This window comes from Nocardioides sp. NPDC058538 (assembly GCF_042719275.1).
Taxonomy (GTDB): domain Bacteria; phylum Actinomycetota; class Actinomycetes; order Propionibacteriales; family Nocardioidaceae; genus Nocardioides.
On the sequence record NZ_JBHXNY010000019.1, the window covers coordinates 1 to 55,539 of the forward strand.

The 55,539-nt window shown below is 68.7% G+C and carries 55 protein-coding genes and 2 pseudogenes (1 of these 57 only partly in view); 7 read left to right on the forward strand and 50 right to left on the reverse strand.

Annotation, left to right across the window (positions count from 1 at the left end):
* Positions 1 to 134: 134 nt before the first annotated feature.
* The 11 genes from metK to ACFWQC_RS17310 all read right to left on the reverse strand — a co-directional run bounded on the left by metK (position 135) and on the right by ACFWQC_RS17310 (position 12,234).
* Positions 135 to 1,334: a methionine adenosyltransferase gene (gene metK / locus ACFWQC_RS17260; protein WP_378680317.1), complete on the reverse strand. Its 1,200-nt coding sequence runs from the start codon at positions 1,332 to 1,334 to the stop codon at positions 135 to 137.
* 129 nt (positions 1,335 to 1,463) lie between these two features.
* Positions 1,464 to 2,675 carry a bifunctional phosphopantothenoylcysteine decarboxylase/phosphopantothenate--cysteine ligase CoaBC gene (gene coaBC / locus ACFWQC_RS17265; protein ID WP_378680319.1) on the reverse strand — a complete coding sequence of 404 codons (1,212 nt, stop codon included), beginning with the start codon at positions 2,673 to 2,675 and terminating at the stop codon, positions 1,464 to 1,466.
* A gap of 70 nt (positions 2,676 to 2,745) precedes the next feature.
* Positions 2,746 to 3,072 (reverse strand): DNA-directed RNA polymerase subunit omega, encoded by a 327-nt coding sequence (gene rpoZ / locus ACFWQC_RS17270; protein WP_160022984.1) that lies wholly within the window; start codon positions 3,070 to 3,072, stop codon positions 2,746 to 2,748.
* A 7-nt stretch (positions 3,073 to 3,079) separates the two neighbouring features.
* Positions 3,080 to 3,715 carry a guanylate kinase gene (gmk, locus tag ACFWQC_RS17275; RefSeq protein WP_378680321.1) on the reverse strand — a complete coding sequence of 212 codons (636 nt, stop codon included), beginning with the start codon at positions 3,713 to 3,715 and terminating at the stop codon, positions 3,080 to 3,082.
* Positions 3,712 to 4,032 carry an integration host factor, actinobacterial type gene (mihF, locus tag ACFWQC_RS17280; RefSeq protein WP_168381123.1) on the reverse strand — a complete coding sequence of 107 codons (321 nt, stop codon included), beginning with the start codon at positions 4,030 to 4,032 and terminating at the stop codon, positions 3,712 to 3,714. Before mihF ends, gmk begins: the two co-directional genes overlap by 4 nt.
* A gap of 164 nt (positions 4,033 to 4,196) precedes the next feature.
* Positions 4,197 to 4,646: a hypothetical protein gene (locus ACFWQC_RS17285; protein WP_378680324.1), complete on the reverse strand. Its 450-nt coding sequence runs from the start codon at positions 4,644 to 4,646 to the stop codon at positions 4,197 to 4,199.
* A 12-nt stretch (positions 4,647 to 4,658) separates the two neighbouring features.
* Positions 4,659 to 5,486 carry an orotidine-5'-phosphate decarboxylase gene (gene pyrF, locus ACFWQC_RS17290; RefSeq protein ID WP_378680326.1) on the reverse strand — a complete coding sequence of 276 codons (828 nt, stop codon included), beginning with the start codon at positions 5,484 to 5,486 and terminating at the stop codon, positions 4,659 to 4,661.
* Positions 5,483 to 6,523 (reverse strand): quinone-dependent dihydroorotate dehydrogenase, encoded by a 1,041-nt coding sequence (locus ACFWQC_RS17295; RefSeq protein WP_378680328.1) that lies wholly within the window; start codon positions 6,521 to 6,523, stop codon positions 5,483 to 5,485. The genes pyrF and ACFWQC_RS17295 overlap by 4 nt, the downstream gene beginning before the upstream one ends.
* Positions 6,524 to 6,611: 88 nt before the next feature.
* Positions 6,612 to 9,947 carry a carbamoyl-phosphate synthase large subunit gene (carB, locus tag ACFWQC_RS17300; protein ID WP_378680331.1) on the reverse strand — a complete coding sequence of 1,112 codons (3,336 nt, stop codon included), beginning with the start codon at positions 9,945 to 9,947 and terminating at the stop codon, positions 6,612 to 6,614.
* A gap of 1 nt (position 9,948) precedes the next feature.
* Positions 9,949 to 11,100 (reverse strand): glutamine-hydrolyzing carbamoyl-phosphate synthase small subunit, encoded by a 1,152-nt coding sequence (gene carA, locus ACFWQC_RS17305; RefSeq protein ID WP_378680334.1) that lies wholly within the window; start codon positions 11,098 to 11,100, stop codon positions 9,949 to 9,951.
* Positions 11,101 to 11,256: 156 nt separating this feature from the next.
* Positions 11,257 to 12,234 (reverse strand): AIM24 family protein, encoded by a 978-nt coding sequence (locus ACFWQC_RS17310; RefSeq protein ID WP_378680336.1) that lies wholly within the window; start codon positions 12,232 to 12,234, stop codon positions 11,257 to 11,259.
* 175 nt (positions 12,235 to 12,409) lie between these two features.
* Between ACFWQC_RS17310 and ACFWQC_RS17315 the strand changes: the two are divergent.
* Positions 12,410 to 12,619, forward strand: a pseudogene (locus tag ACFWQC_RS17315) (hypothetical protein); the annotation flags it as partial.
* Between the two features lie 112 nt (positions 12,620 to 12,731).
* Here ACFWQC_RS17315 and ACFWQC_RS17320 read toward each other — a convergent pair.
* Positions 12,732 to 13,319 (reverse strand): NUDIX hydrolase, encoded by a 588-nt coding sequence (locus tag ACFWQC_RS17320; RefSeq protein WP_378680338.1) that lies wholly within the window; start codon positions 13,317 to 13,319, stop codon positions 12,732 to 12,734.
* Between the two features lie 126 nt (positions 13,320 to 13,445).
* Between ACFWQC_RS17320 and ACFWQC_RS17325 the strand changes: the two genes are divergently transcribed.
* On the forward strand, positions 13,446 to 13,637 hold the full coding sequence (locus ACFWQC_RS17325) for a type II toxin-antitoxin system VapB family antitoxin (RefSeq protein ID WP_378680341.1): 192 nt from the start codon (positions 13,446 to 13,448) through the stop codon (positions 13,635 to 13,637).
* On the opposite strand, the gene ACFWQC_RS17330 is transcribed toward ACFWQC_RS17325, so the two are convergent.
* From ACFWQC_RS17330 to ACFWQC_RS17390, 13 genes and pseudogenes are all read right to left on the reverse strand, one after another.
* On the reverse strand, positions 13,621 to 14,055 hold the full coding sequence (locus tag ACFWQC_RS17330; RefSeq protein WP_378680344.1) for a hypothetical protein: 435 nt from the start codon (positions 14,053 to 14,055) through the stop codon (positions 13,621 to 13,623). The genes ACFWQC_RS17325 and ACFWQC_RS17330 overlap by 17 nt on opposite strands.
* Positions 14,056 to 14,165: 110 nt before the next feature.
* Positions 14,166 to 15,788, reverse strand: coding sequence for an ABC-F family ATP-binding cassette domain-containing protein (locus tag ACFWQC_RS17335; RefSeq protein WP_378680347.1), 1,623 nt, complete (start codon positions 15,786 to 15,788; stop codon positions 14,166 to 14,168).
* Positions 15,789 to 15,914: 126 nt separating this feature from the next.
* Positions 15,915 to 16,265, reverse strand: a complete 351-nt coding sequence (locus ACFWQC_RS17340; RefSeq protein ID WP_378680350.1) for a DUF2200 domain-containing protein — start codon at positions 16,263 to 16,265, stop codon at positions 15,915 to 15,917.
* Between the two features lie 10 nt (positions 16,266 to 16,275).
* Entirely contained in the window at positions 16,276 to 16,701 is a 426-nt protein-coding gene (locus tag ACFWQC_RS17345) for a hypothetical protein (protein WP_378680605.1), read from the reverse strand.
* 46 nt (positions 16,702 to 16,747) lie between these two features.
* Positions 16,748 to 17,038 (reverse strand): annotated as a pseudogene (locus ACFWQC_RS17350) (class I SAM-dependent methyltransferase); the annotation flags it as partial.
* Positions 17,039 to 17,049: 11 nt separating this feature from the next.
* Positions 17,050 to 18,339 carry a dihydroorotase gene (locus ACFWQC_RS17355; RefSeq protein ID WP_378680353.1) on the reverse strand — a complete coding sequence of 430 codons (1,290 nt, stop codon included), beginning with the start codon at positions 18,337 to 18,339 and terminating at the stop codon, positions 17,050 to 17,052.
* A gap of 79 nt (positions 18,340 to 18,418) precedes the next feature.
* The gene (locus ACFWQC_RS17360; RefSeq protein ID WP_378680356.1) at positions 18,419 to 19,360 is read right to left on the reverse strand and encodes an aspartate carbamoyltransferase catalytic subunit; all 942 of its coding nucleotides are present in this window, start codon (positions 19,358 to 19,360) and stop codon (positions 18,419 to 18,421) included.
* The gene (gene pyrR / locus ACFWQC_RS17365; RefSeq protein ID WP_378680359.1) at positions 19,357 to 19,932 is read right to left on the reverse strand and encodes a bifunctional pyr operon transcriptional regulator/uracil phosphoribosyltransferase PyrR; all 576 of its coding nucleotides are present in this window, start codon (positions 19,930 to 19,932) and stop codon (positions 19,357 to 19,359) included. Before pyrR ends, ACFWQC_RS17360 begins: the two co-directional genes overlap by 4 nt.
* A 201-nt stretch (positions 19,933 to 20,133) precedes the next feature.
* The gene (locus tag ACFWQC_RS17370) at positions 20,134 to 21,162 is read right to left on the reverse strand and encodes an NADPH:quinone reductase (RefSeq protein WP_378680362.1); all 1,029 of its coding nucleotides are present in this window, start codon (positions 21,160 to 21,162) and stop codon (positions 20,134 to 20,136) included.
* 65 nt (positions 21,163 to 21,227) lie between these two features.
* Positions 21,228 to 22,409: a hypothetical protein gene (locus ACFWQC_RS17375; RefSeq protein ID WP_355021711.1), complete on the reverse strand. Its 1,182-nt coding sequence runs from the start codon at positions 22,407 to 22,409 to the stop codon at positions 21,228 to 21,230.
* Between the two features lie 172 nt (positions 22,410 to 22,581).
* Positions 22,582 to 22,995 (reverse strand): transcription antitermination factor NusB, encoded by a 414-nt coding sequence (gene nusB, locus ACFWQC_RS17380; protein WP_378680365.1) that lies wholly within the window; start codon positions 22,993 to 22,995, stop codon positions 22,582 to 22,584.
* Between the two features lie 3 nt (positions 22,996 to 22,998).
* Complete coding sequence (gene efp, locus ACFWQC_RS17385) at positions 22,999 to 23,565, reverse strand: elongation factor P (RefSeq protein ID WP_378680369.1); 567 nt, start codon at positions 23,563 to 23,565, stop codon at positions 22,999 to 23,001.
* Positions 23,566 to 23,691: 126 nt separating this feature from the next.
* Positions 23,692 to 24,150 (reverse strand): type II 3-dehydroquinate dehydratase, encoded by a 459-nt coding sequence (locus ACFWQC_RS17390; RefSeq protein WP_378680372.1) that lies wholly within the window; start codon positions 24,148 to 24,150, stop codon positions 23,692 to 23,694.
* Positions 24,151 to 24,227: 77 nt separating this feature from the next.
* Here ACFWQC_RS17390 and ACFWQC_RS17395 point away from each other — a divergent pair, with 77 nt between their 5' ends.
* From ACFWQC_RS17395 to ACFWQC_RS17405, 3 genes are all read left to right on the forward strand, one after another.
* Positions 24,228 to 24,833 carry a TetR/AcrR family transcriptional regulator gene (locus tag ACFWQC_RS17395; RefSeq protein WP_378680375.1) on the forward strand — a complete coding sequence of 202 codons (606 nt, stop codon included), beginning with the start codon at positions 24,228 to 24,230 and terminating at the stop codon, positions 24,831 to 24,833.
* A 35-nt stretch (positions 24,834 to 24,868) separates the two neighbouring features.
* Positions 24,869 to 26,026 carry an acyl-CoA dehydrogenase family protein gene (locus ACFWQC_RS17400; RefSeq protein ID WP_141804911.1) on the forward strand — a complete coding sequence of 386 codons (1,158 nt, stop codon included), beginning with the start codon at positions 24,869 to 24,871 and terminating at the stop codon, positions 26,024 to 26,026.
* A 204-nt stretch (positions 26,027 to 26,230) separates the two neighbouring features.
* Complete coding sequence (locus tag ACFWQC_RS17405) at positions 26,231 to 26,548, forward strand: AraC family transcriptional regulator (protein ID WP_378680595.1); 318 nt, start codon at positions 26,231 to 26,233, stop codon at positions 26,546 to 26,548.
* Between the two features lie 162 nt (positions 26,549 to 26,710).
* Here the strand turns inward: ACFWQC_RS17405 and aroB are convergent, their stop codons facing one another.
* From aroB to ACFWQC_RS17430, 5 genes are read right to left on the reverse strand one after another with little or no spacing between them, the layout of a single operon-like run.
* Positions 26,711 to 27,829 (reverse strand): 3-dehydroquinate synthase, encoded by a 1,119-nt coding sequence (aroB, locus tag ACFWQC_RS17410; RefSeq protein WP_378680379.1) that lies wholly within the window; start codon positions 27,827 to 27,829, stop codon positions 26,711 to 26,713.
* A 2-nt stretch (positions 27,830 to 27,831) separates the two neighbouring features.
* Positions 27,832 to 28,347 carry a shikimate kinase gene (locus tag ACFWQC_RS17415; protein ID WP_378680382.1) on the reverse strand — a complete coding sequence of 172 codons (516 nt, stop codon included), beginning with the start codon at positions 28,345 to 28,347 and terminating at the stop codon, positions 27,832 to 27,834.
* Entirely contained in the window at positions 28,347 to 29,525 is a 1,179-nt protein-coding gene (gene aroC, locus ACFWQC_RS17420; RefSeq protein ID WP_378680384.1) for a chorismate synthase, read from the reverse strand. Before aroC ends, ACFWQC_RS17415 begins: the two co-directional genes overlap by 1 nt.
* 45 nt (positions 29,526 to 29,570) lie before the next feature.
* On the reverse strand, positions 29,571 to 30,248 hold the full coding sequence (locus tag ACFWQC_RS17425) for a prepilin peptidase (protein WP_378680387.1): 678 nt from the start codon (positions 30,246 to 30,248) through the stop codon (positions 29,571 to 29,573).
* Positions 30,245 to 31,093, reverse strand: a complete 849-nt coding sequence (locus tag ACFWQC_RS17430; RefSeq protein ID WP_378680389.1) for a shikimate dehydrogenase — start codon at positions 31,091 to 31,093, stop codon at positions 30,245 to 30,247. The genes ACFWQC_RS17425 and ACFWQC_RS17430 overlap by 4 nt, the downstream gene beginning before the upstream one ends.
* 96 nt (positions 31,094 to 31,189) lie before the next feature.
* Between ACFWQC_RS17430 and ACFWQC_RS17435 the strand changes: the two genes are divergently transcribed.
* Positions 31,190 to 31,576, forward strand: a complete 387-nt coding sequence (locus ACFWQC_RS17435) for a hypothetical protein (RefSeq protein WP_378680392.1) — start codon at positions 31,190 to 31,192, stop codon at positions 31,574 to 31,576.
* 55 nt (positions 31,577 to 31,631) lie between these two features.
* Here ACFWQC_RS17435 and mltG read toward each other — a convergent pair whose 3' ends face one another.
* From mltG to ACFWQC_RS17520, 17 genes are all read right to left on the reverse strand, one after another.
* Positions 31,632 to 32,930, reverse strand: a complete 1,299-nt coding sequence (gene mltG / locus ACFWQC_RS17440) for an endolytic transglycosylase MltG (RefSeq protein WP_378680395.1) — start codon at positions 32,928 to 32,930, stop codon at positions 31,632 to 31,634.
* Between the two features lie 164 nt (positions 32,931 to 33,094).
* On the reverse strand, positions 33,095 to 33,565 hold the full coding sequence (gene ruvX, locus ACFWQC_RS17445) for a Holliday junction resolvase RuvX (protein ID WP_378680398.1): 471 nt from the start codon (positions 33,563 to 33,565) through the stop codon (positions 33,095 to 33,097).
* Positions 33,565 to 36,249 carry an alanine--tRNA ligase gene (gene alaS / locus ACFWQC_RS17450; RefSeq protein WP_378680598.1) on the reverse strand — a complete coding sequence of 895 codons (2,685 nt, stop codon included), beginning with the start codon at positions 36,247 to 36,249 and terminating at the stop codon, positions 33,565 to 33,567. The genes ruvX and alaS overlap by 1 nt, the downstream gene beginning before the upstream one ends.
* Positions 36,250 to 36,257: 8 nt before the next feature.
* A complete protein-coding gene (locus tag ACFWQC_RS17455; protein ID WP_378680401.1) occupies positions 36,258 to 36,665 on the reverse strand; it encodes a DUF6167 family protein in 408 nt (135 codons plus the stop codon).
* Positions 36,662 to 37,210, reverse strand: coding sequence for a hypothetical protein (locus tag ACFWQC_RS17460; RefSeq protein WP_378680404.1), 549 nt, complete (start codon positions 37,208 to 37,210; stop codon positions 36,662 to 36,664). Before ACFWQC_RS17460 ends, ACFWQC_RS17455 begins: the two co-directional genes overlap by 4 nt.
* 12 nt (positions 37,211 to 37,222) lie before the next feature.
* Positions 37,223 to 38,554 (reverse strand): replication-associated recombination protein A, encoded by a 1,332-nt coding sequence (locus ACFWQC_RS17465; RefSeq protein ID WP_378680601.1) that lies wholly within the window; start codon positions 38,552 to 38,554, stop codon positions 37,223 to 37,225.
* Between the two features lie 72 nt (positions 38,555 to 38,626).
* Positions 38,627 to 39,619, reverse strand: a complete 993-nt coding sequence (locus ACFWQC_RS17470; RefSeq protein ID WP_378680407.1) for an ABC transporter permease — start codon at positions 39,617 to 39,619, stop codon at positions 38,627 to 38,629.
* Between the two features lie 126 nt (positions 39,620 to 39,745).
* Positions 39,746 to 41,557: an ABC transporter substrate-binding protein gene (locus ACFWQC_RS17475; protein WP_378680410.1), complete on the reverse strand. Its 1,812-nt coding sequence runs from the start codon at positions 41,555 to 41,557 to the stop codon at positions 39,746 to 39,748.
* 47 nt (positions 41,558 to 41,604) lie between these two features.
* Positions 41,605 to 42,603, reverse strand: coding sequence for an ABC transporter permease (locus ACFWQC_RS17480; RefSeq protein ID WP_378680413.1), 999 nt, complete (start codon positions 42,601 to 42,603; stop codon positions 41,605 to 41,607).
* Positions 42,604 to 42,834: 231 nt separating this feature from the next.
* Positions 42,835 to 44,022, reverse strand: a complete 1,188-nt coding sequence (locus ACFWQC_RS17485) for an ABC transporter ATP-binding protein (RefSeq protein WP_378680416.1) — start codon at positions 44,020 to 44,022, stop codon at positions 42,835 to 42,837.
* Positions 44,022 to 45,107 carry an ABC transporter ATP-binding protein gene (locus ACFWQC_RS17490; protein WP_378680419.1) on the reverse strand — a complete coding sequence of 362 codons (1,086 nt, stop codon included), beginning with the start codon at positions 45,105 to 45,107 and terminating at the stop codon, positions 44,022 to 44,024. The genes ACFWQC_RS17485 and ACFWQC_RS17490 overlap by 1 nt, the downstream gene beginning before the upstream one ends.
* 14 nt (positions 45,108 to 45,121) lie before the next feature.
* Positions 45,122 to 46,138 (reverse strand): ABC transporter permease, encoded by a 1,017-nt coding sequence (locus ACFWQC_RS17495; protein ID WP_378680422.1) that lies wholly within the window; start codon positions 46,136 to 46,138, stop codon positions 45,122 to 45,124.
* A 162-nt stretch (positions 46,139 to 46,300) separates the two neighbouring features.
* The gene (locus tag ACFWQC_RS17500; protein WP_378680424.1) at positions 46,301 to 48,007 is read right to left on the reverse strand and encodes an ABC transporter substrate-binding protein; all 1,707 of its coding nucleotides are present in this window, start codon (positions 48,005 to 48,007) and stop codon (positions 46,301 to 46,303) included.
* 96 nt (positions 48,008 to 48,103) lie between these two features.
* On the reverse strand, positions 48,104 to 49,117 hold the full coding sequence (locus ACFWQC_RS17505; protein WP_378680427.1) for an ABC transporter permease: 1,014 nt from the start codon (positions 49,115 to 49,117) through the stop codon (positions 48,104 to 48,106).
* Between the two features lie 244 nt (positions 49,118 to 49,361).
* Positions 49,362 to 51,146 carry an aspartate--tRNA ligase gene (aspS, locus tag ACFWQC_RS17510; protein ID WP_378680430.1) on the reverse strand — a complete coding sequence of 595 codons (1,785 nt, stop codon included), beginning with the start codon at positions 51,144 to 51,146 and terminating at the stop codon, positions 49,362 to 49,364.
* Positions 51,143 to 52,522, reverse strand: a complete 1,380-nt coding sequence (gene hisS, locus ACFWQC_RS17515; protein ID WP_378680432.1) for a histidine--tRNA ligase — start codon at positions 52,520 to 52,522, stop codon at positions 51,143 to 51,145. The genes aspS and hisS overlap by 4 nt, the downstream gene beginning before the upstream one ends.
* Positions 52,519 to 53,214, reverse strand: coding sequence for an MBL fold metallo-hydrolase (locus ACFWQC_RS17520; protein ID WP_378680435.1), 696 nt, complete (start codon positions 53,212 to 53,214; stop codon positions 52,519 to 52,521). The genes hisS and ACFWQC_RS17520 overlap by 4 nt, the downstream gene beginning before the upstream one ends.
* A 188-nt stretch (positions 53,215 to 53,402) precedes the next feature.
* Between ACFWQC_RS17520 and ACFWQC_RS17525 the strand changes: the two genes are divergently transcribed.
* A complete protein-coding gene (locus ACFWQC_RS17525) occupies positions 53,403 to 54,641 on the forward strand; it encodes a DUF349 domain-containing protein (protein WP_378680439.1) in 1,239 nt (412 codons plus the stop codon).
* 109 nt (positions 54,642 to 54,750) lie between these two features.
* Here the strand turns inward: ACFWQC_RS17525 and ACFWQC_RS17530 are convergent, their stop codons facing one another.
* The 3 genes from ACFWQC_RS17530 to ACFWQC_RS17540 form a co-directional block, all read right to left on the reverse strand.
* Positions 54,751 to 54,912: a hypothetical protein gene (locus ACFWQC_RS17530; RefSeq protein WP_378680442.1), complete on the reverse strand. Its 162-nt coding sequence runs from the start codon at positions 54,910 to 54,912 to the stop codon at positions 54,751 to 54,753.
* 103 nt (positions 54,913 to 55,015) lie between these two features.
* The gene (locus ACFWQC_RS17535) at positions 55,016 to 55,219 is read right to left on the reverse strand and encodes a hypothetical protein (RefSeq protein WP_355232611.1); all 204 of its coding nucleotides are present in this window, start codon (positions 55,217 to 55,219) and stop codon (positions 55,016 to 55,018) included.
* Positions 55,220 to 55,234: 15 nt separating this feature from the next.
* Positions 55,235 to 55,539 carry the 3' portion of a RelA/SpoT family protein gene (locus tag ACFWQC_RS17540; protein ID WP_378680445.1) on the reverse strand. Its footprint extends 2,011 nt past the window's final position, so 305 of the gene's 2,316 nt are visible here — the last part of the coding sequence; the start codon falls outside the window, past its right edge; it ends in the stop codon at positions 55,235 to 55,237.

The window sequence follows — 55,539 nt, forward strand, 5'->3', positions numbered from 1 at the left end:
CTCGAAACACTCGGCTACGGCGTCACCCTCACCGACCTCCCACAAGCCAGCTGAGAGGACCGTGACTGGGCTTATCTACGTACCAGTCGGCGCGTTGGAACGCGCCGACTCGGCAGATACAGGGGTGCGGTGCGTCAGGCGCCGGCAGCAGCCTTGAGGGCGTCGGCGCGGTCGGTGCGCTCCCAGGTGAACTCGGGGAGCTCGCGGCCGAAGTGACCGTACGCAGCGGTCTTGGCGTAGATCGGGCGGAGCAGGTCGAGGTCGCGCAGGATCGCGGCCGGGCGGAGGTCGAAGACCTCGAGGACGGCCTTCTGGATGTTGGCCTCGGGCACGGTGTGGGTGCCGAAGGTCTCCACGAAGACGCCGACGGGCTGGGCCTTGCCGATGGCGTACGCGACCTGGACCTCGGCGCGACGGGCCAGGCCCGCGGCGACGATGTTCTTGGCCACCCAGCGCATGGCGTACGCAGCCGACCGGTCGACCTTCGACGGGTCCTTGCCCGAGAAGGCGCCGCCGCCGTGGCGGGCCATGCCGCCGTAGGTGTCGACGATGATCTTGCGGCCGGTCAGACCGGCATCACCCATCGGGCCACCGACGACGAAGCGGCCGGTCGGGTTGATGTGGAGCTTGTAGCCGTCGAAGGGAACCGACGACTTGAACTGCTCGAGCACCGGCTCGATGACGTACTTCTTGATGTCGGCGTGGAGCTGCTCCTGGGTCGTCTCCTCGGAGTGCTGCGTCGAGAGGACGACGGTGTCCACGCGGACGGCCTTGTTCTCGTCGTCGTACTCGATGGTGACCTGGGTCTTGCCGTCGGGACGCAGGTAGTCCAGCGTGCCGTCCTTGCGGACATCGGTCAGCTTCTCGGCCAGCGTCTGCGCGATCTTGATGGGCAGCGGGAACAGCTCGGGCGTGTCGTCGCAGGCGTAGCCGAACATCAGACCCTGGTCGCCGGCGCCCTGCAGGTCGAGCTCGTCGACCGAGCTCTCCAGGCGGTGTTCCTCTGCGGTGTCGACGCCCTGGGCGATGTCCTGGCTCTGGGCGCCGATGGCGACCTGGACACCGCAGGAGTGACCGTCGAAGCCCTTGAGGGAGGAGTCGTAGCCGATGTCGAGGATCTTCTGGCGCACGAGCTGGGCGACCGGCGCGTAGGCGTCGGTGGTCACCTCGCCGGCGACGACGACGAGGCCGGTGGTGAGCAGGGTCTCGACAGCCACCCGGCTCTTGGGGTCGTGCTCGAGCAGGTAGTCGAGCACGGTGTCGCTGATCTGGTCGGCGATCTTGTCCGGGTGCCCCTCGGTCACCGACTCCGACGTGAAGAGACGTCCGGTCACGTGTAGCTCCGTTTCAAAGGTTCGTGTGGGTTGAACAGGTAGGCAAACGTCAATCGTTCTGGTCGACAAACATAGACCCCGAACCCCAGGACCGCAGGGGTGGTCCTCATCGTGGCGCGTGGCGTGTCGTCAGTTTGTACGTTGTTCATCCAGGCGTAAGGAGATCTGGTCCCAGATCACCTCTGCGAGGGCGGACTTCGCCCCCTCGGCCACGTCCACATGGCCTCCGTCGGCGCCCAGGATGACTGCCTTGTTGACCTCGCTGCCGAAGACCGCGCCGCCGCTGACGTCGTTGACGACGAGCAGGTCGCAGCCCTTCCGCTTCAGCTTGGCCGTGGCGAGCTCGAGCACCGAGCCGGTCTCATCGCCCGTCTCCGCCGCGAATCCCACGATCACCTGACCGGGCTTGGTCCGGTGGTGGGAGATCTCGGCCAGGATGTCGGGGTTCTGCATCAGCTCGATGGTCGGCGCCGACCCGTCGGCGGCCTTCTTGATCTTGGCCTCGCTCACCCCGGTCGGCCGGAAGTCGGCCGGGGCGGCGGCCATGACGACCGCGTCCGCACCGGTGGCCGCGGAGACCACGGCGTCGCGCAGCTCAGCGGTCGTGCCGACACGTACGACCTTCAGGCCGGCCGGATCGGGCAGGGTCACGTTGGCGGCGACCAGGGTCACCTCAGCACCGCGGGCGGCCGCGGCCCGGGCGATGGCATAGCCCTGGAGCCCGGACGAGCGGTTGCCGAGGAAGCGGACCGGATCCAGGTACTCCCGGGTGCCGCCGGCCGAGACGACGACGCGGCGACCGACGAGGTCGGCACGCCCGCCATGGGCGAGGACGGCACGGGAGAGCTCGAAGATCTCGGCCGGCTCGGGCAGGCGGCCCTTGCCGGTGTCCTTGCCGGTCAGCCGGCCCTCGGCGGGCTCGATGACGATGTTGCCGCGCTCGCGCAGGGTGGCCACGTTGGCCTGGGTCGCCGGGTGCTCCCACATCTCGGTGTGCATCGCCGGGGCGAACACGACCGGGCAGCGCGCGGTGAGCAGAACGTTGCTGAGCAGATCGTCCGCGAGGCCGTGGGCCGCGCGGGCGAGCGTGTTCGCGGTCGCGGGCGCGACCACGACGAGGTCGGCCTGCTGCCCGATGCGTACGTGCGGGACCTCGGTGATGTTCTCGAAGACGCCGGTGGCGATCTCCTTGCCCGACAGCGCCGCCCAGGTGGGGGCGCCGACGAACTCGAGGGCGGCGGCCGTGGGGACCACGGTCACGTCATGGCCGGACTCGGTGAACCGGCGTAGCAGCTCGGCCGCCTTGTAGGCGGCGATGCCGCCGGCGACCCCTAAGACCACGCGCGGCCGCTCCCCCTCGAGGGGAGCGGCCGAAGTGGTGCTGTTGGTGGACAGCGGAGGTCCTGGACGATCAGGCGTCGCCGGCAGGCGCCTCGGCAGCGGCAGCCTGAGCCGCAGCCTGGGCGGCCAGCTCGGCCGGGTCGATGTCCTCGCAGGTCAGCAGGTCCTCGTTGATCTCGCGCAGCGCGATCGAGAGGGGCTTCTCCTGAACGTGGGTGTCGACCAGGGGGCCGACGTACTCGAGGAGGCCTTCGCCGAGCTGGGAGTAGTAGGCGTTGATCTGGCGAGCCCGCTGGGCGCTGTAGAGAACCAGCTTGTACTTGCTGTCGGTCTTCGTCAGCAGGTCGTCGATCGAGGGGTTGGTCACGCCCTGGGCGTCGATCTGAGGGGCAGCCACGTGAGCCTCACTTGTCGGCTTGGTCGGATTTCTTGCTCGGAAGCCCGAGCGTCATCAAGGTTACCAACTCATCGGCTGCCTGATGAACTTCGTGGTTCACGATCGTGACGTCGAACTCCTTCTCCGCCGCCAGCTCGACCCGCGCGGTCTCCAGGCGGCGCTCCCGCTCGGCCTCGGTCTCGGTGCCACGACCGACCAGCCGGCGTACGAGCTCTTCCCAGCTCGGCGGGGCCAGGAAGACGAAGATCGCCTCGGGCATGGTCTCGCGCACGAGCCGGGCGCCCTGCAGGTCGATCTCGAGCATCGCCGGGCGGCCCTCGGCCAGCGCCTTGTCGACGGGACCACGAGGGGTGCCGTAGCGGGCCATGTTGTGGACCGTGGCCCACTCCAGCAGCTCGCCACCGGCGATCATCGCGTCGAACTCCTCGTCGGAGACGAACAGGTAGTGCACCCCGTTGACCTCGCCCGGGCGAGGCTTCCGGGTAGTCGCCGAGACGGACAAGAAGACCTCGGGGTGGTCGTCGCGCACCGCCGCGGAGACGGTGCCCTTCCCGACCGCGGTCGGACCGGCCAGGACGACCAGCCGCTTCTCGTGGCCTTCGCCGGCACCGGCCGGGGTCTTCTCGTCCGTCATCAGACTCATCGGCGAGCGAACTCCTCGACCAGCGCGGCCACCTGCTTGGGGCCGAGGCCCTGCACACGGCGGCTCATCGCGATGCCGAGACGCTCCATCATCTGGGTTGCCCGCACCTCACCGAGGCCGGGGTGGGAGGTCAGCAGGTCGATGACCTTCATCTTGCCGACGACCTCGTTCTTCTTCCCTTCCTCGATGACCTCGAGGACGGACATGCCGCCAGTGCGGACCTTGTTCTTGACAGCAGCCCTCTCCTGGCGCGAGGCCGCGGCTTTGACGAGCGCGGCAGCGCGCTGTTCAGGGGTGATGTCCGGAGGCAGAGCCACGAAGACTCCCTTTCACGATCAAGTGTGTAGTCGACAGGGCAACCGGGGCGCGCGGCACAGGGATCGTGCCCCCCGGCTGAGCGCTGAAAGTAAGCGCTCGCGCCAATCTAGCCATTACGTTGCCGGGGCGGCAATCGGGGTCGCCTAACTCGTGTCCATCAGGTTCACAGGGTCAAGGACGTGTGACACACGTCCCGGGCCTGCTGCTGGACGCGTACGGACGCCTCCTGCGTCTTGGTGCTGCTCACCTTCGTGGCCGCGTCGGCGATCTTCTTCGCCTCGGCGTCGCCGACGCCCTCCGGCGGCTCGCCGTTCTCGAAGTCGTCGGCCGAGACGCCGGCATCCTCCAGAGCCGTGCTGAGCCCCGAGATCGCGCCCGTGAGCGTCTTCCAGTCCTTGGCGATGTCGTCGGGCGCGTTGCGCTCGAGGTCCTCGAAGATCGGCAGCGCGGCGATCAGCCCGCTGGTGCCGTCCTCGCCCAGGGTGGTCGTCAGCTGCTCCTGGTGGCCCCTGAGGGACTCGCAGTAGTCGTCGATCGGATCGCCGCACGAGCTCAGGCCCGTGGCGAGGATCGGCAGGACGAGGAGCTGGGCGGCCATCCGGAGACTGGTCATGGCGCCAGTGTCTCAGCCGAGCTCGTCTCGCAGCCTCAGGGCCTCGTCGCGCAGCGCGGCCACGTCCGGGCCCTTGCGCAGCAGTCCACGGCTGGTGCTGGCGACCACGTTGGCGTTGGCGGTCCCGAAGATCCGGGCGAGGTCGCCCGGGGTGCCGCCCTGCTCACCGAAGCCCGGCGCCAGGATGGGGCCGTTGAACCCGAAGTCGTACGCCACCCCGGCACCGTCCGCGCCATCAATGGTCGCCCCGACGACCGCGCCGAAGGAGCCCAGCGGCGTCTCGGCCTCGTTCAGCCGGCGCAGGTGGTCGAGCATGACCCGGCCGACGCTGCGGCCGTCCTCGACCGTCGCGTGCTGCACCTCGGGGCCCTCCTTGTTGGAGGTCAGGGCGAGCACGAACAGCCCCGCGTCGAACTTCGTGGCCGTCTCGACGAACGGCGTCAGCGAGCCGAAGCCCAGATAGGGGCTCACCGTCACCGCGTCGCTGCCGAGCGGGCTCGCGGGATCGAGGTAGGCGTCGGCGTACGCCTGGCTGGTGGACCCGATGTCACCGCGCTTGATGTCGAGGAGCACCAGCGCACCGGCAGCCTTCGACTCGGCGATGACCCGCTCCAGCACCGCGACGCCACGCGATCCGAAACGCTCGTAGAAGGCGCTCTGCGGCTTGACGACGGGGACGTAGGGGGCCAGACCCTCCACCGCGCTCAGAGCGAACCTCTCCAGGCCGGCGAGGTCGTCGTTCAGGCCCCAGTCCAGGAGCAGCGAGGCGTGCGGATCGATCCCGGCACAGAGCCGCCCCCGCTCGGCGAGAGCGGCGGCGTAACGGGCACCGAAGCTCATCGGCGGACTCCGTTCGCGATCCGGCGGGCGTAGCCGGGACCTTCGTAGATGAACCCGGTGTAGCCCTGGAGCAGGTCGGCACCGGCGTCGAGGCGCTCGCGGGCGTCCTCGACGGTGGCGATGCCACCGACCCCGACCAGGGTCATCTCGGGGCTGACCCGGCTGCGGAGCAGCCGCAGGACGTCGAGCGCGCGCGCCTTGAGCGGGGCCCCGGAGAGACCGCCGGCACCGGCCGCGGTGATGTCGGCAGGCGCAGAGGCGAGGTGCTCACGGCCGATGGTGGTGTTGGTCGCGATGATCCCGTCCAGGCCGATCGCGCTGGCCAGGTCGGCGACCTCGACGACGTCGGAGTCGGCCAGGTCGGGGGCGATCTTGACCAGCAGCGGAACCCGGTGCTTGGTGACTTGGTCGGCGATCGAGCGGACGTGCTCCAGCAGCGGCTGCAGCTTCTCGACCGACTGCAGGCTGCGCAGGCCGGGCGTGTTGGGCGAGGAGACGTTGACCACCAGATAGTCGGCGTAGGGAGCCAGCAGGCGGGCCGACTTGGCGTAGTCGGCCTCGACGGCCGCCTGGTCGTCCTCCGGGACGAGCTTGGTCTTGCCGATGTTGATGCCGAGGACCGGCCCGCCTGCCGCCGTGCCACGGCGCTCCAGACGGGTCGCCAGCCGGGCGGCGACCGCCTCGGCGCCGTCGTTGTTGAAGCCCATCCGGTTGATCACGGCGCGGTCGGCGGGCAGCCGGAAGAGGCGCGGCGCCGGGTTGCCCGGCTGCCCCTCCCCCGTGACCGTGCCGATCTCGACGTGCCCGAAGCCGAGCCCGCCCAGCGCGTCGATCCCGACCGCGTTCTTGTCGAAGCCCGCGGCCAGGCCGATCACGTTCGGGAACGTGAGCCCCATCGCGTGCACCGGGGATCCCGGCGTACGCGTCCTGGACAGCGCCGGCCCGGCGGCCCGGATCGCGGCGAAGGCCTGCTGGTGGGCACGCTCCGGATCCGTCTTCGTCAGTACCTTGTCGAACAGGGTCCGGTAGGCCTTCATGATGCCGCCACCTCCGTCGAGGAGAGGCGAGGATACGGACGCGGCGGCATCTTGCACTGAATTTTGTTGCTCGCTCGCTTGCGCTCGCTCACTGGGCGGACACCCCGCCGTCGTGGTGGCCGACGACGTCGCGCCACTCCTGCAGGCTGCGTACGTCGATCTCACCGCGCCGCAGCGCCTCGATGCCCTGCACGGCGGCGCCGAGGCCCTGGACCGTGGTGATGCAGGCGATGTTGGCCATCACCGCGGCGGTGCGGATCTCGTAGCCGTCCATCCGGGCGGACTTGGCGTTGGAGGTGCCGTTGGGCGTGTTGATGACCAGGTCGACCTCGCCGTCGAGAATCCGCTGGACCGTGGTCTTCTCGCCATCGGGCCCGGTGCCCTCGGAGTGCTTGCGCATCAGCCGCGACGGCACGCCGTTGCGGCGCAGCACCTCGGCGGTGCCCTCGGTCGCGAAGATCTCGAATCCGTGGTCGGCGAGCACCTTGATCGGGAAGATCATGGTGCGCTTGTCGCGGTTGGCCATGCTCACGAAGATCCGCCCGGACGTCGGCAGCGGGCCGAACGCACCGGCCTGACTCTTGGCGAAGGCGCGGCCGAAGTCGGAGTCGAGCCCCATCACCTCGCCGGTCGACTTCATCTCCGGGCCGAGCACGGTGTCGACCTGCTGACCCTCCGGGGTGCGGAACCGGTTGAACGGCATGACCGCTTCCTTGACCGCGATCGGCTGGTTGGGCGGCAGCGCGCCACCGTCCCCGGTCGTGGGAAGTACGCCCGCAGCACGGAGGTCCGCGATCGACTCGCCGAGCATCACCCGCGCCGCGGCCTTGGCCAGCGGGGTCGCGGTCGCCTTGGAGACGAACGGGACCGTGCGGGAGGCGCGCGGATTGGCCTCGATGACGTAGAGCACGTCGGAGCCGAGGGCGTACTGGATGTTGAGCAGGCCGCGTACGCCGACGCCTTCGGCGATCGCCACGGTGGCCACGCGGATGCGCTCGACCTCGGCGGCGCCGAGGGTGATCGGCGGCAGCGCGCAGGAGGAGTCGCCGGAGTGGATCCCGGCCTCCTCGATGTGCTCCATGACGCCGCCCAGGAACAGCTCGGTGCCGTCGAAGAGGGCGTCGACGTCGATCTCGACGGCGTCGTCGACGAACTTGTCGACCATCACCGGCTTGTCCGGGGTGACCTCGGTGGCGGCCTCGATGTAGGAGCGCAGCGCCTCGTCGTCGTAGACGATCTGCATGCCGCGCCCACCAAGGACGTAGGAGGGACGCACCAGGACCGGGTAGCCGATCTCGGCGGCGATCTCCCGGGCCTCGTTGAACGTGGTGGCCATGCCGTGCTTCGGCGCGACCAGGCCGGCCTTGTGGAGCACTCGGCCGAAGGCACCGCGCTCCTCGGCGAGGTGGATGGCCTCGGGGCTGGTGCCCACGATCGGCACCCCGTTGTCCTTGAGCGCCTGCGCGAGCCCGAGCGGGGTCTGGCCACCGAGCTGGCAGATGACTCCGACCACCGGTCCGGCCTGCTGCTCGGCGTGGACGATCTCGAGCACGTCCTCCAGGGTGAGCGGCTCGAAGTAGAGCCGGTCGGAGGTGTCGTAGTCGGTCGAGACCGTCTCCGGGTTGCAGTTGACCATGACGGTCTCGTAGCCGGCCTCGCTCAGCGCGAGGGAGGCGTGCACGCAGGAGTAGTCGAACTCGATCCCCTGCCCGATCCGGTTGGGTCCGGAGCCGAGGATGATCACGGCCTCCTTCTCCCGGGGCGCGACCTCGGTCTCCTCGTCGTAGGAGGAGTAGTGGTAGGGCGTACGCGCCTCGAACTCGGCCGCACAGGTGTCGACCGTCTTGTAGACCGGGCGGATGTTCAGCGCGTGCCGTACGCCTCGGACCACGTCGGCGGTCATGCCGCGCATCTTGCCGAGCTGGTAGTCGGAGAAGCCGTGACGCTTGGCGTAGCGGAGCACGTCGGCGGTCAGCTCGGGCGCCGCGATGATCTCCTGGGCGATCTCGTTGATCAGGAAGAGCTGGTCGATGAACCAGGGGTCGATCCTGGTGCTCTCGAAGATCTCCTCCGGCGACGCGCCGGACCGGATCGCGTCCATGACCCGCTTGAGCCGGCCGTCGGTGGGGACCTTGATCTCCTCCAGCAGCGCGGGCTTGTCGAGCTCGACGACCTCCTGGGTCCAGTCGAAGACCGCCTCGGGCTTCTCCAGGCTTCGCAGCGCCTTCTGGAGGGCCTCGGTGAAGTTGCGGCCGATCGCCATCGCCTCGCCCACGCTCTTCATGTGGGTGGTCAGGGTCGTGTCGGCGCCCGGGAACTTCTCGAAGGCGAAGCGCGGGACCTTGACCACGACGTAGTCGAGGGTCGGCTCGAACGAGGCGGCGGTCGAGCCGTTCGGCCCGGCGGTGATGTCGTTCTCGATCTCGTCGAGGGTGTAGCCGATGGCGACCTTCGCGGCGATCTTGGCGATCGGGTAGCCGGTCGCCTTGGAGGCCAGCGCGGAGGAGCGCGAGACGCGGGGGTTCATCTCGATGACGATGATCCGGCCGTCGGCCGGGTTGACGGCGTACTGGATGTTGCAGCCGCCGGTGTCCACGCCGACGGCGCGGATGATGCCGATCGCCAGGTCGCGCAGGTTCTGGTACTCGCGGTCGGTCAGCGTCAACGCCGGGGCGACGGTGATCGAGTCGCCGGTGTGCACGCCCATCGGGTCGAGGTTCTCGATCGAGCAGACGATGACCGAGTTGTCGTTGCGGTCGCGCATGACCTCGAGCTCGTACTCCTTCCAGCCGAGGATGGACTCCTCCAGGAGCACCTCGGTGGTGGGGCTGGCCGCGAGGCCGGCGCCGCCCAGGCGCCGCAGCTCGGTCTCGTTGTACGCGAAGCCCGAGCCCGAGCCACCCATGGTGAAGCTCGGTCGGATGACCACGGGGTAGCCGAGCTCCTCGGCGCCGGCGAGCAGGTCGTCGATGCTGTGGCAGATGACCGACTTGGCGCTCTCCCCGCCGAGCTCGGCGACGATCTTCTTGAACTCCTCGCGGTTCTCTCCGCGCTGGATGGCGGCGATGCTCGCGCCGATCAGCTCGACGTCGTACTTCTCCAGGGTCCCGCGCTCGTCCAGCGCCACCGCGCAGTTGAGCGCGGTCTGGCCGCCGAGGGTCGCCAGGAGCGCGTCAGGGCGCTCCTTGGCGATGACCTTCTCGACGAACTCCGGGGTGATCGGCTCGACGTAGGTCGCGTCGGCGAACTCCGGGTCGGTCATGATCGTGGCCGGGTTGGAGTTGACCAGGACGACCCGGATCCCCTCCTCGCGCAGCACGCGACAGGCCTGGGTGCCGGAGTAGTCGAACTCGCAGGCCTGGCCGATGACGATCGGTCCGGAGCCGATCACGAGCACGGACTTGATGTCCTCGCGCTTGGGCATCTCAGACCTCCTTCGCCATGAGGCTGTGTTCCATGAGTTGGGTGAACCGGTCGAAGAGGTAGGCGGCATCGTGCGGGCCGGCGGCTGCCTCCGGGTGGTACTGGACGGAGAAGCCCTTGAGCTTCCCGGTCTCGGCGTCCTTGAGCTCGAGGCCCTCGACGCAGTCGTCGTTGAGGTTGACGTGAGAGACGGTCGCGATGCCGTACTCGGTCTTCGTCTCCTCGCCGATCGGCGCGTCGACGGCGAAGCCGTGGTTGTGGGCGGTCACCTCGACCTTGCGCGTGGTGAGGTCCATGACCGGCTGGTTGATCCCACGGTGCCCGTACTTGAGCTTGTACGTCCCGAAGCCCAGCGCGCGGCCGAAGAGCTGGTTGCCGAAGCAGATGCCGAAGTAGGGGATGTTCTCGGCCAGCGCCTGCTTGAGCAGCTCCACCTGGCCGGTGGTCGCGGCCGGGTCGCCGGGACCGTTGGAGTAGAAGAGGCCGTCCGGGTTCGTCGCGAGGACGTCCTCGAGGGTCGCGGTCGCCGGGAGCACGTGCACCTCGATGCCGCGCTCGGCCATCCGCTCCGGGGTCATCTCCTTGATGCCCAGGTCGAGGGCCGCGACGGTGAACCGCTTCGCGCCCTTGGCAGGGACGACGTACGCCTCCTGGGTGCTGACCGCGTCGGAGAGGTTCGCACCGCTCATCTCGGCGCTGGCGAGCACCTTCTTCAGCAGGACCTCGGGGTCGGTCTCGATCGTCGAGATCCCGACGCGCATCGCGCCGCGATCACGCAGGTGGCGGGTCAGGGCGCGGGTGTCGATGCCCGCGATGCCCACGACGGACTGGTCGCGGAGATCGTCGTCGAGGGTGCGCTGGGCACGCCAGTTGGAGGGGACCCGGGCTGGGTCGCGCACGACGTATCCGGCCACCCAGATCCGACGGGACTCGGGGTCCTCGTCGTTCACGCCGGTGTTGCCGACGTGTGGGGCGGTCATCACGACCACCTGCTGGTGGTAGCTCGGGTCGGTCAGCGTCTCCTGGTAGCCCGTCATACCGGTGGAGAAGACCGCCTCGCCGAAGGTCTCACCCTCGGCACCGAACGACTCCCCCCGGAACGATCGACCATCCTCGAGTACGAGGAGTGCTTCTTTGTGGGCATGCAGCGGCACGCCGTACCTCCTTCTCCGCCTCACAGGACGGTGCTTAAAGGATGTCGGTCAACTTGCTGGTGACAGTATCAAGCAGATGCCGGTTGACGGCAGTTGGCGTCCGCCGCGTACGCCAGCACTGTGACGTACGCGGCATTCGGCCAGCTGCCGACCGGCTCAGCTGTGCGAGTGGGGCGGGACGACCCCGCCCTCGGAAGGCTGCACGATGACGAAGCCCTGGCCGTGGAAGGCGACCTGGAACGCCTCGCCGCTGCCGCGGCCGATGAGCGCGCCGGCGGTGAACGACTTCTGCAGGCTGGTCTGGAGGCCGAGCGACCAGCCGACGACCGCGTTGGTGTCGGTGAAGGTGGGAGCCTCGCCTGCGTTGAGGACCACCGGGTCGCCCTCGGTGGTGACCGCGACCCAGCCGGTGCCGCGCAGGGTCGTGTTGAAGAGGCCGCCGGTGAGCATCCCGGCGCCCTGGACCCGCTCGATGTTCCACTGCAGGCTGTTGGAGAAGGCGAGCACGTGGTCGCCGTTGATCGAGATGCCGGAGTTGTTCAGCTGGAGGATGTGGACCTCCTTGGCCGCGTCGGCCAGGAAGACGTCGCCCTGACCCTCGACACCCATCAGGCTGAGGCCCTCACCGGTCACGGCCTTCTTGAGGAACTTCCCCACGCCGCCGCCCTGGTACTTGAACTGCACGTTGCCCTGGTAGGCCACCATCGAGCCCTGGCGCGCCTGGAACGGCTCACCGACGCGTACGCGCAGGAGCCTCTTGTTCTGCAGCACCGCGCCGTCGCCCTGGATCTCGGCGAAGCGGCCGTCGATCAGGTCGCCCGAGATACCGGCGAACGGGTCGCCGGCGGGCTGGGCCTGGGCGGGCTGCTGACCGTACTGCGCGGCCTGCTGCCCGTACTGGGCGGACGCGGCCTGGGCCGGCTGCGCCTGAGCACTCTCGCCGTACGCAGCCTGCACGGCCTGCGCCGACCCGACCTGCGTCGGCGCCTCCTGCTCCACAGTGGCCTGAGGCGGCGTCAGGGGCGCCGTCGACTGCTGGCCGCCCGTGGACACGTGCTCGGTCCACTGGCTCCCGTCGTAGTAGCGAAGCTCGGCCTGTCCGGTCGGGTCCGGGTACCACGCTGCGTCCGTCATCTCTAACCCTTGCGTTCACGGACCCACATCGGTCCTTCTCAACTCCATCCTGGCATGTGCTTCATGCGCGACTCACCGGTGTTCCACTCGGCCGCCCTATTCTGTGACCGTGACGACGAGGTTCGGGGCGGCCGACGTCCACTACCCACTATCCGGCGGGGGGCATGCCGCCCTGGTGGTGAGTGATGAGCCAGGGTTCGGCGCGATCATCGGGCAACGTACGACCTGGCTCGATACCGTCGCCGACTACGCCCCTGGCAGGTTCTACGAACGAGAGCTGCCCGCCCTGACGGCCGTCCTCGCCGAGGCCGACCCGCTCGACGTACTCATCGTCGACGGCTACGTCGACCTCGACCCGACCGGACGGCCCGGCCTGGGGTGGCATGTCCGGAACGCGGGGCTCGTGCCGACGGTCATCGGCGTCGCCAAGACCAGCTTCCGCGCCGCCGGTCGTTGGACAGTTTGGTCGGCGGCACCGAGAAAGGGCGCTAGGACGCTCAGGGTCCAAGGGTCTTCAGCTTGTCGAGCATTCGACCCATGTGCGGGTCGAAGGAGCTCGGGTCGGCGGCGCGGATCTCGGCGGGTGTCCACCAGCGCACACCGGCGTACTCCCGCTCGTCGGGCATCAGGGGCTCACGGTGGTCGTGGGCGAGCACGAACCAGAGGCTGACGTCGGTGTGCACGTCGGGGCGGTCGGGCCGTGTGTTCGTGATCGTGACCAGGAGCGGACGCGGTCCGAGGTCCGGGTGGAACCGTGCCTCGACGCCGAGCTCTTCGACACACTCGCGGCGAACGGTCTCGGCGGGGTTCTCGCCGGGTTCGACATGACCTCCCGAAGGCAGCCAGAGACCCGACTTGCGGTGGTCGCCGAGCAGGATGTGCCCGCTCGCTGGGTCGACGAGGAGGAAGTAGGAGACCAGGTGTTTGGTGGGTTCGGTCGGGGCGGTGCTGCGCCGGAACACGTCGTTGGTCACGCACAACCCTGCCGACGCATCGGCGATGTGGCCGCTCTCCACGGTGTCCATCGGCCCGATCGAGTCCACCATGATCGTGATGTCGGTCAGCAGTCGATCCTCCGGGCTCATGGTCGTGAACCATAGAGGCCGGGTGAGTGCGACACGGTGTGACGGTTGTCGCAGGTCATTGCACTGCAGGGTCGTGCACCGCTAGCGTTTCGATGTTTCATCCAGATTTCCGTGCGGGGGTACGCAATGACAGAGACGTCGATCAGCATCGACGAAGCGCTGCTGGCCGAGGCGAGGAAGATCGCCGGGACGACGACCAACCAGGCTGCGATCGACCACGCGCTGCGTGACCTGGTCGAGCGTGAGGCCGCCGCGGTGGAGTTCGACAGCATCGTCTCGCGCGAGCTCGGCGACACGAAGGTCACGCTGGAGTTCTGAGGTCACCGAGCTCGTCCAGAGGGACCGGCCAGAAGTCTTGGTCGGTCGCGAGGTGGACGACATCGACCGGCACGCCTGCCGTCGCACACGCTCCGTAGAGACGAGCGGCGTTCTTCCGGTCCGACTGATCGGGTGGGCCGCCGCCCGGCCGGCAGAGCAGGAGTTCGACCCGGTCGAACCCGTGCGCATCGACCAGGTCATGCAGCATCGTGGCGAGGTTGGCGGCAGCGTCATCGGCGATCTCCACCGGCAGTCCCTCGATCTGGCACAGCTGCGGGAACGGAACCCCGTCGGGATCGACCAACATGAACCACAGCCGCGGCTCCGGCCAGCCGAGCGGGTTGATCAGGTGTCGCCAGGCGGCCTCGACGTCGGCCTGGGAGCGGAGGGCTGGAGCGTACGGAATCTTGTCGGTCATGGGGTCAACGGCACCATGACCCGTCGAGGAGGACAACGACGATCTCGTCGCCTGTGGATAACTCTGCTCATCCACAGGGTTTCGCCGGTAAGTGGCCCGCCGGCGACGCCTCAGGGCACGAGTCGGAGCTCGGGTCCTGACCAGCGGCGCCGCAGCCAGCGGTCATGGGAGGCGACGACGATGGTGCCTGGGGTGATTCCGATCGCCTCCTCCAGCTCGCCAGCCAGGGTGAGCGAGATGTGGTTGGTGGGCTCGTCGAGAAGCAGCAGGTCCGGGCCGGTGGCGATGGCGATCGCCAGGTCGAGCCGCCGGCGCTGGCCGACGCTCAGCGCACCGACGGGCCGGTTGAGGTCGCGTGGGTGGACCAGACCCAGGTCACCTAGCGGCACCTGGGCCGCAAGCACCTCCCCCACCGACTCCAGGTAGACGTCGGCGACCCTGCGACGCAGGTCCCCGAACTGCGGGTCCTGGGTGAGCTCCTCGACGTGTCTGGCGCTGACCTGGACCTCCCCCGAGGTCGGTTTCACACGCCCGGAGATCACCCCGAGCAGCGTGGACTTGCCGCTGCCGTTGGGGCCGGTGATCAGCAGGTGCTCCCCGGCCATGATGTCCAGGACCGGCAGACTGACCCGCTCCTCGACCACCAGGTCACGTACGACGACCATCCTCCCGCTCGCTCCGGCAGCCGACAGCGCGGCGTCGAGGACCAGGGGCGGCGGTGGCTTGCGTACCTGTGCCTCCTCGGCCTCCTCCAGCCGGCGGTTGGCGTCCTTCTTGCGGCGGGCGACCGTGCGCTCGACGTTGCTGCCCTTGAACTTGTAGATGAACTTGTCATTGTCGGTCGGGCCGCGGTTGTGGGCGATCGCGTCGTTGCCGATCTTGGTCGCGGTGCGGAGCCGCTTGAGCTCGTCCCGCTGCTCCGCGTACGTCTGCTCCCACCGCTCGCGAGCAGCCTGCCGCGCCTCCTCGTAGGCGCTCCAGCCACCTCCGAAGAGCCGGCCGCCGGCGCCATCGGTACCGAAGGCGGTCGGATCCAGGTCGAAGAGGCCGGTGGCGACCTCGTCGAGGAAGACGCGATCGTGGGAGGCCATCAGCACGACGCCGGGGAGGTCGCGCAGAAACTCCCCCAGCACCGCGACCGCCTCGTCGTCGAGGTGGTTCGTGGGCTCGTCGAGCAGCAGCGCGTCGGGTCGGCGGGTGATCGCGGTCGCCAGCGCCAGCCTGGTCCGCTGCCCGCCTGAGAGCGTGCTGATCGGGCGCTCCCGGTCCAGGCCGCTGAGGCCGAGGCGCTCGGCGGCCAGGATGGCCCGCCGGTCGGCGTCCCACGCGTCGTGGGCCACCGCGAAGTCGAGCGCGCTCGCGTACGCCTCGGCGACCTCGGGGTCGCCGAGGCGGTCCGCGAGCGTCTCGACCGTGGCTACAGCCTCCCGGAGCGGGCGCAGGGTGGTGGCGAGTACGTCCTCGATGCTCGCCGCGTCGCGGAACGGCGGCTCCTGCGGCAGCCAGACGAGGTCGTCGGGCGCCTCGAACGTGCCTGTGCGTTGGGCGGTGCGCGGAAGCTGGTCTGCGATAGCGCGGAGCAGTGTGGACTTGCCGGCACCGTTCTCCCCCACCAGCGCGATCCGCTCTCCCGGGGAGACGGTGAGGTCTATCCCGGTGAGGACGGAGCCGCTGCGGAAGGAGACGGAGAGGTCGCGGACGAGGATCGGTCCGGAAACGATGGAAGATGACATGAGAGCGCTGGCCTTCGGGTTCGAGGACGACCCACCGGGCAGGTGCCTCGGGCGCGGGTCGGAGGTCAGCGCAGGAACTTCATGATGAGTAAAGAATACGCGGCGACTGCCGCGCCGTCCAACCGGTTAACCGCGCAGGATCTTCTCCATCGCCTTGCCCTTGGCCAGCTCGTCGACGAGCTTGTCGAGGTAGCGCACCTGGCGCATGACCGGGTCCTCGATCTCCTGGACCCGCACGCCACAGACCACCCCGGTGATCAGCTCCGAGCTCGGGTTGAGGTCGGCGGCGGCGAAGAACTCCTCGAAGCTCGTCCCGGCCTCGATGTGCTTCGCGATCGCGTCGTCGTCGAAGCCGGTCAGCCAGGTGATCACCTGGTGCAGCTCGGCCGTCGTGCGGCCCTTCCTCTCCACCTTCGTCACATAGTGCGGGTAGACGGAGCCGAAGGGCATCTTGTAGACGCGCTCGAGGTTATCCACGTTCCCGAGCCTAACCCGGCCGCTCCGCGACGAGCTGATACAGCCCGGCGATGCGTACGAACGGCTCCTGGTCGCACAGCTCGCGCTCCAGCTCGAGGAGACGGTCGAAGTAGGCGGGGTCAGCCTTGGCGGCGTCATCGGTGAGCAGGTCGTTGGCGATCCTGGTGCCGAACCGGCCGGTGAGCCGGAGCCCAGCAGAAGCGAGCTCGGCCTCGAGGTCACCCATCGGGACCTTGCGTACGTCATGGTCGAAGGTCACGGCCCGCTTGACGTCCGCGCGCAGCTCGGTGAGCGCGGCCTCGGGTCCGCCTGTGACCAGCTGGCGCAGCACCATGCTCGCGGGGTTGGGGACCATCACCGAGAGGCGCCCGCCCGGACGGACCGCGGCCGCGAGGCGGCGTACGTCTGCGGCCTCGGCCGTACGGTAGTGGAGCACGAAGTGGCACAGGACCAGGTCCCACTCCCCCTCGGGGCAGGTCGTCGAGGCCGCCGACGAGCGTGGTCAGCGACGTGCCCGCATCCGCTGCCCGGCGCTTCGCCTCGGTCAGCCAGGACTCCGAAGGGTCGAGGATCGTGACGTCGTGCCCGGCCAGTGCCAGCGGCAGCGCATCCATCCCGTCCCCGCCGCCGACGTCGAGGATCCGCAGCCCCACACCCAGCTCCGCGCACTGGCGCCGGAGAATCTCCTCGACCACGGTGTAGCGGATCCGGCCCCACGGGGTCGCGGTGTAGGCGCGCCACTGCGCGAGCTTGTCGGAGAAGACGTCGGTCATGGCGGTGGAGCCTAACCGGCGTAGGTCTGCTTCCCCCGCAGGTAGGTGGCGAGGACGCGACCGGTGAGCTTGCGGTCGTGCCAGGGGTTGTTGCGGGAGAGCGAGAGCGAACGGTCACGGTCCACGACGTAGGTCGCGGCAGGGTCGACCAGGGCCAGGTTGGCCGGCTCACCGACCGCGATCGGGCGCCCGTGCTCCTCGAGGCCGGCGATCCGGGCCGGGGTCGTGGACATGACCCTGGCGACGCCGGCCCAGTCGAGCAGACCCGAGGAGACCATGACGGTCGAGACGACCGAGAGCGCCTCCTCGAGCCCGAGCATCCCGAAGGCCGCGTCGACGAAGGCGTGCTCCTTGTCCTGGCGAGCGTGCGGGGCGTGGTCGGTGGCGACCGCGTCGATGGTGCCGTCGGCCAGCGCCGTACGCAGGGCCTCGACGTCCTCGGCAGGGCGCAGGGGCGGATTGACCTTGAAGGTCGGGTCGTAGCCGGCGAGCAGGTCGGTGGTCAGCAGCAGGTGGTGCGGGGTGACCTCCGCGGTCACCGCCCAGCTGCCGTCCTTCTCCGCCTGTGCCTTCGCCCAGCGCAGCACCTCGACGGTGCCGGCGGTGGAGGCGTGGGCGACGTGCACACGCGAGCCGGTGTGGCGGGCGAGCATCACGTCGCGAGCGACGATGACCTCCTCGGCTACTCCCGGCCAGCCGGGCAGACCGAGCCGCCCGGAGAGCTCACCCTCGTGACAGCAGGCCGAACCGTAAGGCGCCAGCGACGGGTCCTGGGAGTGCTGGGAGATCACGCCGCCGAACGCCTTGACGTACTCCAGCGCCCGTCGCATCACCCGCGGGTCCGAGACGCAGCGGCCGTCGTCGGAGAAGACCTTGACGCCTGCCCGGGAACGGTTCATCAGGGACAGCTCGGCGAGCTCCTCACCGGCCAGTCCCTTGGTCACCGCGCCGACCGGGAACACGTCGGCCAGCCCAGTCTCGCGGCCGAGGTCCCACACCGAGACCGCGGCCTCGGCCGTGTCGGTGACCGGCGAGGTGTTGGCCATCGCCAGCACGGCGGTGTAGCCGCCGGCGGCAGCCGCCGCCGCCCCCGAGGCGACCGTCTCGGCGTCCTCGCGGCCCGGCTGGCGCAGGTGGGTGTGCAGGTCGACCAGACCCGGAAGGAGGACGAGGCCGGAGGCGTCGACCACCTCATCGACGGTCGCGGAGAGCGTGCCGATCTCTCGGATCACTCCCCCGTCGACGTGGACATCGGTCGGCTCGGCCCCGAGAACGGAGACTCCCTTGATCAACAGGCTCATGCCGCCACCTCCGTGACAGAGCGGAAAGAATACGGACGCGGCGGCATGCTGCTCTGGTTGCTCGCTCGCTTGCGCTCGTTCATGCGGACTCCTCGCCGGCAAGCAGGTGGTAGAGGACGGACATCCGGATCGCGACCCCGGCCGAGACCTGGTCGAGGATCCGGGAGGAGGCGGCGTCGGCGGCCTCGGGAGAGATCTCCAGGCCGCGGTTCATCGGCCCGGGGTGCAGGATCGGCGCGCCCTCGCGCAGCATTCCGAGCCGCTGACGGGTGAGCCCGTAGCCGACGGTGTACTCCCTCGAGGTCGGGAAGTAGCCACCGCTCATCCGCTCCCGCTGGACGCGCAGCATCATCACCGCGTCGACCTCTGGCAGCACGTCGTCCAGCGAGTAGGAGGTGGCGAACCCGTCGGCCTTGGCCCACTCGGTGATGCCCGAGGGCATCAGCGTTGGCGGGGCGACGGCGGTCACGGAGGCTCCGAGCTTGGTCAGCGACTTCACGTTCGACCGGAACACCCGCGAGTGGGTCAGGTCGCCGACGATGGCGATCCGCTTGCCCTCCAGGGAGCCGGGGCCGCCGAGCTGGCGCTGGAGCGTGTAGCCGTCGAGCAGGGCCTGGGTCGGGTGCTCGTGCATCCCGTCGCCGGCGTTGATCACCGGGATGTCGAGCCAGCCGGCGACCTGATGGGCCGCGCCGGAGGCCGAGTGACGCATCACCAGGCCGTCGACGCCCATCGCCGTCACGGTCAGCACGGTGTCCCGCAGCGACTCGCCCTTCGAGGCCGAGGAGCCCTTCGCCGAGAGGTTGATCACGTCGGCCGAGAGCCACTTCCCCGCGATCTCGAAGGAGGACCGGGTGCGGGTCGAGTCCTCGAAGAAGAGGTTGATCACCGTACGCCCGCGCAGCGCCGGGAGCTTCTTGACCTCACGCTTCTGGACGTCGTGCATCTCGGCGGCGGTCGCGAAGAGCTGCTGGATCTCCTCCGCGCTCACGTCGTCGATGGACAGCAGATGCTTCGTCATGCCGGAACCCCCTCGAGCTCCACGATGCGTACCTCGTCGATGCCGTCGATCTCCTCCAGGCTCAGCCCGACCCGCTCGGAGCGGGCGGTGGGGAGGTTCTTGCCGACGTGGTCGGCCCGGATCGGCAGCTGCCGGTGGCCGCGGTCGACGAGAACAGCCAGACGTACGACCGCGGGGCGGCCGTAGTCGGCCAGGGCATCGAGCGCGGCGCGGACCGTGCGGCCCGAGAAGAGGACGTCGTCGACCAGAACGACCGTCTTGCCGTCGATGCCGCCGGGCGGGATCTCGGTGTGGTGCGGAGCGCGGGTGGGATGGGTGCGCAGGTCGTCGCGGTACATCGTCACGTCGAGCGCGCCGTGCGCGACCGGGTGACCCTCGGCGGCCTCGATCCGCGCGCCGATCCGCTTGGCCAGCGGCACCCCGCGGGTGTGCAGACCCAGGAGAACGAGGTCTTCCGCATCGCGGTTGCGCTCCAGGATCTCGTGGGAGATCCGGGTCAGCGCCCGGGAGATGTCACGGGCATCGAGCACGACACGACCATCGGTCGACGGCTCGGGGACAGCATCAGACAAGGTTGTGGTCTCCTTCTCCGCCTCACGGGACGGCTCGTTAAAGGATCGGGGCAACCATAGCCCAGATCCGTCCGATCACCGCCGTCGCGAGCGTCGCCAGACGGGTGTGATGGCCAGGCGCCGCGGCGAAGGCCGGCAACGCCGCCAGCGCAGCCTTATGGCGGCGCGCAGCAGGCGGGGATCGGATGGCTGGGCTCGTCCTCACTCCAGGTCGATCAGCACTTTCCCGACCGCACCCGCCTCGACCGCGTCGTGGGCGGCAGCGGTCTCCTCGAGCCGGTAGTGGTGCAGGGGTACGCCACGCTCCGGGCCGACCCCCAGCGCCCCTGCTGCCACGGCGGCGGCGACGTCGTGGGCCGCGGCCTGGATCTGCGCCTCCTCGATGCCGTAGAGCTGGATGAACTGGTAGCGCAGGTTGAGCGAGAAGGTGGCTCGCAGCGGCAAGGTGAGCTCGTCGCCGCCGTTGTTGGCGTAGATCGCGATCGTGCCGCGCTTGGCGATGACCGCGCGGTCCAGATCGTTGTTGACGGCCGGCGCGACCTCGACGATCTGGTCGACGCCGTCGGGCGCGATCTCGCGGATCGCCTTCCCTAGGTGGTCGAGCTTGTCGAGACCCGCCTCGCGGTAGTTGACGATGTGGTGCGCCCCGGCGGCCTTCGCCAGCGCCGCCTTCTCCGCGGAGCTGACCGTGGTGATCACCGTCGCTCCTGCCCACACGGCGAGCTGGATCGCGGCGTTGCCGACAGCTCCGGCCCCGCCGTGGACGAGGATGGTGAGGCCGCTGAACGACTCGGGGGCGACCCGCTCCACCGTGCCGGAGGTGAGCGCCCGGTGGGCGGTCATCGCCGGCACGCCGAGAGAGGCACCGAGGTCGTAGGAGGCACCCGCGGCCAACTCGACGGCCTTGTGGGCCGGCACAGTGACGTACTCCGCCGCGGTCCCCCAGGCCTGCCCGTGCTGGACCATGAAGAGCCACACCGGCTGACCGACGACGTGGGTGGTGACGCCCTCACCGATCTCCTCGACCACGCCCGCGCCGTCCTGGCCCGGGGTCGCCTCGGGAGTCGTGAGGGTCGCGCTCAGGCCGGCGCGTACCTTCCAGTCGGTGGGGTTGACCCCCGCCCGCACCAGCCTGACCAGAACCTCGCCGGGGCCGGGCTTCGGCACCGGGCGCTCGGTCAGACGCATGGCGGAGGAGGGACCGTTCTCGGAGTAGACGACTGCGCGCATAGGTAGGACGCTACCGTCCCCTCCCACTCGTCGGCCGCGCGCGGATTGCGAAGCGATCCCAAGAGTTACAGCGCGTGCGCCATCCCAGCGCAGGCCTTCAGCCACGACATCTTGGTCTCCTCCGAGAGCTGGGAGTACTGGACCGTGGACCCGGCGACGAGCACCGGGTCGAACGGGACCCGGTAGACCCCGCGGGTGCGCTGCGTGTAGACCTCGGTGAGGTCGCGGGCCAGGTTGGTGTCGACCTTCGGGGACGGGTCCGAGAGCACGGTGATCGTCTTCAGCTTGAGGTCTGCGTAGCCCGACTCCTGGAGCGCGTCGAGCATCCACAGGCCGCTGTAGCCGGTGTCCTCGCGCACCGTCGAGGTGACCACCAGCAAGTCGGCGGTGTCGGCCGCGGCCAGCCAGTTCTCGGCACGCATGTTGTTGCCGGTGTCGACCAGGATCACCTTGTAGAAGCGCTCCAGCAGCTGGTGCACCTGCCCGAAGTCGTCGGCGTGGATCTGGCCGGTGACATCGGGCCGCTCGTCGGAGGCGAGCACGTCGAAGTGGGCGTCGCCCTGGGAGCGTACGAAGGCACCGAGGTCGCCGATGCGGGACTGGTAGACGTTGTTGAACGCGGCCAGGTTGTCGAGCAGCTCGCGGGTGGTGTTGCGGTGGGTGCTCCGCATACCGCGGATGCCGAGAGTGCCGCGGGTCTCGTTGTTGTCCCAGGCCACGATCCCGCCACCGCGCACGGTGCCGAAGGTGTAGCCCGCCGCGAGCACGCCGGTGGTCTTGGCGGCGCCGCCCTTGGGGTTGATGAAGACGATCGTGCGCGGGCCGTCGAAGTCGCGCTGGATCATCGCCCGGTCCTGCTCGTAGGCGACCTCGTCCTGCCCCATCTTCGGGCTGATCAACCCGCCCGACATCCTGCGGATCGCGCCTCGCCAGCCCCAGGTCGCGGGGCCGAACCCGGCCGACTCCGCGCGCCGGTCGAGGAAGTCGGTCGCGCTGGGGACCTCCTGCCCGTGAACGCCCGGGGGTGGCGGCGTCACCGCCACCGGAGGGGGCGGGGCGGGTGTCGTGGTGACCTGTGGGTTGGTGATGCGAGTCGCCTCCTGGCTCGGGTCCGGATGGGGCTGGGTCGGGGGCGTCGGCGGCCGTCCCCCCGTGTTCGGCGGGGGCGGCGTCACCCAGTGCGAGGGTGCGCCGGCCGGCCGGGTGCGCGAGTCCGGCTCGTCGTAGGGGTTGTTCTCCTGCGTCATGCGCTCTCCGAATACGGTGCTTGGTTACGGCCTCCATCACAGCCTTGGGTCCAAACATACGGTCCCGACCGAAGCAATCGTCGATAACCGGAAAACACACGCGTCGCGCCGCACCCGAAATGACGCTACGCCTGCCCGGAACGGTCCCGGACAGGCGTACGTCTCGTGCTGATCAGGCCTTGGCGAGGTCCTTCGCGACCGCGGCGAGCACGCCGTTGACGAAGGAGGGCGAGTCGTCGGTGGACAGCTCGGTCACCAGGGCGGTGGCCTCGCTGATCGCGACCTCGGAGGCCACGTCGCCGTCGAGGAGCTCCCAGACGCCGAGGCGGAGGACGTTGCGGTCGACCGCGGGCATCCGGGCCAGCGACCAGTCCTTGGCGAAGGCCGAGATCAGAGCGTCGATGCGCTCGGACTCGGCGACCACGCCACGGACGAGCTTGACCGTGAAGGGGTTGTTGGGCACCTGACCCTCGCGGATCTGCTGGTCGAGCAGATCACCGGCGGAGAGCCCACGGGCCTCGGCGGCGAAGAGGAGGTCGAGCGCGCGCTTACGGGCCTTGGTGCGGGCGGTGGCGACGTGAGCCACAGGTCAGCCCTTGACGCGGGAGAGGTAGGAACCGCCCTCGCGGGTGTCGACCTTGATCTTCTCGCCCTGCTCGATGAAGAGCGGCACCTGGATCTCGGCGCCGGTCTCCAGGGTGGCGGGCTTGGTGCGGCCGGTGGCCGAGTCACCCATGACACCGGGCTCGGTGTAGGAGATGACGAGCTCGACCGACGGCGGGAGCTCGACGAAGAGCACGCGACCCTCGTTGGTGGCCAGGATGACCTCCTGGTTCTCCAGGAGGAACCCGGCGCCGTCGCCGATGATCTCCGGGTCGACCTCGACCTGGTCGAAGTCCGCGACGTCCATGAAGACGAAGTTGGTGCCGTCGTTGTAGAGGTACTGGAACGAGCGGCGGTCGACCGTGGCCGTCTCGACCTTGGTGCCGGCGTTGAAGGTCTTGTCGACGTTCTTGCCCGACTCGACGTTCTTCAGCTTGGTGCGGACGAAGGCCGGACCCTTGCCGGGCTTCACGTGCTGGAACTCGACCACCTGCCAGAGCTGGCCCTCGATCTTCAGCACCATGCCGTTCTTGAGGTCGTTCGTCGTCGCCATAACCGTCCGTCAGCCTTCGTCTCTGTCGTCCTGCGGCATCGCAGGCACCGTTGTCAATGTTCGGGGGCCACCAGGGCCACAGAGAATCCTAGTCAACGAGACGTACGCCGACCCAATCCGTCATGCCTACCCGAGTTTCCCAGCAACGACCTCGAGGGCCTCGCGGTAGCCGTCGATGCCCTTGCCCGCCACCACCGCGGTCGCGTGCGGGGTGATGACACTGGTGTGCCGAAAGACCTCGGGCCGCTCGAGAGGCTCGGAGATGTGCACCTCGACCAGCGGAGCGGTCAGCTGCGCGCAGGCGTCGTAGATGGCGTAGGAGTAGTGGGTCCAGGCGGCGGCGTTGAGCACGACCGGGATCTCCTTGTCGGCCGCGGCGTTGAGCCAGTCGACCATGTCGCCCTCGTGGTTGGTCTGACGTACGTCCACGGCGAAGCCGAGCGCGTGGCCCCAGCCGACGCACATCGCGGCGAGCTCGTCGTGGGTGGTGTGCCCGTAGATCTCGGGCTGACGCTTCCCGAGACGTCCGAGGTTGGGGCCGTTGAGGACCAGGACTTTCTTCAACGCATTGCTCACGCCCCGCATCTTCGCACGGCCCCCTCATCGGCAGCTGGCTCGAGCCGAATCTAAGCGCTCACTTACCTCTGTGTCAGACTGATCGTATGAGCGAGGTACGCACCAGCACCCAGGCACGCGGCGACCGTAGCCGTGCCCGTCTGCTCGACGCGGCGGTCCAGGCATTCTCCGCCAAGGGGTTCCACGGCACCAGCACCCGCGACATCGCCACGGCGGCCGGACTGAGCCCGGCGGCGGTCTACGTCCACCACCGCTCCAAGGAGGAGCTCCTGCACGCGATCGCGGTGCGTGGCCACGAGGTGATCCTCGAGGCGGTCACCGACGCGACCCGCGCCGACGCCACGCCTGCCGAGCGGGTCGCCGCCGCCGTACGCACCTATGTCCTCTTCCACGCGCGCTCCCACACGACGGCCCGGGTCATCAACTACGAGCTCGCCGCGCTGACCGAGGAGCACTTCCGCGAGATCGCGGGGCTGCGCCGCGCCATCGACACCGTCATGCGTGAGGTCGTCGAGGAGGGCGTACGCAGCGGCGACTTCGACACACCCGACCCCGCCAAGGCCGCCACCGCCCTGCTCTCGCTCGGCATCGACCTGGCCCGGTGGTATCGCGACGACGGCTCCTGGACCCCTGAGGCCCTGGCCGACTTCTATGCCGACCTGGCGCTCCGCGCCGTCGGCGCCCGCCCCTGACCCCTACAAGGAAGCACCGAGGAGACAACACCGCCATGCGCCGCACCATCTACACCGAGGACCACCAGTCCTTCCGCGAGACCATCCGCTCGTTCATCGAGAAGGAGGTCACCCCCGTCTACGACGAGTGGTACGAGGCCGGGATCGTCCCCCACGACTTCTACCTCAAGCTCGGCGAGCTCGGCGTGTGGGGCATCCAGGTGCCCGAGGAGTACGGCGGCGCCGGGATCGAGTCGTTCAAGTACTCCGCCGTCATCACCGAGGAGCTCGCCCGCGCCGGCGTCTCCTTCGGCGGCTCTAGCACGCACGTGGGGCTCTGCCTGCCCTACCTCCTCAAGCTCGGCACCAAGGAGCAGATGGAGCGCTGGATGCCCGGCTTCGTCGCCGGTGAGGAGATGTGGGCGATCGCGATGACCGAGCCCGGCACCGGCTCCGACCTCGCCGGCATGACCACCAACGCCAAGCTCACCGAGGACGGCAAGCACTACGTCCTCAACGGCGCCAAGACCTTCATCACCGGCGGTGTCAATGCCGACCGGGTGATCGTCTGCGCCCGCACCGCGCCGGCCTCCGCCGACGATCGGCGTGGCGGGATCACCCTGCTCGCTGTCGACACCTCGCTCCCGGGCTACGAGGTCGGCCGCAAGCTCGACAAGCTCGGGCTCAAGGTCTCCGACACCGCCGAGCTCTCCTTCACCGACGTGCAGGTCCCGGTCGAGGACGTACTCGGCGAGGTCGGCAAGGGCTTCTCCTACCTGGGCCAGAACCTCCCCGTCGAGCGTCTGGGCATCGCCGTCGGCGCCTACGCCCAGGCCGCGGCCGCCGTCGAGTTCGCCAAGAAGTACGTCGCCGAGCGCAAGGTCTTCGGCACCACCGTCGCCTCGTTCCAGAACACCAAGTTCGAGCTTGCCGCCTGCAAGGCCGAGGTCGACGCCGCCGAGGCCGTGGTCGACCGCGCCATCGAGGCCGAGGATCTCGGCACGCTGACCGCCGCCGAGGCCGCCTCGGCCAAGCTCTTCTGCACCGAGGTCGCCCACCGCGTCATCGACCGCTGCCTCCAGCTCCACGGCGGCTACGGCTACATGAACGAGTACCCCATCGCCCGCCTCTACGCCGACAACCGCGTGAACCGCATCTACGGCGGCACCTCCGAGGTCATGAAGCTGATCATCGCCAAGGACATGGGTCTGTGACGGCTCCCCGCTGGTCGAGCCGCCTGAGCCGCTAGGCGAGGGCGTGTCGAGACCAACACGGTCAGATGTCGCGCTCGATAGGACTGTGTTGGTCTCGACACGCTCGGCCGCAGGCGGCCTCGCGGCTCGACCAGCGGGCATAGGTTCGGGCACATGACGCCGCGCGAGGACGAGAATCGCCGCTTGCTGCGGGCGCGTGACGTGATGGACCGGCACTACGCCGAGCCGCTCGACGTCGCGGCGATCGCGCGTGTCGCCCATGTGTCACCTGCGCACTTCAGCCGCCGGTTCAAGATGGCCTTCGGGGAGACGCCGCACCGCTACCTGCAGCGGCGGCGGATCGAGCGGTCGATGGCCCAACAAGCAGCCCTACGGCATCGACTGCGCACTCCGCGACCCGTTCGGCAACCACATCCGCGTCACCCAGCGCGTCGAGGGGCCGGTCGAGGTAACCGACGAGGACATCGCCCGCTGGTCCGGGGAGTGAGTCGTTCACTCGCGGAAGGAATTTTCTTTCCGTGAGTGAACGGCCTCCCTGCTGATGCTCACGACCAGGCTGAACTCACGACCAGCTGAGCAGGACCGAGCCGCGCACCGGGCACCGGCCCGGAAGGAATTTTCCTTCCGCCTCCAACCGACGCCGTCCCAGGGATCGTGGTTAGGGATCGCGGTTAGGGATCATGGTCAGCCGGCGACGACCTCGTACGCCTGGCGGAGCTGCTCCTCGGTCGGCCCGGTGAGGATGTGCGGGTCGGCGAGGTCGTGGAGGACGAGGAAGCGGAGCACGGAGCCGCGGGCCTTCTTGTCGACGCGCATGGCGCCGATGAGGTCATCGAAGCTGGCGTCGAAGCCGGCCTCGACGCCCAGCTCCTTGACCGTGGTCGGGAGGCCGACCTTCGCGAAGGCCGGCGCGTGCCGGGCGGCGACGTCGTCGGAGAGGACGCCGGCGAGGCGGGCGAGCTCGGCGGCGTACACGCACCCGACGGCGACCGCGTCACCGTGGCGGATCGAGAAGCCGGAGTGCTTCTCGAGCGCGTGCGCGAGTGTGTGGCCGTAGTTGAGCGTCTCGCGGCCGGGGTGACCGTCGGCGCCGCCGGTCTCCTTCAGGTCGGCGGCCACCACCTCGGCCTTGACCCGGATCGCACGCTCGACCAGCCCGGCCAGGACCGGCGAGTCGGCGGTGATCTTGTCCGTCTCCTCGACCAGGCGCAGGATCTCGGGATCGGCGATGAAGCCACACTTGACGACCTCGCCGAGCCCGGCGATCAGGTCGGCCTCCGGCAGGGTCGCGAGCAGGGCGAGGTCGCACAGCACGCCGGCGGGCTCGTGGAACGCACCGACGAGGTTCTTCCCGGCACCGGTGTTGACGCCGGTCTTGCCACCCACCGCGGCGTCCACCATGGCGAGCACGGTTGTGGGCACGTGCACGACACGTACGCCGCGCAGCCAGCCGGCCGCGACGAACCCGCCGAGGTCGGTGGTCGCGCCGCCACCGAAGGTGACGACGGCGTCGGAGCGGGTGAAGCCCCGCTCCCCCAGCGCCTCCCAGCAGTCGTTGGCGACCGCGACCGTCTTCTGGTCCTCGCCGCTGGGCAGCCCGAGGCCGAGCACGTCGTAGTGCTTCAGCAGCTCCTCGAGCACCGGCTCGGCGTACTCGGCGAGCTCGGCGGCGTAGAGGAACGCCACCCGCTCGACGCTCTCGCCCAGGAGTCCCTGGAGCCGGCCGGCGAGGCCGGAGCCGATGACGACGTCGTACGCCGCGGCGCTCTCGACCCTGATGACGGTGCTGACAGGTTCGGTCACTTCTACTCCGTGGTGTTCAGCGCGGTGAGGGCGGTGGCGAGCTCGGCGACGACGTCGTCGGCCGAGCGGTCGTCGGTGTCGAGGACCAGCGTCGCGACCGACTCATAGATCGGTGCGCGCTCCTCCAGGAGCGTCTTGATGCGGCCGCGTACGTTGCCGAGCAGCATCGGACGGCCCGAGCCGAGCCCGACCCGCTTGACCGCGTCGGCGACCCCGACCCGCAGGTAGACGACGGTGTGCTCCTTGAGCAGGATCTGGGTTCGATCGGCCAGGACGGAGCCGCCACCGAGGGAGACGACCCCGTCGTGCTCGGCGAGCGCGGCGGCGACGGCGTCAGCCTCGACCGCACGGAAGTGGGCCTCGCCCTCGTCGACGAAGATGTCCTGCACGCTCTTGCCGGCGGCCGCCGCGATGTCCTCGTCGGTGTCGCGCAGCGTGACTCCGAGACGGGAGGCGAGCAGCGCACCGACGGTCGACTTGCCCGCGCCCATCGGGCCGACGAGCACGACAGCCGGCATCACACGTACCTCAGATTCTCGAGGTAGGACTTGGCGTTGCGCGCGGTCTCGGCGACCGAGTCGCCACCGAACTTCTCCAGCGCCGCCTCGGCCAGCACGAGCGCGACCATCGCCTCGGCGACGACACCGGCGGCGGGCACCGCACAGACGTCGGAGCGCTGGTGGTGGGCGACGGCCTCCTCACCGGTGGCCACGTCGACGGTGCGCAGCGCGCGGGGCACGGTCGCGATCGGCTTCATCGCCGCGCGCACGCGCAGGATCTCGCCGGTCGACATGCCGCCCTCGGTGCCGCCGGAGCGCCCGGAGGCGCGGCGGATGCCGTCGGCGGAGGGGACGATCTCGTCGTGGGCCCTCGAGCCCGGGGTCGCGGCGAGCTCGAACCCGTCGCCGACCTCGACTCCCTTGATCGCCTGGATGCCCATCAGCGCACCGGCCAGGCGCGCGTCGAGGCGCCGGTCCCAGTGCACGTGGGAGCCGAGGCCCGGGGGCAGCCCGTGGACGACGACCTCGACGACGCCGCCGAGGGTGTCGCCGTCCTTGTGGGCCTCGTCGATCCGGGCGACCATCTGCTTGGAGCCGTCGGGGTCGAGCACTCGCACCGGATCCTCATCGAGCCGGGAGACGTCCTCGGGCGCGGGGACCTCGTGGCTCGGCGTACGGACTCCGCCGATTTCCAGGACGTGGGACACCAACCGGACACCGAGCGCCTGCTCGAGGAAGGCCGAGGCGACGGCGCCGAGCGCGACACGGGCCGCGGTCTCGCGGGCCGAGGCCCGCTCCAGGATCGGGCGGGCGTCGTCGAAGTCGTACTTCTGCATCCCGACCAGGTCGGCGTGACCGGGCCGCGGCCGGGTCAGCGGGGCGTTGCGGGCCTGCTTCTCGAGCACCTCGGCGTCGACCGGGTCGGAGGCCATCACGGTCTCCCACTTGGGCCACTCGGTGTTGCCGACCTCGATCGCGACCGGCCCGCCTTGGCTCTCCCCGTGGCGTACGCCGCCGGTGATCCGCACCTGGTCCTTCTCGAACTTCATCCGGGCGCCGCGGCCATAGCCGAGCCGCCGCCGGGCCAGGGCATCAGCGATGTCGTCAGAGGTGATCCGGACGTGGGCGGGCAGACCCTCCATCACGGCCGTCAGAGACGGACCATGGGACTCGCCCGCAGTGAGCCAACGCAACATGGGGCCAGTGTTTCATCCCGGCGACGCAACCCCGTGCACCCGGCCTCAAAGCGAGACGGCGAGCACACCGACGAGCATGCCCAGAATCATGAACGGCCCGTACGCCAGGGGCTCGCGCATCGCCGTGCGCGAGCGTTGCGCGACGGCGCGTCCGACGCCCCAGACACCGAAGATCGCCAGCCCTGCCCACAGCCCGACGGCCAGCTGCTCCCAGCCGAGGCGGCCGAGGACCAGACCGACGAGCGCCGCCAGCCGTACGTCACCGAAGCCCATCGCATGCGGCACCAACCGCCACAGCAGCCAGAAGGCCGAGCGCGCGATCACCAGCCCTGCCAGGGCGCCGAGGGCCACCGCGGTCTCCCGCGTCCAGAGCCACTCGGCGGCGAGCAGGCCGAGCCCGACCGCGGTCGCCCCCAGGATCGGCACCTTCGGCAGCCGCTGGACGCGCCAGTCGACGTAGGCGAGCATCACGCAGATCGGCGTGAGAGGCGTCAGCGCCACCATCAGCCGCGACGGGTCGACCTGCCAGGCGAGCAGCCCGGTGACCGCGGCTGAGGCGACCACAGCGAGCGGTCGGAGCGGTGCCCAGCCAGCGAGGGCGGCGTACGAGACCGCGGGCGGGTCGTCGGCAGGTTCGGGGAGCCGGCGGAGAAGTGCCGGCACACCGAGAGCGAGCAGTCCGGCGACGGCCGCACTCGTCAGCACGACCGCCCCGGGACTCATGCGGGCGTCGGCTCCATGCTGGACTCCCTGCTGGCCAGCGCCTTCTCCCCCGCTGCCCGCATCGCGGCGAGCGGCGCGGTCCGGCCGGTGAAGAGCTCGAACTGCAGCACCGCCTGGTGCACGAGCAGGTCCAGTCCGCTCACCGTCACGCTAGGTGCGACGGACAGCAGGCGGGAGGGCCACGGGTCGTAGACGACGTCGAAGACGACCGGCGTCGACGCCCAGCGGTCGATGAGCTCAGGGGTCTGCGCCTTCGCCGGGACGGTGGAGACGACCGCGTCGACACCGTCGACGGCCGAGTCCAGCGGCAGCACCGAGACGACCGGCTTGCTCCGGTGCCGCGAGATCATCTCGATCGTCTCCCCGGCGGCGCCGGGGTTGCGGGCCAGCAGCGTGATCCGTGAGGCACCCAGCTCGGCGAGCGCGAGCCCGGTCGAGGCGGCCGTGGCACCGGCACCCAGGACGACACCGTGGGAGCAGGAGAAGCCGTCACCGGCCCGCTCCCGGATCGCCGCGACCGCACCTGGGAGGTCGGTGTTGTCCCCCACCCAGCCGTGCGAGGAGCGCACCAATGTGTTGACCGCCCCCACCAGCCTCGCCCGCGGCGAGATCGACCGCGCCAGGTCGTACGCCTCGCGCTTGAGCGGCATCGTCACCGACAGGCCCCGCCACCGGCTCGGCGGCCAGTCGCCACCGAGGTCGGCGACGTACTTCGCCAGGCCTCCGGCCTGCACCCGCGTCGAGGTGTAGGACCAGTCGGACATCTCCAGCTCGGCGTACGCCGCCTGGTGGAGGGCCGGAGAGAGCGAGTGCCCGATCGGGTCACCCAGGACAGCGCACTTCACTCAGGTTTTCTCCTTGCAATCTTCTGAGGCAAGAAACGGGACCGGGTACCCCCTTGGGGATGTCACGATTCACGCCCACCACGAAAGGGATAGTTCATGCGAACTCTTGCATTTGGGGCGGCGCTTGCCGCCTCGGGCCTGATCGTAACCATGGGCGGAGCCGCCGCACATGCCGACATCGGCATCCTGAACGACAAGTCCATCCAGCACGGCAACGCTAGAGCGTCGTACACCGACGCGACAGACAACCTCTGCGCTCGCACGCTGTATACCTCGTCGACCCATTACGCAGTTGCATACATCAAGCGCGCCGACGGCTCCACCTTTGCTTCGGTTAGAGACACGGGTGCAAGTTCTTCTGCTACGTGCACAGGCAACCTCAGCATTCCGGAAGATGCCTCGTATTACCTACAAGTTGCGGACTGCATACCCGTGAGCAACCCGACCTGTACCTACTCCGCGAAGTACCAGTTCTACAGCTGACACTCGATCCCGCCGGTCCCACGGCCGCCCGGCGTCGCCGGGCGGCCGTTCTACGTCAACACTTGTTCTTCGCGCAGTACTTGTCCAACTCGACGGTCCAGCCCTGGAACTCCTCGTAGTCACGGGTGAACTTGGTCTCGCCGGTCTTCAGGTTCACCGTGATGTAGAACAGCCAGTTGCCCTTGGCCGGGTTGAGCGCCGCCTCGATCGCAGCGTCACCGGGCGAGCCGATCGGCGTCGGCGGCAGGCCGGCACGACGACGGGTGTCGTACGGAGTGTCCTTGGCCAACTCGGCAGAGGTCAGCTGGGTGGTGCCGGACTTCCCGATCCCGTACGCGTTCGATGCGTCGATCCCAAGGGTTCCGTTCGTGGCTCCGTCGTCGATCTTGGGGTCGAGTCGGTTGTAGATCACCCGGGCGACCTTGGGCATGTCGTCACCACGACCCTCCGCTTCGACGAGCGAGGCGATGGTCATGATCTGCTCGGCCGTGCATGCCTTGCCGCCACCGCACTTGAGCTGTTTGGCACGCGCCTCGATGTCGTTGTCCCCGAGAGCCTGCTCCCACCGGTCGACCATCATCGCCAGCATCTCGGTCGGCGTCGCGTCGGGCGGGAAGGCGTAGGTCGCCGGGAAGAGGTAGCCCTCGACGTTGCCCTCGGCGTAGTCGGGCAGCCCGATCGCCTCGGCGTCCTGGGCTGCCTTCTTGAACTCGGCCGGCTTCTTCCCGGTCTTCTCGGCGAGCACCTTGTAGATCGCCTTGGCGCGCGACCCCTCGGTGATGGTCACGTTGACCGTGTCGATGTTCTCCGGGTTGGCGAGGACCTCGACGGCGTCGGCGGCCTTCATCTGCTTCTTCAGCGGGTAGAAGCCGACCTGGACGGTCAACCCCTCGGCGTTGGCCGCCTCGATGAAGGCGTCGACCGACTCCACCACGCCGATCTCCTTCAGGTTGCGGCCGACAGCCGAGACCGAGTCACCCTCGTGCACCTCGAAGGAGACGGGGTCGGTGCCAGGTCCGGGGTAGTCGGCCGGAGGCGCGACCATGTCCTTGACGTAGTCGATCGCCCGGTCGCCCACGAAGTAGAACCCACCGAGGACCACCGCCATCGCCACCAGTACGGCCAGGCAGCCGCCGAAGCGTCGTTTGCGCTTGGGTGGCTCCTCGTCGAAGTACGGATCGTGATCGGAGGGACCGCCTTCGAAGAAGGCCGGCTGCTGCTGGTAGGTCGGCCTGTCGTAGCCGCCCGGCCGCTGCGGCGGCTCCTGCCGGCCGTAGCCCGGCGGGGGCGTACCGGCACCGGGCACCGGACGAGGCCCCGGGCGCCGGCCCGGCTGGCCCTGCTGCGGAGGCATCTGACCGGGAACCTGACCCGGCATCTGCGGCGGCATCCGGCGTGGGTCGCGGGGATCCTGCGGAGGCTGCTGCCGTGGCGGGTGGCCACCGCGCGGATCGCGACCATATGACCCCTGGCCAGGGCGACGCGGGTCGCGCGGGTCCGGGGGGTAGTAGCGCTCACTCAATGACCGACCTCAACGATCTCTCCAGGCGCGGTCCCCGAAGCGCGCTCACTGTCCAATGCGTGTTGCAGGATCACAACCGCCGCGGCCATGTCCACCACGGCTCGGCGGTCCTGACCCTTGCGCCCCCGGTCTCGGAGCATAGCCTCCGCGGAAACTGTTGTAAGTCGTTCGTCGACGAGGCGAACCGGGACCGGAGCCACTCGCCGCGCCAAGGACGCGGCGAAGTTCCGGACCTTAGCAGTCGCCGGGTTCTCCCCTCCCTTGAGGGACCGGGGCAGCCCGACGACCACCTCGAGCATCGTCGACTCCTCGGCGATCTCAGCGACGATCGCCTGCAGACGCGCGAGGTCTCCGCGACCCTTCTTGACCGTCTCGAGCGGCGTCGCCAGGAACCCCGCGGGGTCACTCCTGGCGACGCCGATCCGGGCGTCGCCAGGATCGAGACCGAGGCGTACGCCGTGCCGCATCAGGCTTGCGCGACCAGCGTCGCGACCATTCCGAGCGCGGTGTCGATCTTGGAGACGTCGGTGCCGCCGCCTTGGGCGAAGTCCGGCTTGCCGCCGCCGCGACCACCCACGACCGGCGCGAGCTCCTTGATCAGGTCACCCGCCTTGACGCCCTTGGCGATCCCGGCCGGGTTGACCGCGGCCACGACCGCGACCTTGTCGTCTGCGTCACCGATGAGAACGACAGCCGCCGGCGCGTCCCCGAGCCGGGCGCGTACGTCCTGGGCGAGCGTGCGCGCGTCGCCGCCGCCCACACCCGGGACCCGCTGGGCGACGAGCTGGACGCCGTTGACGTCGACAGCGGAGGCCGCGATCGAGCCGCCGGAGGCGAGCAGCTGTGCCGTACGCGCCCGGGCGATCTCCTTCTCGGCGGCCTTGAGCCGCTCCATCAGGTCCGAGACCCTGCCGACGACGTCGTCGGACTTCGTCTTGAGCAGCAGGTTGAGCTCGGAGACCACGTCGCGCTCACGGGCGAGGTAGTTGAAGCCCTCGACGCCCGTGTAGGCCTCGATGCGCCGGTTGCCGGAGCCGACCGAGGCCTCCGAGGTGACCACGACGGTGCCGATCTGGGCGGAGTGGTCCACATGCGTGCCGCCGCACAGCTCACGCGACCAGGGGCCGCCGATCTCGACGACGCGCACCTTGGTGTCGTCGTAGGTCTCGCCGAAGAGCGCGATCGCGCCCCACTCCTTGGCCTGCGGGAGGGTCATGTAGTCCCAGGAGACCGGCAGGTCGGCCCGCAGCGCGTGGTTGGAGACCTCCTCGATCTCGTGCATCTGCTCGGGGGTCAGGCCTTTGGTCCAGCCGTAGTCGAGACGCAGGTAGCCGGGGCGGTTGTACGACCCCGACTGCAGCGCGGTCGGGCCGAGCACCTCGCGCAGCGCCGCGTGCACCACGTGGGTGCCGGAGTGGGCCTGACGGGCACCGAGACGCCACTCGGGGTCGACCTGCGCGTGCACCAGCCCGGTGGACATGTCTGGGCCGCGGAACTCGCCGTCGACGACGCGAACCTGGTGCACCACGAGGCCCTTGACCGGCCGCTGCACGTCGACGACCTCGAGCCGACCGCCGTCGAACTCGATGATGCCCGCGTCGGCGGACTGGCCACCGGACTCGGCGTAGAAGGGGGTGCGGTCGAGGACGATCTCGCCGATCTCCTCGGGGCCGAGCACGTCGACCGGCTTGCCCTCCTTGAGGAGCGCGATCGCCTTCGACTCGGTGTCGAGGGTCGTGTAGGCCTGCCAGTCGGTCGGCCCGTTGCTGTCGAGGATGCCGCGGTAGACCGACACGTCGGCGTGCTGGCCCTTCTTGGCGCGCGCGTCGGCCTTGGCCCGCTCACGCTGCTCGGTCATCAGGCCGCGGAAGCCCGGCTCGTCGACCTCGAGGCCCGCCTCGGCGGCCATCTCGAGGGTCAGGTCGATCGGGAACCCGTACGTGTCGTGGAGCTGGAACGCCTTGGCACCGGTGAACCTGGTGGATCCGCTCGACTTCACCTCGGTCGCGGCCAGGTCGAAGATCTGGGTGCCGGCCGCGAGGGTCTTGCGGAAGGCCTCCTCCTCGGCGTCGGCGACCCGCTTGATGCGGTCCCAGCCGGTGTGCAGGTCGGTGTAGGTCTCCCCCATCTTGTCGCGGGAGATCGGCAGCAGCTCCGGCATCGCCGGGTCCTCGTAGCCCAGCAGGCGCATGTTCCGGATCGCGCGGCGCATCAGCCGGCGCAGGACGTAGCCGCGGCCCTCGTTGCCGGGGGTCACGCCGTCGCTGATCAGCATCAGCGAGGAGCGCACGTGATCGGCGACCACTCGGAAGCGGACGTCGTCCTCGTAGGTGGCGCCGTACTTCTTCCCGGTCAGCTCCATCGCCTTCTCGATCACCGGGAAGACGACGTCGGTCTCGTACATGTTCGCCTTGCCCTGCATCAGGTAGGCGACACGTTCGAGGCCGAGGCCGGTGTCGATGCCGGTCTGCGCGAGCGGGCCGTCGATGTCGACGTCGTACTTGGACCGCGCCGCGACGACGTTGTCCTGCATGAAGACCAGGTTCCAGAACTCCAGGTAGCGGTCGCCGGCGTCCCAGTCACGGTCGGCGCCGAACTCGGGGCCGCGGTCGATCAGGATCTCCGAGCACGGACCGCCCGGCCCGGGCACGCCCATGGACCAGTAGTTCTCGCTCGGGGGTAGTCGCACGATGCGGTCGTCGGGCAGGCCGGAGATCTTCTTCCAGAGCGCGACCGCCTCCTCGTCCCCGTTGAGCACGGAGGGGTAGAGGACCGACTCGTCGAAGCCGAAGCCGCCGTCGGCGACCGACTTGGTGACCAGCTCCCAGGCGAGCGTGATCGCGCCCTCCTTGAAGTAGTCACCGAAGGAGAAGTTGCCGCACATCTCGAAGAAGGTGCCGTGCCGGGTGGTCTTGCCGACCTCCTCGATGTCGGGCGTACGGATGCACTTCTGCACCGAGGTCGCCCGGTCGTAGGGCGGCGTGGCCTGGCCGAGGAAGTAGGGCTTGAAGGGCACCATGCCTGCGTTGACGAAGAGCAGGTTGGGGTCGTCGAGCAGAAGCGATGCCGACGGCACCACCGTGTGCTCGCCGATCTCGGTGTTCTCGGCGAAATGCGCCGTGAAACGGCGGCGGATCTCCGCCGTGCTCAACCACTCCATCAGGGGGTACTACCTTCCGTGTTCTGCCTCGGGTCCTCGGTCGGCCCGTTTCTGTGCCCGATCTCTTGGGCAAGTCTGTGCTGCTCGGCACCTGCGGCGCCAATCTGTTTCGGCCCGGCGGTCTTCGCTTCCGCGCTGCGCGCGGTCACTCCCTCGCTCGGCGCGGGCGGACGAGCAAGCTCGCCGCCCGACCTCGCTCCGGTCGTCTCGATCCACTCCCGCAGCTCGAGCTCCTTTTCCGCCTTGCCGGTGGCCAGCTCGTCGCGGAAGATCCGCGCGCCGACGCCGAGCGCCTGGGCCCGGTCGCGCAGGCCGTCGGCGGTGAAAGCCTCTGCGGCCCGCCGCCCCTTGACCATCGCGTACACGCCCGCACCCGCACCGACCGCGAACCAGATCGCGCCCCTCATGCTGTCTCCTTCTCATCGCGCACCTGGGCGCGCTGGCGCGCACGGTATTCGCGCAGCGCCTCGCGCATCTCGCTCTTCCGGTCCTTGCGCGCCCGCTTGACCTCGCGGTGCATCTCGTAGCGGATCTTGAACCGCACCTCGGGCGAGAGCGCCCGGCGCACCCCGTGGACCAGCGCGGCGCCGTGCACCACGGTCTCCCGGAACACCGCGTCCGCGAAGGCCGGTGCGGTCAACGTACGCTGCACCACCTGCTCCACCTCGGCAGGCTCGCCGTCCTCCGCGAGGGACGTGATCACATACTCTCGTTCAGCAGCGTCCCGGCGCCGCCGTCGCCCGACCGGCTCGGGCGGTGCCAGCCGCTTCTCCAGCGCCTCGAGCCGCTCGCGCAGCTCGGCCTCGCTGGCCTCGGCCTCCTCGAGCCGGCGCCGCGCGGCGCGGCGCGCCCGGAGCGCGAGCAGCACGGCCACCAGCGAGATGAGGACCAGGACCCCCACCGCGCTCAGCGTCGCCACCAGCGCCCACCCGGGCATGCTCGAGTTCGTCATGGTGCGCCTACCCTAGCCGTCCTGTCCGCGCACGATTTTCCGGACACGCTCCCACCGTTCCTTCACTCCGGCTTCGGCTCCGTGGGTGGTCGGCTGGTAGTACTCCGCGTCGGTGACGGCGTCGGGTGCGTACTGCTGCGTCGCGATGCCGAACGGCTCGTCGTGGGCGTACTTGTACGCCTCCCCGTGCCCGATCTTCTTCGCACCCTCGTAGTGGGCGTCGCGCAGGTGGGGCGGGACGTTGCCGATCTTGCCGGCCGCGACGTCGGCGCGAGCGGCGAAGATGGCGTTGGTGACCGCGTTGGACTTCGGCGCGACGGCGAGCGCGATCGTCGCGTGCGCCAAGGTGAGCTGAGCCTCGGGCATCCCGATCAGCTGCACCGTCTGGGCCGCGGCGACCGCTGTCTGCAGCGCCGTCGAGTCGGCCAGGCCGATGTCCTCGGAGGCGAGGATCATCAGCCGGCGGGCGATGAACCGGGGGTCCTCCCCCGCCTCGATCATCCGCGCCAGGTAGTGCAGCGCCGCGTCGGCGTCCGACCCGCGCACCGACTTGATGAAGGCGCTGACCACGTCGTAGTGCTGGTCGCCCTGCCGGTCGTAGCGCACCGCCGCCTGGTCGACCGCCCGCTCGGCGGCCTCGAGGGTGATCTTCCCACCGGAGGCAGCTCCCGCAGCGGCCTCCAGATACGTCAGCGACCGGCGCGCGTCGCCGCCGGCGAGACGTACGAGATGGTCGAGCGCCTCCTCCGTCAGCGTCACCGAGCCGCCGAGGCCACGCTCGTCCTCGACCGCCTTCAGCAGTACGCCACGGATGTCGTCGTCGGTGAGCGACTCGAGCCGCAGCAGCAGCGAGCGCGACAGCAGCGGCGAGATCACCGAGAAGAAGGGGTTCTCCGTGGTGGCGGCGACCAGCGTGACCCAGCGGTTCTCCACGCCCGGCAGCAGCGCGTCCTGCTGCGCCTTGCTGAACCGGTGGACCTCGTCGACGAAGAGGACCGTCTCCTTGCCGGTCGCGACCAGCTCGGCGCGGGCCGCGTCGATCGCCGCGCGGACCTCCTTGACCCCGGCCGAGACCGCGGAGACCTCGACGAAGCGGCGGTCGGTGGAGCGGCTTACGATCGAGGCGATGGTCGTCTTCCCGGTCCCCGGCGGCCCCCACAGCAGCAGCGAGAGCGACTGCCCGCCCTCGACCACCTGGTGCAGCGGCGACCCGGACGCCTTGAGCGAGCTCTGGCCCACGAGCTCCTCGAGCGTACGCGGCCGCATCCGCACCGCCAGCGGCGCGGCCGCATGGTCGCTGTGGCTCAGCGACCCGCCGCGCGGGGCGCCCGCAGCAGCCCCCATCTCAAACAACCCGTCCACACGCCAACCCTAGTAGTCGGCACCGACAGACTCAGCCGACAGGGGTGGGGGGGGTCAGGTGAGGCGTACGCGTGGGTCGAGCACGCTGTAGAAGAGGTCGACCAGGAGGTTGGTGACCACGATGATGAAGGCGGAGATCAGCGTGGTCGCCTCGATGACCGGCAGGTCGCTCTGGCTGACCGCGTTGAGCGCCCGCAGCCCGAGGCCGGGGATGCCGAAGATGAGCTCGGTGAAGATGGTGCCCGTCAGCAGCGCTCCGAAGTCGATGCCGAAGATCGTCACGATCGGCACGACGGCCGCACGCAGCGCATGCCTGTTGACGATCCTGCGCTCCGGAAGGCCCTTGGCGCGCGCCGTCCGGACGTAGTCCTCGTTGAACGCCTCGATCATCGACCCGCGGGTGAACCGGGCGTACTTGGAGGAGTTCACCAGGCCGAGCGCGAGCCAGGGCAGCATCAGGCCCCATGCCCACTTCAGCGGTGAGTCGGTCAGCGGGTGATAGCCCTCCTGCGGGAAGATCCCGGCGCTGACCGCGAGGTAGAGGAACGCGAGCAGGACGAACAGGTAGTACGGGATCGACTCGATCACCAGCGTCGCGCCGATGACGGCCTTGTCCGCCGAGGTCCCCCGGCGTCTGGCCGCGAACATCCCGATCGGCACGCCGATGAGCAGGATCGTGACGCCGGCGCCGACCGCGACCGAGACCGTCGGCCCGATCCGGTCCTTGATGTCGTCCCAGACGTTGACCCGGTAGATGAAGCTGACCCCGAAGCACGGGGCCTCACAGTCGTACGACTCGGAGCCGAAGGCGATCTCGCGGCCCTTGAAGATGCCGGTCATGTACTCGGTGTACTGAACGTGGAGCGGCGCATCCAGGTTGAGCGCCTCCCGGATCGCGTCCTGGCGCTCCGCGGTGCACTTGGGCTCGGGGCACATCGCGTCCGCCGGGTCGCTCGGGCCATAGGTGAAGAGCGCGACGACCGCCACCGAGATCACGAACAGCACGAGAATCGCCGAGATCAACCGGCGTACGACAAAACCGATCATGGGACGGAGGTCTCGCTTCCTAGAAGGTGTCCACGGGCGCTGGCCCAGACTTGCGGTGTCCGCCGTGCACTTTCCGACGGACGGGGTCCGGCCGGCGTGGGGTGCGCCCACGCCGGCCGGATCACCTCACTTGAGGTACATGATGGAGAAGCTCGGCATGCCCTTGACCGGGTCGTTGACGACCCCGCCGACCTGCGAGCCCTTGATGAAGGCGTTCGCGTCGTAGCCGGCGTTGATCTCGACCATGTAGGTCTCCTGCATCCACTTGTCGAACTCGCCCCAGGCTGCGGGAACCTCGTCGGCGTCCATCTTCAGGATCTCGGCCTGCTTCGCGTCAGCGTCGGCCTCCTTGAAGTTGGTCGGGTTCGGCATGCCTGCCTTGTTGGCGTTCGAGCCGATCCACTGCGCCGGGAACCACGAGCCGCCCGAGGGCCAGTCGGAGCACCAGCCGCCGTAGCGGAGGTTGACCGGAGCGTCGAGGTTGCTCTCGTCGTCACGGTAGGTCTCGTCGGTCGAGGCCACCGGGGTCGCCTTGAAGCCGGCCGCCTCGAAGCCCTTGACCATCTGGTCCGACTTCGCCACGGACTGCTCGTCGTCACGCTGGTAGTGCCACTTCAGCTCGAAGCCCTCGGCCCCTGCCTCCTTCAGCAGCGCCTTGGCCTTCTCCGGGTCGGTGGTCTGGCCGTCCTGACCCTCCGGGTACTGGTACTCGACCCGACCCGCGGTGCCCGGGGGCAGGAGCGAGGTGCCGGGCTGGATGGTGACGCCGACGATCTCGCCGGAGGCCTTCCAGGCAGCCTGGTAGGGGTAGGCCCAGCTGATGGCCTCGCGCACCTTCTTGTCCGTGATCTTGGTCTGGTCCGGACGGTACATGTACGTGCACGGCGAGGTGCCCTCGACGAGGTTGTCCGGCGCGCTCTCCTTGATCGACTTGTAGGTCGGAGGCGTGACGTCGTCGTACGTCATCATCGTCTGCGCCGCGCCCTTGTCGCCGAGGATCTGGTTCTCGAGCTTCGCGGTGTCCTGGGCGAACTTGAAGTCGAACGCGTCGGCGGCCTGGAACCGGCCGGGGTCGGTGTCAGGGTCCCACTGGTCGTTCTTGACCAGCGTGAGCGCGTTGCCCGGCTTGTAGGACTCGAACTTGTAGGGCCCGGTCGCCATCGGGTGGCTCTCGTAGGCCAGCGGGTCCTTGTCCTTCGCCTTCGGGATCGGCGAGAAGACCGGGAACGAGGCGTAGTAGTCGAGCTCGGGGAACGGCTGTGCCAGGTGGATGATCACCTTGTTGCCGTCGGCCTCGACGCCGTCGTAGTCCTCACCGCCGTACCAGCCCGCGCTGGCGTCGTAGTCGGCGAGCTTCTGCAGCTCGGCGTCGGTGTCCGCGAACGGACCCTTGTACTTGTCGCCGTCCTTGAAGAACGTCGTCTGGTACGTCGGGCCGTCGGTCAGGGTGTCGATGGCGAAGGAGCGCTTGATGCCGTAGACGACGTCCTCGGCGGTGACGTCGGTGCCGTCCTCGTACTTGATCCCGTCCTTCAGCTCGAAGGTCCAGGTCAGGCCGTCCTCGGAGACCTGACCGAGGTCGGTGGCGAGGTCAGGGACGAGAACGGAGTCGCCGCTCTCCTCGTCATAGACGTACTGCGTCAGCGAGCGAGTGACCAGGCCGGACATGATCGCGCCGGAGTCGGTGTAGTAGGTCCGGGTCGGGTCGAGGGTGTGGGGGGCGTTGTTGGACAGCACGGTGATCGTGCCGCCCTTCTTGGCGTCCGACGGGATCTCCAGCGGCCCCTCGGCCGTGGCATCCTTGCCGGCACCGGCGCCGCCGCCGGCCTTGAACTCGCCGGCCGGGTCCTCGCCACCGCCGCCCCCGCCACCACAAGCAGCGGTGAGCGTCAGCGCAGCGATCGCACTGGCGGCGATCACTGTTCTCTTCAATTGCATCGTAGGTGTCCACCTTCCATGGTTGATGCCTCTCTCCGACGACGTGCTCACCGGAAAGACTTGGGGTCGAAGGCGTCGCGGATGGCGTCTCCGAGCAGGTTGAGCGCGAAGACCAGGACCACGATCCCGACGATCGGCGCGTAGAGGTACAAGGGGTATTCGTCGAACCAGCTCTGGGCGCGCAGGATCGTCTGTCCCCAGGACGGGCGTCCGGTGACACCGACGCCCAGGTAGGCCAGCGTCGCCTCAGCGGCGATCGTGGCCGGCAGGCTCAGCGAGAACGAGACGACGATCGGAGCGACCAGGTTGGGGAGCAGCTCCTTGAACAGGATCCGATGGGTCGGCATCCCGAGGACGTGCGCGGCCTCGATGAACTCGCGCTCACGCAACGAGATCACCTCGCCGCGGATCAACCGGGCCAGGCCCATCCACCCGAAGATCGAGAGGATCACGATGAGTGCGATCAGCGAGGCGTTGTCGAGCATCGTCGGGTTCTCCCGCCAGCGCTCCACGAGCATCGGCGAGATCGCGATCGCGACCAACAGGAACGGCAGCGTGAGGAAGAGGTCGATCACGAACGTGATCACCCGGTCACCCCAGCCGCGGCTGTAGCCCGCGATCAGGCCGAGCACCACACCGACGACGGTCGAGACGACCGTGGCGATCGTGGCGACCAGCAGGGACGTACGCGCGCCGTAGAACCACTCCGCGAGCAGGTCGTTGCCGGAGTTGGGCTCCAGGCCGAGCGGCGCCTCCCAGGTGAACCCGTAGTTGGGCGGGCCGATGACGGGGTAGTTGAACGAGTCGGTGTCGGCGACCGGGTCACCGGCACGCACCTCGACGCCGAACAGCTTGCACAGCAACGGCGCGAAGACCGCGATCAGGACGAAGAGCAGCACGATCCCGGCACAGATCATGGCGACCTTGTCCGAGAGGAGTCGGTCCATGGCGATGCGCATCGGCGAACGGCCGGCGACATCGCCCGTCCTCGGTTCCGGATCGATCTCGGGATCAGGACCCTGGATCAACACTTCGGACACAGTCATACGCTCGGATCTCCGTTCGATGCCAAGGCTCGGTACGCCCAAGAACAGACCACTTCGCGCGGCCCCGAGCCAGCGCGCTGCATCAAGTTATGCCAAGTCGCAGTGGTTCGGGCGGGACTACAGATAACGGTTCGATACCGACCGTGACGTGTGACACACATGTAACAAAGACGGTCCGCAGCCAAAGGCTGCGGACCGTCTTTCGTAATCTCGCCGAGACGCGGGAGATTCTCAGGCGCGACCCCGCGAGTTGTTCGCCAGGTCGTACCAGGTGTCGGCGTAGCCCGGACCGTCACCCGGGACCTCGGCCGGGCTCGCGCCCGGGTCCGGCGCCCCGAACTCGTCGACGCCCAGGAGCGGCGCGGTGACCGGCTTCTCCGGGTGCTGGTGCATCTCGCCCGGGAAGTGGCAGGCGACCTTGTGCTTCTTGCCGATCTGCAGCAGCGGCGGCTCGACCACGGAGCAGATGTCCTTGGCGATGGCGCAGCGGGTGCGGAAGTGGCAGCCCGAGGGCGGGTTGATCGGCGAAGGTACGTCGCCCTCCAGCCGGATCCGCTCACGACGGCCGCCGATCGCGGCCTGCTTCACGTCGGGCACCGCGGAGAGCAGCGCCTGGGTGTAGGGATGGTGAGCGTGCTCGTAGATCGACTCGCGGTCACCGATCTCCACGATCTTGCCGAGGTACATCACCGCGACCTCGGGGCAGAAGTGACGAACGATGGCGAGGTCGTGCGCGATGAACAGGTAGGAGATGTCGAACTCCTTCTGCAGGTCTTGCAGAAGGTTGATCACCTGGGCCTGGATCGACACGTCCAGCGCGGAGACCGGCTCGTCGGCGACGAGCAGCTTCGGCTGCAGGGTCATGGCCCGGGCGATGCCGATGCGCTGACGCTGGCCGCCGGAGAACTCGTGCGGGTAGCGGTTGTAGTGCTCGGGGTTGAGACCGACCAGCTCGAGCAGCTCCTGGACGCGGCCGAGCACCTTGTCCTTGGGCACCATGTTGTGGATCCGCAGCGGCGCGCCGATGATCGAGCCGACCGTGTGCCGCGGGTTGAGCGAGGTCGACGGGTCCTGGAAGATCATCTGGATCTCCCGACGCATCGGGTGCAGCTTCCTACCCGAGTAGTTGGCGATGTCGGTGCCCTCGAAGTTGATCTTGCCTTCGGTGGGCTGGTAGAGCCGCGTCACCATCCGACCGGTGGTGGACTTGCCACAACCGGACTCGCCGACGAGACCCAGGGCGCTGCCCTTGGCCACCTCGAAGGAGACCCCGTCGACGGCCTTGACGTGCCCGACCGTACGCCGGATCACGCCGCTGCCCTTGACCGGGAAGTGCATCTTCAGGTTCTCGACCGAGAGCACGGTCTCCGTGCTCGCCGGCGCGACCGAGGCCGCGGTGGCAGTCGTGGTGTCGCTCATCAGTCCTCCACCAGGTCAGGGGCGATCTCGGGCAGGATCTCTGCCTCGTAGACCTCGTCGGCGTTCTTGATGTGGCAGCGCTTGGTGTGGTTGCCACCGCTGCTGGCCGGGGTGAGGTCGGGAAGGGTCGTCCGGCACAGGTCGCCGCCGACCTTCGCCACGTGGTCACAGCGCGGTTCGAAGGCGCATCCCGGCGGCGGGTTCAGCAGCGAGGGCGGGTTGCCCCGGATCGGGATCAGCTTCGCCTCGGTCGAGGCGGTCAGGTCCGGCACGCTGGAGAGCAGGCCCCAGGTGTAGGGCATCTGCGGGTGGGTGAGGATCTCCTTGCACGGGCCGTACTCGACCGCGCGGCCCGCGTACATCACGAGTACGTCATCGGCCATCTCCGCCACGACACCGAGGTCGTGGGTGATGATGATGACCGCCGCGTCGAAGTCGCGCTGCAGGTCCTGGAGCAGGTCGAGGATCTGCGCCTGGACGGTCACGTCGAGAGCGGTGGTCGGCTCGTCGGCGATGAGCAGGCTCGGGTTGTTGATCAGCCCCATCGCGATCATCGCGCGCTGACGCATGCCGCCGGAGAACTGGTGCGGGTAGTCGTCCACACGACGGTCGGGCTGCGGGATGCCGACGCGGTCGAGCATCTCGATGGCGCGCTTGCGCGCCTCCCGCTTGGTCACGTTGTTGTGGACCTGGTAGGCCTCCATGATCTGGTTGCCCACCGAGTAGTAGGGGTGCATCGCGGAGAGCGGGTCCTGGAAGATCATCGCCACGTCGCGGCCGCGGCGCTTGCGCATCTCCTCGTTGCTCACCTTGAGCAGGTCGACCCCATCGAGCATGATCTCGCCGCTGAGGATGGCGTTGGTGCCGCGGTGCAGCCCCATGATCGCCGAGCTGGAGACCGACTTGCCCGAGCCGGACTCGCCCACGATGCCGAGCGTCTTGCCGCGCTCGAGCTCGAAGGAGAGGCCGTCGGTCGCCTTGACGATGCCGTCAGAGGTGGAGAAGTGGACCTTCAGGTCCCGCACCGAGAGGAACGCGCCGTCGTTGGCGGGCCTCGTCTCGGCCGTGGTGGAAAGGTCAGTCATGGATCAGATCCTCCTCAGGCGACGCGCACGCGCGGGTCGATGAAGGCGTACAGGACGTCGACGACGATGTTGGCGAGGATCACCAGAGCCCCGAGGAGCAACACCAGGCCCACGATGGTGGGAAGGTCGTAGGTCTCGTTCGCGGTCACCGCGAGCTTTCCGAGACCGTAGTAGTTGAAGACGTCCTCGGTGATGATCGCGCCGCCGAGGACGGCAGCGAAGTCGAGACCGAACATCGTCACCAGCGGGGTCAGCGCCGCGCGCAGCGCGTGCTTGAAGAGCACCTTGTTGCTCTTGACGCCCTTGGACTTCGCGGTGCGGATGTAGTCCTCGCTCATCGACTCGAGCACGAACGCCCGGGTCATGCGTACGTAGCCCGCCATGTAGACCGCGGCGAGAGTGAACCCTGGGAGCATGAGCTGGACCAGCCATTGCCCGACGCCACCCTCGGCTATCGGCACGTATCCCGGCGCGGGGAAGATCCCCCATTTGATGGCTACGAAGTTGATCAGCAAGGCACCCACGAAGAAGGTCGGGAAGGCGTAGAGGGACAGTGTGGCTCCGACGACCCCGCGGTCCACGAGGGTTCCCTTGAAGACCGCTGCGAGCACGCCGAACAGCACACCGAAGACGACCCAGATGATGACCGCGACCATGGCGATCGAGATCGAGATCGGCGCTGCCTCCGCGATCTCGTCGTTGACCGTCATCTGCAGCTGCTGGGAGTAGCCCAGGCAGGGCGCCGCGCACTCGGTGACCAGCTCGGGGTTGGCCTCGCGCATCGCCTCGTCGGCGGGGTACTCGCGGCCGACGACGACGCCCTTCGCGAAGCTTCCCCACTGGACCAACAGCGGCTGGTCGTAGCCGAGGGCCTGACGGGTCTCCTCGATGCGCTCAGGCGGGCAGTTCTTGCCGCAGGAGAACTGTGCCGGGTCGACCGGGTTCTTCAGGAACAGTGCAAAGACGATGAAGCTCATCGCCACCAGCATGAGCAAGCCGACGATCACGCGCCGGATGATGTAGGCGACCATCGGTGGGTCTCACCTTCATTGGGATCGGCCGGAGCACCGTCTTGGGGTGTCGTCCGGGGGGAATCGTGTCCAGGTACATGGGAGAGGCGGGGCTCTGGCGAGCCCCGCCTCCATGTTCGGATCGGCTCAGGGCCGTCCGAACGGTGTTGCGGAGCTGAAGGATCAGTCCTCGACGTCGATGGTCGCCAGGTCCGGGTAGGACGAGGAGGCATCGGTGGTGATGAAGTCCGTCACCTTGGAGCCGTGGACCCAGTTGAAGGTAGCGATCTCCAGCGGGATGTAGGCGACGTCCTCGCCCAGGGTCGCGTCGGCCTCCTGGAGGAACTTGTTCTGCTCCTCGATGGTCGCCGAGTTGGCGGCGTTGTCGAACAGCTTGTCGACGGCCGGGTTCTTGTAGTTGCCGTAGTTCTGACCGTTGGTGCTCTTCTCGATCTGACGGCTGTCGAACAGCGCCGCGGTGACAGTCATCGCGGAGCCCCAGTCGGCACCCCAACCGCCCCACATCACGTCAGCCTTGTTGGACGGCTTCTGGATGTTGGAGTAGTAGACGTCACCCAGCGGGTCGAGCGTGACCTTGAAGCCCGCAGCCTCCCAGCCTTCGACCAGCGCAGAGGCCTGCTTGTCAGCGGTGTCGCTCTGCGGGTAGGTGAAGGTGATCGGGTACGGCATCTCGGCGCCGGCCTCGGTGAGGAGCTTCTTGGCCGCGGCCGGGTCACCCTTGAGGTTGCGGTCCTTGTAGGCCGGGTTGGCCACGTAGCCCGGAACTGCCGGGTTCACGATGGAGTCGGCCGGGGTGTAGGCCTTCTCGCCACCGCCGGCGGCGATCCACGACTCGACGTTGGTCGCGAGGGCCAGGGCCTTACGAACCTTCGGGTCCTTCATCTGGTTCTGGTTCGGAACCAGGTAGTCGACGTAGGGCGACTGGACCTGGACGTAGCGGTCCTTGACACCGGCCTCGGTGAGGCGCGGGAAGAACTCCGGCGGGACGCGCGAACCGCTGACGATGGTCGTCTGCGAGTCGGGGCTGTCGGAGAACAGCTTCTCGTAGGTCGTCGCGGCCTTCTCACCGAACTGCACGGTGATGGTCTCCGGCTTCGCCTCACGCAGCGACTTGTCGTCGGTCTCCGGGTCGTACTCGTCGTTGCGCACCAGGGTGCCGCCCTTCTGGGCGTTCCAGGTGTCGACCTTGTACGGGCCGTTGGAGAAGATGACGTCGTCGTTCTTGGCGCCCTTGTCCTCGGACTCCTTGTAGGGGTCCATCATGTGCAGCGACGAGATCGCCAGCGGGAAGTCCGGCCACGGCGACTTGAACTTGTAGGTGATGGTCTTGCCATCGCAAGTCACGGCCTGGTCGAAGTCGGCCTGCTGCTCCGGGGTCGCGGTGTAGGGGCCGGGGTACTCACCCTTGAGCGCGAGCTTCGCGGTCAGGTAGAAGCCCGGGCCACCGGTGAGCTCGTCGGCGGCGAAGTTGCGCGAGGCGCCGTAGGCGAAGTCCTCACACGTGATGTCGGAGCCGTCCTGCCACTTCACGCCGTCCTTGATGGTGAACGACCAGGTCTTCGCGCCCTCGGTCGAGGTGCCCTCGTCGGTCGCCAGGTCCGGGATCGGCTTCTGCGAGACCTCGGGGTCGGTCGACGCCGGGTTCGAGAGCAGCTTGCGGTAGACCAGACGCGTGGTGTGGGAGATCGTCTCGCCCACGTAGATCCGCTGCGGGTCCAGGTGGTCCCACGGGTCCTCGGTGACGATGGTCAGGCCCTTGGAGCTCGAGTCACCGCCGCCGTCCCCGCCGCCACAGGCAGCCAGGCCCAGCGAAAGACCGAGCACGCCGGCGGCACTGACCGCTACGTACTTAGCTCGCTTCTTGAGCATTCGTTTCTCCTTGGTGTGGTCGCCGTCAGCCTCTGACAACTGACGCCGTATCGGTGTCCCGGGCGGGTCACCGGTGTGTGTTCGGAGCCCCGAGGCTCACCTGTCACCCTTGGGGTCAAGGGCGTCTCGCAAACCGTCCCCGAGAAGGTTGAACGAGATCACGATGGTCGCGATCAGGATCGCGGGCATGAAGAAGTAGAACGGGTCCACCTGCGCGTACTTCAAAGAGTCCGCGAGGACGTTGCCGAGGGTGGGCGTCGGCGGCTTCACGCTGACCTGAAGATAGCTCAGGGCGGCCTCGGCCGAGATGTAGGCCGGCATCATCAAGGTGACCAGGACCAGCAGTGGAGCCCAGAGGTTCGGCAGGATCTCCTTGAAGTAGATCCGCGGCTTGGAGGCGCCCAGCACGATCGCGGCCTCGACGAACTCGCGTTGTTTGATCGAGAGCACCTGCCCTCGGACCACGCGCGCCGTGCTGGTCCAGCCGAAGATGGCCAGCACCACCGTGCAGTAGATCCCCTGCGCCAGTGGCCCGTTGGGTAGGCCGGTCAGCTGCTGTACGAGCTCGAGGCCGAGGGCCGAGAGCGCCAACAGCATCAGCGTCGAGGGGAAGGAGAGGGTCAGGTCGGTGAAGCGGCTCAGGCCCGCGTCGACCCAGCCACCGCTGAAGCCGGCGACGATTCCGATGATCGCTCCGATGACGACCGAGAGGATCGCCGCGGTCAGAGCGATGGCCAGCGAGAAGGTGATCCCGTACCAGAACCGGGACAGGGCGTCGCGGCCTGTCCCAGGCTCCACCCCGAGCGGGTGTGAGAGGCTCGCGCCGCTGAACCTGCCCTCGGGGATGGTGTTGGCGTCGAGCAGCTCCTGGTTGTAGCTGAACGGGTCCAGCACGCCCATCTTGACGAGAAGGGGGGCCAGCACAGCGGCCAGGACCACCAGGACGACAACGGTCAGCGACACCATCGTCAGCTTGTCCTTGCGAAGCCGCATCCAGGCCAGCTTCATCGGCGACTTGCCGGCGATCTTCTTCGCCTCCTCGGGCGAAGCAGGAGGTGTCGATCCACCCGAGAGTTCTTCACCTTCGAACACGGTGGCCGATTCGCTCATGGTTCCTCTGTCTAGTCGTAATCCTGGGTGCCGCCGTCGCACGGCAGCGTCCGACCCACGAGGTCGACGGAGGGAACTCTATGTGATGACTTTGCCCCGATGCGCCCCGTACCGGTAACGATCCGATTTCAACCAGTGATACGGCAGATCGGGAGGGATTCTTGCCATTCACCGCTGAACGACGAGAGTCTCCGGGACCGGCGGACCGGTCCCGGAGACTCTGTTGGCTTTGCTCGAAGTGCGCTCAGTTCGCCGATTCGCCCTCGGCGGCCGCCGCCGGAGCGGGCCGCGCGTCGACGCCCGCCTCCTTGCGCTGCTCGGGAGTGATCGGCGCCGGAGCGGCGGTGAGCGGATCGTAACCGGCACCCGTCTTCGGGAAGGCGATCACGTCGCGGATGGAGTCGGTGCCGGCGAGAAGGGCGACGACGCGGTCCCAGCCGAAGGCGATGCCGCCGTGCGGCGGGGCGCCGAACTTGAACGCGTCGAGCAGGAAGCCGAACTTCTCCTCGGCCGCCTCCTCGCCGATCCCCATCAGGTCGAAGACCCGCTTCTGGATGTCCTCGCGGTGGATACGGATCGATCCGCCGCCGATCTCGTTGCCGTTGCAGACGATGTCGTAGGCCCAGGCGAGCGCGTTGCCGGGGTCCTTGTCGAAGCCCTCGACGTCCTGCGGGCTGGTGAAGGCGTGGTGGACCGCGGTCCACTCCCCCGCACCGACCGCGACGTCACCGGACTCGACGGCCTCGGAGGCCGGCTCGAGCAGCGGCGCGTCGACGACCCACAGGAAGCTCCACTCGCCGTCCTTGCGGAGGTCGAGACGGTTGCCGATCTCCAGCCGGGCGGCACCCAGCAGGGAACGGCTCGACTTGGGCGCACCGGCGGCGAAGAAGATGCAGTCGCCGGGGTTGGCGCCGACGTGGGCCGCCAGTCCGGCGGCCTCCGTCTCGGAGAGGTTCTTGGCGACCGGACCGGTCAGCGAGCCGTCCTCCTGGACCAGGACGTACGCCAGGCCCTTGGCGCCACGCTGCTTGGCCCAGTCCTGCCAGCCGTCGAGCTGACGCCGCGGCTGGCTCGCGCCGCCCGGCATCACCACGGCGCCGACGTAGGGCGCCTGGAAGACGCGGAACGTCGTCTCGGAGAAGTAGTCGGTGCACTCGGTGATCTCGATGCCGAAGCGCAGGTCGGGCTTGTCGGAGCCGTACTTGGCCATCGCGTCGGCGTAGGTCATCCGCGGCAGCGGGAGCGGCACGTCGTAGCCGATCAGCTTCCACAGCGCCGCGACGATCTCCTCGCCGAGGGCGATCACGTCGTCCTGCTCGACGAAGCTCATCTCGATGTCGAGCTGGGTGAACTCCGGCTGTCGGTCGGCGCGGAAGTCCTCGTCACGGTAGGCGCGGGCGAGCTGGTAATAGCGCTCCATGCCGCCGACCATGAGCAGCTGCTTGAACAGCTGCGGGGACTGCGGCAGGGCGTACCACGAACCCGGCTGCAGGCGGGCCGGGACCAGGAAGTCACGGGCGCCCTCAGGGGTGCTGCGGGTCAGCGTCGGGGTCTCGATCTCGACGAAGTCGTGACCGGCCAGCACGTCGCGGGCGGCCTTGTTGGCCTTCGAGCGCAGGCGGATGGCGTTGCCGGGCGCGGTGCGGCGCAGGTCGAGGTAACGGTGCTTGAAACGTACGTCCTCGCCGACCTCTACGTAGTCGTCGATGGGGAACGGCAGGGCCGCCGCGGCTGAGAGGACCTCGAGGTCCTTGGCGACGATCTCGATCTCGCCGGTGGCGAGGTTGGGGTTGAGGTTCTCCTCGGTGCGCGCGACGACCTCGCCGGTGACCTTGATGCAGTATTCGTTGCGCAGGTGGTGAGCGATCTCCTCGTCGCGGACGACGACCTGGACCACGCCGCTGGCCTCACGCAGATCGAGGAACGCGACCCCGCCGTGATCGCGTCGACGGCCTACCCAGCCGGCGAGGGTCACGGTCTGGCCGACGTGCTCGGCACGCAGGGTGCCGGCGTCGTGGGTGCGGATCACTTCTTCTCCTCGTTGTTCACGACGACCTGAGGCTTCAGGTCGCTCTCGTTCTGCGGCGTCCAGGTGGCCGGATCGGCCGGGACCTGGTCGCCGGTGCGGATGTCCTTGATCTCGTAGCCGCCTTCGGTGGCGAAGAGGACGTACGGGATGCCGCGGCGCTCCGCGAAGCGGATCTGCTTGCCGAACTTGGCGGCGTTGGGCGAGACCTCGCAGGCAACATTGTGAGCGCGCAGCTGCTGGGCCGCCGAATCGGCCTCGGCCCTGCTCTCCTCGTCGGCCACGGCGACCAGCACTGTGCTGGGGACCTTGCGGTCACCGTCGAGCACGCCCTTCTGCACCAGGGGCACCAGGACGCGGCTCACGCCGAGCGAGATCCCGACGCCGGGGTAGGTGGTCTTCCCGTCGCTGGCGAGCGCGTCGTAGCGGCCACCGGAGCAGATGCTGCCCAGCGTCTCGTAGCCGTCCAGGCGGGTCTCGAAGACGGTGCCGGTGTAGTAGTCCAGGCCCCGCGCGATGCTCAGGTCGGCCACGACACGTACGGAGTTCGACCCAGAATCGGGCCCAGTGAGCGGCGCGGTGGCGTTGATCAGTGTGGCCAGCTCGCTCAGGCCCTCTTCGAGCAGCTCGCTCTCGACACCGAGGGCACGGACCTTCTCCACGAAGGAGTCGTCGGTGGCGGTGATCGTGGCGAGCTCGAGGCACTTGGCGGCCTGGTCGTCGCTCAGCCCCGCCTCGGAGACGAGCAGCTTGCCGACCTCGTCGGCCGGCATCTTGTCGAGCTTGTCGATGAGCCGCATGGTCTCCTCGACGTCGGGGGCGCCGAGACCGGCGTAGAAGCCCTGGATCAGCTTGCGGTTGTTGACCTGGAGCGTGAACCCGGGCAGGAAGGTCAGCTTGCCGAGCGCCTCGAGCATGACCCGGGCGACCTCTACGTCGTGGTGGAACGGGAGCGTGTCGCGTCCGACGATGTCGATGTCGGCCTGCGCGAACTCGCGGAAGCGGCCCTCCTGCGGGCGCTCACCGCGCCAGACCTTCTGGATCTGGTAGCGCCGGAAGGGGAACTCCAGCTTGCCGGCGTTCTCCAGCACGTAGCGGGCGAAGGGGACGGTGAGGTCGAAGTGGAGCCCCATCCCCCCAGACCTGTTGGACTCAGTGCGGCTGCTGTCGTCCTCCTGGAGGCGGCGCAGGACGTAGACCTCCTTGGAGGTGTCGCCCTTGCGCAGCAGCTGGTCCATCGGCTCGACGGCGCGGGTCTCGATGTTGCCGAAGCCGTGCAGCTCGAAGGTGCGGCTCAGGGTCGCGATGACCTCGCGCTCGACGGTGCGCTGGCTCGGCAGGAGCTCCGGGAAACCGGAGAGCGGTGTTGGCTTGTTCATAGTGTGGTGATCAGGTCCTGAAGAAACGGGTTGGCGGCGCGCTCGCGCCCGATCGAGGTCTGCTCGCCATGGCCGGGGAGCACCACGATGTCGTCGGCGAGGGGCAGCACCTTGGTGGTCAGGGACTGCAGCATCGTGGCGTGGTCACCGCCGGGGAGATCCGTACGCCCGATGCTGCCCGCGAAGAGCAGGTCGCCGGAGAACATCACGTCACTGACCTCGGCGTGGTCGGGGTAGGGCGTCCGGAAGGTGACCGACCCCTCGGTATGCCCGGGCGTATGGTCGATCAGGAAGCTCATCCCGGCCAGGTCGATGGCCTGTCCGTCGGTGAGCTCGCGGACGTCGTCCGGCTCCACGAAGTCGTAGGTCCCCTGCGGCATGCCGAGCAGCATCTGCGCCGACTCCGGCGAGATGCCCTGGAGCGGATCGGCCAGCAGGTGACGGTCGTTGGGGTGGATCCAGGCCGTCGAGTCGTACGTCCTGCTCACCGGCGTCACCGACCACATGTGGTCGACGTGGCCGTGGGTGAGGAGCACGGCGACCGGCTTGAGGCGCTGCTCCCGGACGATCTCCTCGATGCCCTTGGCCGCGTCCTTCCCGGGGTCGATCACGACACACTCGGTGCCCGGACCGGTGGCGGCGACGTAGCAGTTGGTGCCCCACGGACCGGCGGGAAAGCCTGCGATCAACACGAGAAACACCCTATCCAGCGGTACAGTGCAGCGCCGCATCGTGGCGTCTGACTACGATGGGCATCCCGAGGTGTGCCGGGACACGACGGGGACCTGCAAGTTGAGCCGACCGGGACTGTGACGAGCACGGTGTCCGGCGGGGGAGATTTCATAAGAGGTTAGCGCCTCATGCGAAGAGTAGGGACATTGTGACCAGCGAGCAGTGGGGTCGGGTCGAGGAAGACGGAACGGTCTATGTGAAGACCGTTGAGGGTGAACGTTCCGTGGGGCAATACCCGGAAGGCACGCCGGAGGAGGCGCTTGCCTTCTTCACCAACCGGTTCGACCAGCTCGCCTTCGAGGTCGAGCAGCTCGAGCGGCGGGTGCATGGGGGAAAGACGTCGCCCGACGAGGCGACCGCGGCGGTCAAGACCGTCGTGGAGAAGGTGACCGACGCCAACGCGGTCGGTGATCTGGCCTCGCTGGTGGCGCGACTGGACGCCCTGGCGCCGGTCATCGCCACCCAGCGCGAGGCCCGCAAGGCCGAGCGGGCCGCCAAGGCGGCCGAGGCGAAGGTCGCCAAGGAGGCTCTCGTCGACGAGGCCGAGAAGCTGGCCCAGAGCAACGACTGGCGCAACGGTGCCAACCGGCTGCGTGAGCTGCTCGACCAGTGGAAGGCGCTCCCCCGCATCGACCGCGGGTCCGACGACGCGCTGTGGCGACGCTTCTCGACGGCGCGCACCGCCTACACGCGTCGCCGCAAGGCGCACTTCGCCGAGCTCAACGCCCGGCGCGAGGACGCCAAGGTGATCAAGGAGCGGATCATCGTCGAGGCCGAGCAGCTCTCCACCTCCACCGACTGGGGCCCCACCGCCGGGCGCTACCGCGACCTGATGCGCGACTGGAAGGCCGCCGGGCCGGCCCCCAAGGACGTCGACGACAAGCTCTGGAAGCAGTTCCGGGCCGCCCAGGACGTCTTCTTCGGTGCTCGTGACTCGGCCAACGCGGCGCTCGACGCCGAGTTCGCGCAGAACGCCGTGGTCAAGGAAGGTCTGCTCGCCGAGGCGCAGGAGCTTCTCCCGCTGCTGGAGAAGGGCGATGACCTCGACGCGGTCAAGCGGTCCTTCCGCGACATCGCCGAGCGCTGGGACGAGGCCGGCAAGGTCCCGCGCGACCGCATCAAGGAGCTAGAGGGCGCGATGCGTAAGGTCGAGCAGGCCATCAAGTCCGCCGAGGACGACCAGTGGCGCAAGTCCGACCCGGAGAAGTCCGCTCGAGCCGACGACATGATCGCCAAGCTCGAGGAGGCCATCGCCCAGGTCGAGAGCGACCTCGCCAAGGCTCAGGCCTCGGGTGACGCCCGCAAGATCAAGAGCCTCGAGGAGAACCTCGAGTCGCGTCGTCAGTTCCTGGAGATGGCCAAGCGCGCCAGCGCCGACTTCAGCTGACCCAACTCCGACTCGGCGCGTCTGTCCCACTCAGGCGCGCCGAGTCGGCGCGTTCCGACGCAGAATCCGGTCGAGTCGGCTCGTCATGACGAGCCGACTCGGCGTGGGGTTACAGGCCGGCGCCGCCGTAGTAGTCGCCCTTCGCGGAGTTGCGGATCTTCGCCTGGCGCACGTCGTTGTGGTCGACGGGCTTGCCTCCCTTGCCCAGGGCGGTCCAGACGATGCCTGCGAGGAGAAGTACGCCGCCGATGATGAGGATCCAGGTGAACATGCTGTGCTCCTGTCTCAAGCGCCCGAGTCGGCGCAGCTGTTTCACTGATGACGACCGAGTCGGGCCTGATGTCCCGTGATGGCGACATCAGGCGGTTGAGGGCTCAGAAGCCGAGGCCGCCAGAGCCGCCGTCGGAGCTGCCATGGTGCTTTGTTCCGTAGTACTCGGCCTTGCCCAGGGCCTGACCCCTGTTCCGGTTCGCCGCAGCCTCATCGACGCCTCCCGACGACTTTCTCACCGCCAGCCACACGACGGCGCCGACGATCACGACGCCTGCAGCAATCAGAAACCATGTGAACGGGTCCACGAGATGCTCACTTTCTCATTGGGTGACGCGGTAGGCGTCGAAGACGCCGGGAACGGTGCGTACCTGCTTCAAGACGGTGTCCAGGTGCTTGGAGTCGGCCATCTCGAAGGAGAAGCGGGACTTCGCGACGCGGTCGCGAGTGGTGGTCAGCTGGGCCGAGAGGATGTTCACGTGGGCGTCGGAGAGTGCCATCGTGATGTCGGACAGGAGTCGTGCCCGGTCGAGCGCCTCGACCTGGATGTTGACCAGGAAGACCGAGTTGGACGTGGAGCCCCACTCGACCTCGAGCAGGCGTTCGGGGTGGGAGCGGAGCTCGGCGG

Bases quoted from the DNA above. Each gene is read 5' to 3' on its own strand.
- ACFWQC_RS17435 (WP_378680392.1), top strand. From the start codon at position 31,190: ATGCGAACTCTTGCATTTGGGGCGGCGCTTGCCGCCTCGGGCCTGATC.
- ACFWQC_RS17495 (WP_378680422.1), bottom strand. From the start codon at position 46,138: ATGGTCGCCTACATCATCCGGCGCGTGATCGTCGGCTTGCTCATGCTG.
- ACFWQC_RS17285 (WP_378680324.1), bottom strand. From the start codon at position 4,646: ATGACCAGTCTCCGGATGGCCGCCCAGCTCCTCGTCCTGCCGATCCTC.
- ACFWQC_RS17335 (WP_378680347.1), bottom strand. From the start codon at position 15,788: ATGTCATCTTCCATCGTTTCCGGACCGATCCTCGTCCGCGACCTCTCC.
- ACFWQC_RS17325 (WP_378680341.1), top strand. From the start codon at position 13,446: ATGACAGAGACGTCGATCAGCATCGACGAAGCGCTGCTGGCCGAGGCG.
- aroC (WP_378680384.1), bottom strand. From the start codon at position 29,525: ATGTTGCGTTGGCTCACTGCGGGCGAGTCCCATGGTCCGTCTCTGACG.
- ACFWQC_RS17320 (WP_378680338.1), bottom strand. From the start codon at position 13,319: ATGAGCCCGGAGGATCGACTGCTGACCGACATCACGATCATGGTGGAC.
- ACFWQC_RS17375 (WP_355021711.1), bottom strand. From the start codon at position 22,409: ATGACGCAGGAGAACAACCCCTACGACGAGCCGGACTCGCGCACCCGG.
- mltG (WP_378680395.1), bottom strand. From the start codon at position 32,930: ATGCCTCCGCAGCAGGGCCAGCCGGGCCGGCGCCCGGGGCCTCGTCCG.
- ACFWQC_RS17370 (WP_378680362.1), bottom strand. From the start codon at position 21,162: ATGCGCGCAGTCGTCTACTCCGAGAACGGTCCCTCCTCCGCCATGCGT.
- ACFWQC_RS17425 (WP_378680387.1), bottom strand. From the start codon at position 30,248: ATGAGTCCCGGGGCGGTCGTGCTGACGAGTGCGGCCGTCGCCGGACTG.
- ACFWQC_RS17485 (WP_378680416.1), bottom strand. From the start codon at position 44,022: ATGAGCGACACCACGACTGCCACCGCGGCCTCGGTCGCGCCGGCGAGC.
- hisS (WP_378680432.1), bottom strand. From the start codon at position 52,522: ATGAACAAGCCAACACCGCTCTCCGGTTTCCCGGAGCTCCTGCCGAGC.
- ACFWQC_RS17295 (WP_378680328.1), bottom strand. From the start codon at position 6,523: ATGAAGGCCTACCGGACCCTGTTCGACAAGGTACTGACGAAGACGGAT.
- ACFWQC_RS17480 (WP_378680413.1), bottom strand. From the start codon at position 42,603: ATGACTGTGTCCGAAGTGTTGATCCAGGGTCCTGATCCCGAGATCGAT.
- ACFWQC_RS17360 (WP_378680356.1), bottom strand. From the start codon at position 19,360: ATGACGAAGCATCTGCTGTCCATCGACGACGTGAGCGCGGAGGAGATC.
- ACFWQC_RS17500 (WP_378680424.1), bottom strand. From the start codon at position 48,007: ATGCTCAAGAAGCGAGCTAAGTACGTAGCGGTCAGTGCCGCCGGCGTG.
- ACFWQC_RS17355 (WP_378680353.1), bottom strand. From the start codon at position 18,339: ATGAGCCTGTTGATCAAGGGAGTCTCCGTTCTCGGGGCCGAGCCGACC.
- pyrF (WP_378680326.1), bottom strand. From the start codon at position 5,486: ATGAGCTTCGGTGCCCGTTACGCCGCCGCTCTCGCCGAGCGGGGGCGG.
- ACFWQC_RS17395 (WP_378680375.1), top strand. From the start codon at position 24,228: ATGAGCGAGGTACGCACCAGCACCCAGGCACGCGGCGACCGTAGCCGT.
- ACFWQC_RS17415 (WP_378680382.1), bottom strand. From the start codon at position 28,347: ATGCCGGCTGTCGTGCTCGTCGGCCCGATGGGCGCGGGCAAGTCGACC.
- ACFWQC_RS17490 (WP_378680419.1), bottom strand. From the start codon at position 45,107: ATGACTGACCTTTCCACCACGGCCGAGACGAGGCCCGCCAACGACGGC.
- ACFWQC_RS17405 (WP_378680595.1), top strand. From the start codon at position 26,231: ATGGACCGGCACTACGCCGAGCCGCTCGACGTCGCGGCGATCGCGCGT.
- ACFWQC_RS17465 (WP_378680601.1), bottom strand. From the start codon at position 38,554: ATGGGGGCTGCTGCGGGCGCCCCGCGCGGCGGGTCGCTGAGCCACAGC.
- ACFWQC_RS17460 (WP_378680404.1), bottom strand. From the start codon at position 37,210: ATGACGAACTCGAGCATGCCCGGGTGGGCGCTGGTGGCGACGCTGAGC.
- carB (WP_378680331.1), bottom strand. From the start codon at position 9,947: ATGCCCAAGCGCGAGGACATCAAGTCCGTGCTCGTGATCGGCTCCGGA.
- ruvX (WP_378680398.1), bottom strand. From the start codon at position 33,565: ATGCGGCACGGCGTACGCCTCGGTCTCGATCCTGGCGACGCCCGGATC.
- efp (WP_378680369.1), bottom strand. From the start codon at position 23,565: ATGGCGACGACGAACGACCTCAAGAACGGCATGGTGCTGAAGATCGAG.
- ACFWQC_RS17310 (WP_378680336.1), bottom strand. From the start codon at position 12,234: ATGACGGACGCAGCGTGGTACCCGGACCCGACCGGACAGGCCGAGCTT.
- ACFWQC_RS17455 (WP_378680401.1), bottom strand. From the start codon at position 36,665: ATGAGGGGCGCGATCTGGTTCGCGGTCGGTGCGGGTGCGGGCGTGTAC.
- ACFWQC_RS17400 (WP_141804911.1), top strand. From the start codon at position 24,869: ATGCGCCGCACCATCTACACCGAGGACCACCAGTCCTTCCGCGAGACC.
- ACFWQC_RS17530 (WP_378680442.1), bottom strand. From the start codon at position 54,912: ATGTTCACCTGGATCCTCATCATCGGCGGCGTACTTCTCCTCGCAGGC.
- ACFWQC_RS17330 (WP_378680344.1), bottom strand. From the start codon at position 14,055: ATGACCGACAAGATTCCGTACGCTCCAGCCCTCCGCTCCCAGGCCGAC.
- ACFWQC_RS17505 (WP_378680427.1), bottom strand. From the start codon at position 49,117: ATGAGCGAATCGGCCACCGTGTTCGAAGGTGAAGAACTCTCGGGTGGA.
- ACFWQC_RS17390 (WP_378680372.1), bottom strand. From the start codon at position 24,150: ATGCGGGGCGTGAGCAATGCGTTGAAGAAAGTCCTGGTCCTCAACGGC.
- ACFWQC_RS17475 (WP_378680410.1), bottom strand. From the start codon at position 41,557: ATGCAATTGAAGAGAACAGTGATCGCCGCCAGTGCGATCGCTGCGCTG.
- gmk (WP_378680321.1), bottom strand. From the start codon at position 3,715: ATGAGTCTGATGACGGACGAGAAGACCCCGGCCGGTGCCGGCGAAGGC.
- ACFWQC_RS17470 (WP_378680407.1), bottom strand. From the start codon at position 39,619: ATGATCGGTTTTGTCGTACGCCGGTTGATCTCGGCGATTCTCGTGCTG.